The organism is Vreelandella sp. L-15 (genome assembly GCF_056857635.1).
Map to the genome: position 1 here is coordinate 1 of NZ_JBSXNN010000104.1, position 57,671 is coordinate 57,671.

The 57,671-nt window shown below is 57.7% G+C and carries 49 protein-coding genes and 1 tRNA gene (1 of these 50 running past the window's edge); 32 read left to right on the forward strand and 18 right to left on the reverse strand.

Annotated elements, in window-relative coordinates; all coding sequences use genetic code 11:
• Nucleotides 1-247 (forward strand): hypothetical protein (locus AC13CY_RS16935; RefSeq protein WP_483052828.1); only part of this gene is annotated, 247 nt, incomplete at its 5' end.
• 30 nt (nucleotides 248-277) lie between these two features.
• Here the strand turns inward: AC13CY_RS16935 and AC13CY_RS16940 are convergent.
• On the reverse strand, nucleotides 278-2,410 hold the full coding sequence (locus tag AC13CY_RS16940) for a TonB-dependent receptor domain-containing protein (protein WP_172514795.1): 2,133 nt from the start codon (nucleotides 2,408-2,410) through the stop codon (nucleotides 278-280).
• Between the two features lie 291 nt (nucleotides 2,411-2,701).
• Between AC13CY_RS16940 and AC13CY_RS16945 the strand changes: the two genes are divergently transcribed.
• From AC13CY_RS16945 to AC13CY_RS16965, 5 genes are all read left to right on the forward strand, one after another.
• Nucleotides 2,702-3,637, forward strand: coding sequence for an ABC transporter substrate-binding protein (locus AC13CY_RS16945; RefSeq protein ID WP_054641653.1), 936 nt, complete (start codon nucleotides 2,702-2,704; stop codon nucleotides 3,635-3,637).
• A gap of 56 nt (nucleotides 3,638-3,693) precedes the next feature.
• Nucleotides 3,694-4,662, forward strand: a complete 969-nt coding sequence (locus AC13CY_RS16950; RefSeq protein ID WP_054641654.1) for a FecCD family ABC transporter permease — start codon at nucleotides 3,694-3,696, stop codon at nucleotides 4,660-4,662.
• Nucleotides 4,663-4,688: 26 nt separating this feature from the next.
• Entirely contained in the window at nucleotides 4,689-5,819 is a 1,131-nt protein-coding gene (locus AC13CY_RS16955) for a FecCD family ABC transporter permease (RefSeq protein ID WP_054641657.1), read from the forward strand.
• Nucleotides 5,816-6,616, forward strand: a complete 801-nt coding sequence (locus tag AC13CY_RS16960) for an ABC transporter ATP-binding protein (RefSeq protein WP_062375879.1) — start codon at nucleotides 5,816-5,818, stop codon at nucleotides 6,614-6,616. Before AC13CY_RS16955 ends, AC13CY_RS16960 begins: the two co-directional genes overlap by 4 nt.
• A 98-nt stretch (nucleotides 6,617-6,714) precedes the next feature.
• Nucleotides 6,715-8,490 (forward strand): ABC transporter ATP-binding protein, encoded by a 1,776-nt coding sequence (locus tag AC13CY_RS16965; protein ID WP_054645302.1) that lies wholly within the window; start codon nucleotides 6,715-6,717, stop codon nucleotides 8,488-8,490.
• Nucleotides 8,491-8,516: 26 nt separating this feature from the next.
• On the opposite strand, the gene AC13CY_RS16970 is transcribed toward AC13CY_RS16965, so the two are convergent.
• Complete coding sequence (locus tag AC13CY_RS16970) at nucleotides 8,517-9,092, reverse strand: hypothetical protein (protein ID WP_483052829.1); 576 nt, start codon at nucleotides 9,090-9,092, stop codon at nucleotides 8,517-8,519.
• A gap of 138 nt (nucleotides 9,093-9,230) precedes the next feature.
• Here AC13CY_RS16970 and AC13CY_RS16975 point away from each other — a divergent pair.
• From AC13CY_RS16975 to AC13CY_RS17000, 6 genes are all read left to right on the forward strand, one after another.
• Nucleotides 9,231-9,307 (forward strand) — tRNA-Ile (locus AC13CY_RS16975).
• A gap of 97 nt (nucleotides 9,308-9,404) precedes the next feature.
• Nucleotides 9,405-9,875, forward strand: coding sequence for a tyrosine-type recombinase/integrase (locus AC13CY_RS16980; RefSeq protein WP_232068269.1), 471 nt, complete (start codon nucleotides 9,405-9,407; stop codon nucleotides 9,873-9,875).
• The gene (locus AC13CY_RS16985; RefSeq protein ID WP_232068268.1) at nucleotides 9,817-10,473 is read left to right on the forward strand and encodes a site-specific integrase; all 657 of its coding nucleotides are present in this window, start codon (nucleotides 9,817-9,819) and stop codon (nucleotides 10,471-10,473) included. The genes AC13CY_RS16980 and AC13CY_RS16985 overlap by 59 nt, the downstream gene beginning before the upstream one ends.
• 399 nt (nucleotides 10,474-10,872) lie before the next feature.
• On the forward strand, nucleotides 10,873-11,106 hold the full coding sequence (locus AC13CY_RS16990; RefSeq protein ID WP_044387770.1) for a hypothetical protein: 234 nt from the start codon (nucleotides 10,873-10,875) through the stop codon (nucleotides 11,104-11,106).
• 3 nt (nucleotides 11,107-11,109) lie between these two features.
• Nucleotides 11,110-11,961 carry a helicase RepA family protein gene (locus AC13CY_RS16995; protein ID WP_172514794.1) on the forward strand — a complete coding sequence of 284 codons (852 nt, stop codon included), beginning with the start codon at nucleotides 11,110-11,112 and terminating at the stop codon, nucleotides 11,959-11,961.
• A gap of 88 nt (nucleotides 11,962-12,049) precedes the next feature.
• Complete coding sequence (locus AC13CY_RS17000) at nucleotides 12,050-12,712, forward strand: ABC transporter ATPase (protein ID WP_287808745.1); 663 nt, start codon at nucleotides 12,050-12,052, stop codon at nucleotides 12,710-12,712.
• Nucleotides 12,713-13,237: 525 nt separating this feature from the next.
• Here the strand turns inward: AC13CY_RS17000 and AC13CY_RS17005 are convergent.
• The 5 genes from AC13CY_RS17005 to AC13CY_RS17025 are packed head-to-tail and all read right to left on the reverse strand — an operon-like array spanning nucleotide 13,238 to nucleotide 16,117.
• Nucleotides 13,238-13,432, reverse strand: a complete 195-nt coding sequence (locus AC13CY_RS17005) for a hypothetical protein (protein WP_090538716.1) — start codon at nucleotides 13,430-13,432, stop codon at nucleotides 13,238-13,240.
• The gene (trbL, locus tag AC13CY_RS17010) at nucleotides 13,422-14,933 is read right to left on the reverse strand and encodes a P-type conjugative transfer protein TrbL (RefSeq protein ID WP_172514792.1); all 1,512 of its coding nucleotides are present in this window, start codon (nucleotides 14,931-14,933) and stop codon (nucleotides 13,422-13,424) included. The genes AC13CY_RS17005 and trbL overlap by 11 nt, the downstream gene beginning before the upstream one ends.
• A complete protein-coding gene (locus AC13CY_RS17015; RefSeq protein ID WP_090538718.1) occupies nucleotides 14,930-15,136 on the reverse strand; it encodes a hypothetical protein in 207 nt (68 codons plus the stop codon). Before AC13CY_RS17015 ends, trbL begins: the two co-directional genes overlap by 4 nt.
• Nucleotides 15,137-15,146: 10 nt before the next feature.
• A complete protein-coding gene (gene trbJ / locus AC13CY_RS17020) occupies nucleotides 15,147-15,899 on the reverse strand; it encodes a P-type conjugative transfer protein TrbJ (protein WP_172514791.1) in 753 nt (250 codons plus the stop codon).
• Complete coding sequence (locus tag AC13CY_RS17025; RefSeq protein WP_090538720.1) at nucleotides 15,896-16,117, reverse strand: TraK family protein; 222 nt, start codon at nucleotides 16,115-16,117, stop codon at nucleotides 15,896-15,898. The genes trbJ and AC13CY_RS17025 overlap by 4 nt, the downstream gene beginning before the upstream one ends.
• A 469-nt stretch (nucleotides 16,118-16,586) precedes the next feature.
• Between AC13CY_RS17025 and AC13CY_RS17030 the strand changes: the two genes are divergently transcribed.
• The 8 genes from AC13CY_RS17030 to AC13CY_RS17065 all read left to right on the forward strand — a co-directional run bounded on the left by AC13CY_RS17030 (nucleotide 16,587) and on the right by AC13CY_RS17065 (nucleotide 30,558).
• Nucleotides 16,587-16,829, forward strand: a complete 243-nt coding sequence (locus AC13CY_RS17030; RefSeq protein WP_172515693.1) for a FitA-like ribbon-helix-helix domain-containing protein — start codon at nucleotides 16,587-16,589, stop codon at nucleotides 16,827-16,829.
• Entirely contained in the window at nucleotides 16,829-17,272 is a 444-nt protein-coding gene (locus AC13CY_RS17035; RefSeq protein WP_172514790.1) for a PIN domain-containing protein, read from the forward strand. The genes AC13CY_RS17030 and AC13CY_RS17035 overlap by 1 nt, the downstream gene beginning before the upstream one ends.
• A gap of 54 nt (nucleotides 17,273-17,326) precedes the next feature.
• Nucleotides 17,327-20,599, forward strand: coding sequence for a helicase-related protein (locus tag AC13CY_RS17040; protein WP_172514789.1), 3,273 nt, complete (start codon nucleotides 17,327-17,329; stop codon nucleotides 20,597-20,599).
• A complete protein-coding gene (locus tag AC13CY_RS17045) occupies nucleotides 20,596-21,375 on the forward strand; it encodes a DUF4391 domain-containing protein (protein WP_172514788.1) in 780 nt (259 codons plus the stop codon). The genes AC13CY_RS17040 and AC13CY_RS17045 overlap by 4 nt, the downstream gene beginning before the upstream one ends.
• Nucleotides 21,376-21,394: 19 nt before the next feature.
• Nucleotides 21,395-23,368: a site-specific DNA-methyltransferase gene (locus AC13CY_RS17050; protein WP_172514787.1), complete on the forward strand. Its 1,974-nt coding sequence runs from the start codon at nucleotides 21,395-21,397 to the stop codon at nucleotides 23,366-23,368.
• Nucleotides 23,365-24,417: a virulence RhuM family protein gene (locus AC13CY_RS17055; RefSeq protein WP_172514786.1), complete on the forward strand. Its 1,053-nt coding sequence runs from the start codon at nucleotides 23,365-23,367 to the stop codon at nucleotides 24,415-24,417. The genes AC13CY_RS17050 and AC13CY_RS17055 overlap by 4 nt, the downstream gene beginning before the upstream one ends.
• Before the next feature lie 72 nt (nucleotides 24,418-24,489).
• On the forward strand, nucleotides 24,490-27,630 hold the full coding sequence (locus AC13CY_RS17060; protein ID WP_172514785.1) for a type III restriction-modification system endonuclease: 3,141 nt from the start codon (nucleotides 24,490-24,492) through the stop codon (nucleotides 27,628-27,630).
• Between the two features lie 783 nt (nucleotides 27,631-28,413).
• A complete protein-coding gene (locus AC13CY_RS17065; protein WP_062375877.1) occupies nucleotides 28,414-30,558 on the forward strand; it encodes a TonB-dependent siderophore receptor in 2,145 nt (714 codons plus the stop codon).
• An 83-nt stretch (nucleotides 30,559-30,641) separates the two neighbouring features.
• On the opposite strand, the gene AC13CY_RS17070 is transcribed toward AC13CY_RS17065, so the two are convergent.
• Both AC13CY_RS17070 and AC13CY_RS17075 read right to left on the reverse strand, forming a co-directional pair.
• Entirely contained in the window at nucleotides 30,642-31,538 is an 897-nt protein-coding gene (locus AC13CY_RS17070) for a sucrase ferredoxin (protein ID WP_054641470.1), read from the reverse strand.
• Entirely contained in the window at nucleotides 31,535-32,356 is an 822-nt protein-coding gene (locus AC13CY_RS17075) for an ABC transporter ATP-binding protein (protein ID WP_172514784.1), read from the reverse strand. Before AC13CY_RS17075 ends, AC13CY_RS17070 begins: the two co-directional genes overlap by 4 nt.
• A gap of 280 nt (nucleotides 32,357-32,636) precedes the next feature.
• Here AC13CY_RS17075 and AC13CY_RS17080 point away from each other — a divergent pair, with 280 nt between their 5' ends.
• Nucleotides 32,637-34,763 carry a TonB-dependent receptor gene (locus AC13CY_RS17080; RefSeq protein ID WP_390624444.1) on the forward strand — a complete coding sequence of 709 codons (2,127 nt, stop codon included), beginning with the start codon at nucleotides 32,637-32,639 and terminating at the stop codon, nucleotides 34,761-34,763.
• A 3-nt stretch (nucleotides 34,764-34,766) separates the two neighbouring features.
• Here AC13CY_RS17080 and AC13CY_RS17085 read toward each other — a convergent pair whose 3' ends face one another.
• The 7 genes from AC13CY_RS17085 to sstT all read right to left on the reverse strand — a co-directional run bounded on the left by AC13CY_RS17085 (nucleotide 34,767) and on the right by sstT (nucleotide 40,748).
• Nucleotides 34,767-35,798, reverse strand: coding sequence for a FecCD family ABC transporter permease (locus AC13CY_RS17085; RefSeq protein ID WP_172514782.1), 1,032 nt, complete (start codon nucleotides 35,796-35,798; stop codon nucleotides 34,767-34,769).
• Nucleotides 35,795-36,799, reverse strand: a complete 1,005-nt coding sequence (locus tag AC13CY_RS17090; protein ID WP_054641471.1) for a FecCD family ABC transporter permease — start codon at nucleotides 36,797-36,799, stop codon at nucleotides 35,795-35,797. The genes AC13CY_RS17085 and AC13CY_RS17090 overlap by 4 nt, the downstream gene beginning before the upstream one ends.
• Entirely contained in the window at nucleotides 36,793-37,782 is a 990-nt protein-coding gene (locus AC13CY_RS17095; protein ID WP_483052830.1) for an ABC transporter substrate-binding protein, read from the reverse strand. Before AC13CY_RS17095 ends, AC13CY_RS17090 begins: the two co-directional genes overlap by 7 nt.
• 68 nt (nucleotides 37,783-37,850) lie before the next feature.
• Nucleotides 37,851-38,186 carry an AzlD domain-containing protein gene (locus tag AC13CY_RS17100; protein ID WP_074210234.1) on the reverse strand — a complete coding sequence of 112 codons (336 nt, stop codon included), beginning with the start codon at nucleotides 38,184-38,186 and terminating at the stop codon, nucleotides 37,851-37,853.
• Nucleotides 38,183-38,923: an AzlC family ABC transporter permease gene (locus tag AC13CY_RS17105; protein ID WP_074210235.1), complete on the reverse strand. Its 741-nt coding sequence runs from the start codon at nucleotides 38,921-38,923 to the stop codon at nucleotides 38,183-38,185. Before AC13CY_RS17105 ends, AC13CY_RS17100 begins: the two co-directional genes overlap by 4 nt.
• A complete protein-coding gene (locus tag AC13CY_RS17110) occupies nucleotides 38,920-39,450 on the reverse strand; it encodes a helix-turn-helix domain-containing protein (protein ID WP_089675893.1) in 531 nt (176 codons plus the stop codon). The genes AC13CY_RS17105 and AC13CY_RS17110 overlap by 4 nt, the downstream gene beginning before the upstream one ends.
• Before the next feature lie 80 nt (nucleotides 39,451-39,530).
• Entirely contained in the window at nucleotides 39,531-40,748 is a 1,218-nt protein-coding gene (gene sstT, locus AC13CY_RS17115; RefSeq protein ID WP_089675894.1) for a serine/threonine transporter SstT, read from the reverse strand.
• A 231-nt stretch (nucleotides 40,749-40,979) separates the two neighbouring features.
• Here sstT and AC13CY_RS17120 point away from each other — a divergent pair, with 231 nt between their 5' ends.
• The 6 genes from AC13CY_RS17120 to AC13CY_RS17145 all read left to right on the forward strand — a co-directional run bounded on the left by AC13CY_RS17120 (nucleotide 40,980) and on the right by AC13CY_RS17145 (nucleotide 48,931).
• Nucleotides 40,980-41,309: a hypothetical protein gene (locus AC13CY_RS17120; protein ID WP_089675895.1), complete on the forward strand. Its 330-nt coding sequence runs from the start codon at nucleotides 40,980-40,982 to the stop codon at nucleotides 41,307-41,309.
• 341 nt (nucleotides 41,310-41,650) lie between these two features.
• Nucleotides 41,651-43,294 carry an SLC13 family permease gene (locus AC13CY_RS17125; RefSeq protein ID WP_483052832.1) on the forward strand — a complete coding sequence of 548 codons (1,644 nt, stop codon included), beginning with the start codon at nucleotides 41,651-41,653 and terminating at the stop codon, nucleotides 43,292-43,294.
• Between the two features lie 109 nt (nucleotides 43,295-43,403).
• Complete coding sequence (locus AC13CY_RS17130) at nucleotides 43,404-44,552, forward strand: metallophosphoesterase family protein (RefSeq protein ID WP_273423342.1); 1,149 nt, start codon at nucleotides 43,404-43,406, stop codon at nucleotides 44,550-44,552.
• Nucleotides 44,549-47,614: an AAA family ATPase gene (locus AC13CY_RS17135; protein ID WP_287837238.1), complete on the forward strand. Its 3,066-nt coding sequence runs from the start codon at nucleotides 44,549-44,551 to the stop codon at nucleotides 47,612-47,614. Before AC13CY_RS17130 ends, AC13CY_RS17135 begins: the two co-directional genes overlap by 4 nt.
• A 109-nt stretch (nucleotides 47,615-47,723) precedes the next feature.
• A complete protein-coding gene (locus AC13CY_RS17140; RefSeq protein ID WP_044629516.1) occupies nucleotides 47,724-48,452 on the forward strand; it encodes a tellurite resistance TerB family protein in 729 nt (242 codons plus the stop codon).
• Entirely contained in the window at nucleotides 48,452-48,931 is a 480-nt protein-coding gene (locus AC13CY_RS17145) for a phosphatidylglycerophosphatase A family protein (RefSeq protein WP_172514779.1), read from the forward strand. Before AC13CY_RS17140 ends, AC13CY_RS17145 begins: the two co-directional genes overlap by 1 nt.
• A 103-nt stretch (nucleotides 48,932-49,034) precedes the next feature.
• On the opposite strand, the gene AC13CY_RS17150 is transcribed toward AC13CY_RS17145, so the two are convergent.
• Together AC13CY_RS17150 and AC13CY_RS17155 are read right to left on the reverse strand one after the other, a co-directional pair.
• Nucleotides 49,035-50,417: an NAD-dependent succinate-semialdehyde dehydrogenase gene (locus AC13CY_RS17150; protein WP_074210242.1), complete on the reverse strand. Its 1,383-nt coding sequence runs from the start codon at nucleotides 50,415-50,417 to the stop codon at nucleotides 49,035-49,037.
• Nucleotides 50,418-50,671: 254 nt separating this feature from the next.
• Nucleotides 50,672-51,580, reverse strand: a complete 909-nt coding sequence (locus AC13CY_RS17155) for a LysR family transcriptional regulator (protein WP_172514778.1) — start codon at nucleotides 51,578-51,580, stop codon at nucleotides 50,672-50,674.
• A gap of 138 nt (nucleotides 51,581-51,718) precedes the next feature.
• On the opposite strand from AC13CY_RS17155, the gene AC13CY_RS17160 reads away from it, so the two are divergent.
• From AC13CY_RS17160 to AC13CY_RS17180, 5 genes are all read left to right on the forward strand, one after another.
• Nucleotides 51,719-53,230, forward strand: coding sequence for a CoA-acylating methylmalonate-semialdehyde dehydrogenase (locus AC13CY_RS17160; protein WP_074210244.1), 1,512 nt, complete (start codon nucleotides 51,719-51,721; stop codon nucleotides 53,228-53,230).
• 27 nt (nucleotides 53,231-53,257) lie between these two features.
• Nucleotides 53,258-54,937: a GMC family oxidoreductase gene (locus AC13CY_RS17165; protein ID WP_172514777.1), complete on the forward strand. Its 1,680-nt coding sequence runs from the start codon at nucleotides 53,258-53,260 to the stop codon at nucleotides 54,935-54,937.
• Between the two features lie 190 nt (nucleotides 54,938-55,127).
• Entirely contained in the window at nucleotides 55,128-55,334 is a 207-nt protein-coding gene (locus AC13CY_RS17170) for a cold-shock protein (protein ID WP_054641278.1), read from the forward strand.
• 246 nt (nucleotides 55,335-55,580) lie between these two features.
• Complete coding sequence (locus tag AC13CY_RS17175; RefSeq protein ID WP_172514776.1) at nucleotides 55,581-57,350, forward strand: SLC13 family permease; 1,770 nt, start codon at nucleotides 55,581-55,583, stop codon at nucleotides 57,348-57,350.
• Nucleotides 57,351-57,422: 72 nt separating this feature from the next.
• Nucleotides 57,423-57,671 carry the start of an alpha/beta hydrolase gene (locus AC13CY_RS17180; protein WP_172514775.1) on the forward strand. Its footprint extends 417 nt past the window's final position, so only the first 249 of its 666 coding nucleotides appear in the window; it begins with the start codon at nucleotides 57,423-57,425; the stop codon falls past the right edge of the window.

Below are 57,671 nucleotides of genomic sequence, written 5' to 3' on the forward strand. Positions count from 1 at the left end.
GGCTGGTGAGGGTGCGGCGACTGGCGCGGAACTTTATGTTGGGCATGGCACTGTCTGGGTGAATGGCGATAATGGCTATATTGCCATGCAGGTCAGTGGGTTAGAAGTGCTTCCGGGGGCCGGTCTCACGGATTCAGGATATATTAAAACCATGAATTGTCGCTATAGAGGGAAGCTACTGCTGAGGCGATCCACAAAAAACATAAAAAAGCCCCGGTGCGTAGCCGGGGCAGCAAGTGAGCATTGAAACAGTAAGTGAAACTACATGGGCGTCTGTTTAGAACTCATAGCGAGCAGAGAGCCACAGGCGGCGACCCTCTTCGCTGTTGGCGTAAACGTTGCCGAAGCTGGTGCCATCGCCGTAGGCGCGGTAGTCGACAAAGTCTTTATCAAATAAGTTGTAGAGGGTGGCGCTGACGTTAAATTGGTCGGTAAACGCGTAACTGCCGCCTAGGTGAAACAGCGAGTAGGCTTTGAAATCCCCCAGGTCAGCGAAGGAGGGCGCGCCCCTAACACGTTCACGGTTGCGATAGCGCTCGCTGCGGTACTCGGCAGAGAGCCAAGTATCTAGCTTCGGTGTCGCCTGCCAACGCAGCGTGGCGTTCAGCGCGTGTTCGGGCGTATCAGTTAGCGGTTCGCCACGATTATTGCCGCTTTTCTGCTCGCTATCGGTGTAGGTGTAATTAGCGGATAAGCGCCAATCGGGGGTGAATTGATAGCTGGTGGAGAGCTCGACCCCCTGAGTCACCGCTTCATCGATATTCACGTCCTGGCTATACACGCCATCCGGGATAAGCGGGTCGTTTTCAATCAGGATATCGTTGCCGCTGGCAATTTTATCGTCGAACTGGTTGTAGAACAGCGTCGCGCTGGCGGTAAAGCCTGTTTGACTATCGTAGTGCGCGCCGATTTCGCTGCTGGTGCTGGTTTCCGGCTCAAGGTCCGGGTTGCCGATCGTCAGGATCGTGCCCTGGCCGGTCACCCCGTTAATACCCGAGTGAAGGTCATTCAGGGTCGGGGTCTTGTAGCCACGGCTCACACCGCCTTTTAATGTCCAGTTCGGCGTGGTGTTCCAGACTAAATAGCTGCGGGGGCTGAACTGGCTGCCAAACGCATCGTGATGGTCGTAGCGGCCGCCCAGCGTCAGCGCGAGATCATCACGCAGCATCCACTCGTCTTCCGCAAAGAGCGACCAGGTGGTTTGCTCGAAAGTCTCATTGGCCAAGCCATCATCCAACTCAGCATCCCACCACTGTAGGCCAACGGTGGTCATGTGGTTACCCAGCGGCATAATAAACTTGCTATCCAGTACCGTATTGGTGGTTTCCAGCTTACGCGGGGCACCGCCAATAATGCTGGGGAAGCCCTCATAGGCAACACCCTCTTCACCGGGAATCGTACGGCCAGTGGTTTCCGTGGTGTTACGCATTAGGCTCGATTCCAGCGTGCCTGTGGCAAAGCGTCCAGTATGGCCGATAGCCACCTGTTCCCGCTCAAAACGCAGCTCGTCGGCATAGCCGTTTGCCACGCCAGGGTTGGGCGCACAGCTGCGGGTGCGGCCGTCCAACGTACCGAGTTGGCACTCGTCGTTGTTGTAGCGCTGGCGGTTCACCTCCCCATCCAGCCAAAGGTCGTGGCTGTCGTTAGGCGTCCAGGTTAGTTTGCCGCCCAGGTTGTACACATCGCCCTCTACCGGGCTAGGGCCACGCTGGCTCACCTCAACCGGGTTGCCGTTAGCGTCGGTGTAGACAAGCTCTGATGCGTCACGCTCATAAAAACGCCCGCGCAGTTGAACGCCCAGCGTGTCCTCTACCAGCGGGCCGCTGGTGTAGAGGTTAATTTCACGGCGGTCGCCAAAGTCACGATCTTCATTAAAAGTACTCTCGACGCCGACCGAGCCAACCCATTCGCGGTCTACTCGGCGGGTAATAATGTTGATCACGCCGCCCATGGCATCTGAACCGTATAGGGTGGACATCGGCCCGCGAATCACCTCAATACGCTCAATGCTGGAAACCGGCGGGAAGAAGCTGGTCGAGGTTTCGCCAAAACCGTTAGGCGTGACGCTTCCAGCCGCATTTTGGCGGCGGCCATCAATCAGGATTAGCGTGTAGTCGCTGGGCATACCGCGAATGCTGATATTGCTGCCACCGGTTTTGCCCACTTGTCCGCCAACATCTACCCCTTCTACATTACGCAGTGCATCAGCCACGCTGGTAATGCGTTCGCGCTGAAGCTCTTCTCTGGAAATAACCGAGATACTTGCTGGGGCGTCCACCAGTGCCTGCTCGAAACCGCTGGCAGAGACAACGATGTTATCCAGTTGCGCTGCTTCTTGCCCGTTGGCGGCAGTAGCGGTAACGCTTAGCGCAATGGCACTGGCTAACGCGGTACGAGTAAAGCGTGGCATGACAACCTCCCTGATATAAATCTTGTTTGCTAATGAAACTAATTATCAAATGAGTTGCGGATTCTAAGAAGAAAAGTTCCCACTTGCGAGATGGTTTGATCGAACATGGTGTTGCTATTAATGGAACAGTGCCGGGTGGGGAGCGCCTGCCTGCAGAAGGTTGTTAGACCGCTAGCTAATATGGGCAGCCTGACGTTGCAGTAACTGCAACACGTCATTCGGTGTAATAGGAGTGCAAGTGATTTTGAGAATCGTTACTATTGGATTAACGGTTAATCAGGAGAGGCTCACATGCGACACACGTTACTGCAGCGCGGTTTACTCGGGATGGTGATGGGCGGCTTGCTGGTGGGCACCGCCCAAGCGCGCACGCTGGAGACGGCTTACGGCAACGTTGAGGTTGTTGATCACCCAGAGCGTGTAGTCACCCTATATGAAGGTGCGCTGGATGCCGCGCTGGCGGCAGGCGTGACCCCGGTAGGGGCGGTCACCACCCGTGGCGGCGACAACGTGGCGGAATACGTGACCGACTACCTCAGTGCGAACGAGCTCGAACACCCTGAGATTGTGGGCGTCGTGCGGGAAATCAATATTGAAGCGGTGTTGGCCCAGCAGCCGGACCTGATTCTAGCCGCGGCCCAGCTGCCGGAGGAGCAGTACCAACTGCTATCGCAAATTGCTCCCACTGTGGTGCCCCACACGCAACCGCTAGCGGCCGATAACTGGGAAGCCGAAGCGCGCTTATTCGGCCAGGCTTTGAATCAGGAAGAGGCCATTGACGAAGCGATCAGCGCCGTCGATCAGCGGGTCGACGCTATGTCAGACGCAGTAGCTGACGCCGACGTGGGCATCAACGCCTATCTGGTGCGCTGGATGCCTGGCGGCCCCATGGTAATGTCGGAAAACCTGATTGCCACCGGCCTGTTAGAGCGCGTCGGCCTGGATGTGCAAGGCGGCGAGCTGATCGGTGAACGGGGCGTGCACAGCGACGTATTAAGCCTTGAAAACCTCTCTCAGGTAGACGGCGACTGGCTGTTTTTGGCCACGCTAAATGATGACGGCCAAGCCGCCCTAGATAGCGCCAAACAGAGCCCCGCCTTCAACCGCTTGAACGTGGTACAGAACGAACGAGTGGTGCCGGTCAACGGCCAGCTCTGGAGCAGTGCCAACGGCCCGCTGGCGGCCCAGGCGATTCTGGATGACATCGAGAATGCGTTATTGCCGTGATGCTACTTACCAAGGCTGGAAGTAGCGCCAGGTGGCGCTGCTCATCCCGACACTGGATGCTGATTCTGCTCACCGCCCTTGTGGCGGTGAGCGTCGTTAGTTTGTTGATAGGCGCAGGCAGCGTTGGCCCCCGCCAAGTGTTAGGGCTGCTAAGCGGTAGTGATCACGCGGAAGCGCGCTTTATCGTCTGGGAACTGCGCGCCCCTCGCACGCTAATTGGTATTGCCGTTGGCGTTGCGCTGGGCGTAGCGGGGGCGCTGCTGCAAGCGGTTTCACGCAACCCGCTGGCCGATCCGGGCTTGTTGGGCGTGAGCGCAGGCGCTGCGTTTGCTGTTTCCCTGGCACTGGTGTTAGGGGCCAGCGCGGCCACTTTGCGCATTCCCGTGGCACAGCTAGGCGCGCTGATCGGCTGCGTATGCGTACTCAGCGTGGCGCGGCTGCGCGGTGTGGGGAGCGACCCGGTGCGCTTAGTGTTAGCGGGGGCCGCGTTTTCCGGGCTGCTCGGTTCGCTCAGCGCACTGATGCTGCTCTACGACCAGCGCGCCGCCGATGAGATTCGCTTTTGGGTGGTGGGCAGCTTGGCGGGTAGGCGGCTAGACGATTTATGGGCCGTGCTGCCAAGCCTGTTGATAGCAGGAGCGGGCGTTGTCGTGATTGCCCGGCCACTGGCTGCGCTGGCGCTAGGGGAGCGGGCCGCCAGCGGTTTAGGGCACCGCCCTGGGCTGATTCGCTGGCTGGCGGTGGGCTGCGTGGCGCTATTAGTCGGCGCGGCCACCGCTATTGCCGGGCCGATTGCGTTTGTGGGGCTGGTAGTGCCTTTTGTGGCGCGGGCCATCGCCGGGCCGGATATTCGCCGCACGCTCTGGTTCTGCCTGCCCGTCGGCCCACTGATCGTGCTTACCGCCGATATTATCTCCCGTGTCGTCGTTGCTCCCTCCGAGCTGCCCTTGGGCGTGCTCACCGCGCTATGCGGCGCGCCGGTGCTGATTGCGGTGGTGCGGGCCAAGCGCCTGCCGATGCTCTAACGCACTCTCTTTGGTTATCTGATGCTATGAAAATGACGGCAAAACAGTCGATGAGCGGTGTGGTACTGCCCCGCACATCCACCGCTTATCAAGAAGAGCCGAGCGCCCAGGCGGTGGCTGCCCCGCAGGGCTACTGGCGCGCTGCGCTGCCCCGTTATGGGGTGAGCGTGCTGCTGGAAAAGCGCGCTGTGGCGGTGAATATCGGGTTGAGTGCCGCACTGATGGCCGCTTGCGTGCTCTATTTAAGCCTGGGCAGCGTAACGCTTTCTCCCAATGCGGTGGTGGCTTCCTTGCTGGGGCAAGGCGATAGAATGACCGCGTTTATGGTGCAGCAGCTGCGCCTACCTCGCCTGATCGCTGCCTGTTTCACTGGGGCTGCGTTTGCGCTGGCCGGGGTATTAATGCAAACCCTGGCCCGTAACCGCTTGGCGACCCCCGGCATCATCGGTATCGATAACGGTGCCACCGCCTTTGCGGTGGCCTCGATTGTTGGCTTGGGGGTAGGCATCGCCCCGCCCGCCATGGCGCTGGCGGGGGCGACCACCGCCGCCGTGCTCACTTTTGGCTTGGCCGCAGGCAGCGGCACCCAGGGCTACCGCTTTATCGTGGCGGGCATCGGCGTGGGCGCTGTTTTTGGCGCGGTCACGCAGCTGATGTTGGCGCGGGTAGCGATTGATACCGCCAACGCCGCCTACCCCTGGACCGTCGGCTCCCTCAATGCCCGCCCGGCAAGCGCGGTACAGCTATTGGGTATTGGCTTGGCGCTTGGGCTAGTGGCCGCGCTGGCGCTGGCCCGCTCGCTCACGCTGCTGCGCTTTAAGGATGCCATCGCCAGTGGCTTGGGCACCGCTGTGAAAGCGCGGCGGCTGCAGGTGCTGTTACTTTCAGTGGTGCTTACTGCGCTGGCCGTTGCCGTGGCGGGGCCGGTGGGCTTGGTGGCGCTGATTGGCCCTGAAATTGCCCGCTCGCTCTCCAGCGCCCGCCATGTTCCCATTCTAGCCGCCACGCTGGCGGGAGCGCTGGTGATGGTGCTAGCCGATTTAGCGGGCCGCACGCTGTTTGCCCCTATCGAGATCCCCGTGGGGATTGTTACCGCCGTGGTGGGTGGCCCCTGGCTACTCTGGATATTAATGCGCCCGCAACGGAGCCGCCCATGACTTCATTACCCACGCTTTCCACCGATGCGCTCAGCATGAGCTACGGCCAGCGCCAAGTGATTCACGAACTCGGCGTTAGCTTGCCCAGCGGGCAGGTAACCGCCATTGTTGGCCCCAACGGCTGCGGTAAATCCACTCTGCTCTCTGGGCTTGCCCGCCTGCATAAACCCGATAGTGGTGCCGTGCTGCTCAACGGCCACGACATCGCCCAGATGCCCGCCCGCCAACTTGCCACCAAGCTAGCGCTACTGCCCCAAGAGGCGGTCGCTCCGGAAGGGCTGACCGTCACCGAACTGATTCGCTTTGGCCGTCAGCCCCACCAGGGCTGGCTGCGCCAGTGGTCGGCGGAAGATCAACAGGTAGTGCACCATGCTCTTGCCGCTGCCGGGTTGGAAGCGCTTGCCGACCGGCCTTTGGAAGCGCTTTCCGGCGGCCAGCGCCAGCGCGCCTGGATCGCCATGACCATCGCTCAGCAAACGCCGCTTTTACTACTCGACGAGCCCACCTCCGCGTTAGACTTAGGCCACCAAATCGAAGTATTCGAGCTGGTGCGCGACCTGGCCTGCCAAGGCCGCACCGTGGTGATGGTGCTGCACGACCTCGCCAGCGCCTGCCGCTACGCCGACCACCTGATTGCCATGCGCGACGGGCAGATTGTTGCCCAGGGCGCGCCCGCTGAGGTGGTGACGCCTGCGCTGGTGCGGGAGCTGTATCAGGTAGAGTGCACGCTGCTGCTCGACCCCGATACCGGCAGCCCTTTGCTTGCCAACGTACGGCGAGCGACGCAACCCGTTTAAAGGCGATTTACGCAGATAACAACGTAAAAGGAATTGATGTGGCTTCTTCCCCGACCCGCGCTGACAAAGCGTCCGTCAATCAAAGCTTTCACGCCTTAATGCGCCTGTTGCGCTACGCCAAAGGCTATCGGCGGCAGATTATCACCGCCACGATTTGCTCGATTATCAACAAGCTGTTCGATATCGCCCCGGAAATTCTGATTGGCGTGGCGATCGATGTGGTGGTGAACCAGGAAAACAGCTTCGTGGCGCGGCTGGGGTTTGAATCGCCTCAAGAGCAGATCACCATTTTGGCGGTGCTCACCTTCTTTATTTGGGCGGGGGAGTCGCTGTTCGAATACCTGTTTCAGATTCTCTGGCGCAATCTGGCCCAGCGGCTGCAAGCGGATATGCGCCAAGATACCTATGAGCACGCCCAGCGCCTCGACATGGCGTTTTTTGAATCGAAAAGCTCCGGTCAGCTAGTGGCCACCATGAACGATGACGTCAACCAGCTAGAGCGCTTTCTGGATGGCGGTGCCAACGCGCTGATTCAAGTGGTGGTCACGGTGGTAGCCGTAGGCGCGGTGTTCTTCGTGCTTTCTCCGCTGATCGCGCTGCTAGCGTTTACGCCGATTCCGCTGATCATTTGGGGCGCGTTTTTCTTCCAGCGCAAAGCCGGGCCGCTGTACAGCGACGTGCGCGAAAAAGTAGGCGACCTTGCCAGCCGTCTCTCCAACAATCTCAGCGGTATCGCTACGATTAAAAGCTTCACCAGTGAAGCGCGGGAAGCCGAGCGGCTGCGGGATGCCAGTGAAGCCTATGTGGAAGCCAACCGTCGCGCGATTAAAGTCAGTTCTGCGTTTATTCCGGTTATCCGCATGGCGATTTTGGCGGGCTTTCTCGCCACCTTTACTGTTGGTGGCATGATGGCGCTGAACGGCAGCCTCAACGTGGGCGCTTACGGCGTGCTGGTGTTTCTGACCCAACGCCTGCTGTGGCCGCTCACCGGCCTTGCTCAAGTGATCGACCTGTTCGAGCGCGCCATGGCTAGCACCAAACGGATTCTGGATTTGCTCGAAGTGCCGATTACCGTGAAAGATGACAGCACCACGCCTTTAACCGCCCCGGTAAAAGGCGACGTGCGTTTCGAGGCGGTGAGCTTTCAATATGAAGCCAGCCAGGTGGGCGTGAACGGCGTGGACTTGCACGTGTCCGCTGGCAATACGCTGGCGCTGGTGGGGGCCACCGGCTCGGGTAAGTCGACGCTGATCAAACTGCTGCTGCGCTTTTACGACCCCGCCAGTGGCCGTGTGCTGGTAGATGGCCAGCCCATCACCGACGTAAGTATGCACTCACTTCGCCAAGCCATTGGCCTAGTGAGCCAGGATGTGTACCTTTTCGAAGGCAGCATTCGCGACAACATCGCCTACGGCCAACCGGATGCCGACGATGCCGCGATTATCGACGCCGCTAAAACCGCCGAAGCCTGGAGCTTTATCGAAACGCTGCCCCAAGGGCTGGATACGCCGGTGGGCGAGCGGGGCGTGCGACTTTCTGGCGGCCAACGCCAGCGGCTTTCACTGGCGCGGGCGCTGTTAAAAGACCCGCCGATTCTGGTGCTGGATGAAGCCACCAGCGCGGTGGATAACGAAACCGAAGCGGCCATTCAGCGCTCGCTAAAACGCATTGCCCACGGCCGCACGGTGATTATGATTGCCCATCGGCTCTCCACCATCGTGCACGCCGATGAGATCGTGGTGATCGAGAAAGGCCAAGTGGCGGAGCGCGGCACCCACGCCAGCCTGTTAGCGGCGGACGGCCATTATGCCGCCCAGTGGCGGGTACAAACCGGGGCCGCCCAGACAGGCGACGTTGAAGCGCTTAGCCACTAGGCGCTCATCAGTGGCTAAGCCAAGCGTTAGCGGTTCACCAGCAGCGCATTTAGCGTGACGGGCACATGCTCATCGATCTGCTGGTAGCCCAGCATCGACAGCACGGTGCGCACCGTGCTGTTAGCCATCAGCGCGTTGCCATCCAACGCCATGGGTTCGGCGTGAGTCACGCGCACCTCGTTCAACCCCTCGCGGGTAAAGCGCAGCGGCACCGCCTCTTCTTGGTTAATCAGGTCGGTTTGCACCCGAAAGGTGAGGGTTTCCACCATCGACTCGCCAATATCCAAGCCGTCTAACCGCTCCGGCGGCATTTGCGCCACCAGCGTCACCAGCGTGGTGTTCGCCAGCAAGCCCACCCACGGCGGCAGTTCCCCAAAGCGATTGAGCAGATCGGTTTGGCTCAAGCGCAGCGGCAGGCGCAGCGTGCCATCGGCAGCAATATCGCCCTGCAAGTTATTCACCTGATGGTGATGAATTTGCGGGGTCTCGCCATCCAGTTGGGTGATCGACGCCTGCACCTGAGACTGGCCAGGATCAAGCTGCCAATCCGCCTGCACCGGCAGCGCCAACAGCAGCGGGAAAAGAGCCATCAAAGCTTTCAAAGCGATTCTCCATAGAAGCATTCACCACCAGACCCCAGCGCCGCCAATTAGTGCCGAAAAAATGCCGACTTCGCCGTAAGATAGCGCACCAAGGGGTAGCCTCGCCCCCACACATTCGCTATTATATGCACGCTTTTCGGGCCTATAGCTCAGTTGGTTAGAGCAGGGGACTCATAATCCCTTGGTCGTAGGTTCAAGTCCTACTGGGCCCACCATTAAAATCAGCTAGTTAGCAATTCTTGCTGGTGAGTCCCATGGTCCAAGGGTACAGTTTCGGTACAGTGCCGATCCTTCAGCCCCCTGGAGATTTTCATGGCCACCATTGTTAAGACCCCTTCTGGTAGCTGGAAAGCCGTCATCCGCAAGACAGGCTGGCCGACTACTGCCAAGACTTTCCGCACGAAGCGTGATGCCCAGGATTGGGCACGCCGCACCGAAGACGAAATGGTTCGCGGTGTCTATATCCAGCGCAGCGCCTCGGAGCGCATGACGCTCGAGGCCGCCCTCAAGCGCTACCTTGCTGATGTCACCCCCACTAAGAAGCCCAGCACTCAGAAAAGTGAACGCCAGAAGGCCAACACGCTGATCGAGCATCTAGGCAAATACTCCCTCGCAGCCCTCACGCCGGAGCTGATCGCCAACTACCGCGACACGCGGCTCAATACACTGGGGCGACGGGGGCAGCCTATCAGCCCTAATACTGTGCGCCTGGAGCTGGCTCTGCTTGGCCATCCAGGAGTGGGGCCTCGGCCTGACCTACAACCCCGTCCAGAACATCCGTAAGCCTAGCCCGGGGGAAGGGCGCGACCGGCGCCTGAGCCCCGACGAGGAGAAGCGGCTGTTCGCCGTACTACGGCAGCACAGCAACCCCATGCTGGTCTGGATCGCCAGAATCGCCCTGGAGACGGGTATGCGCTCCTCAGAGATCCTGACCCTCACTCGCTCTCAGGTCGATGTGAAACGTCGCGTGGTGCGCCTCACGGACACCAAAAACAACGAAGCTCGCCTGGTGCCGCTGACCCAGGCCGCTACCGAGGTGTTCAAGCAGGCGCTGAACAATCCGGTGCGCCCGCTCGACTGCGACCTGGTGTTCTTTGGTGAGCCGGGAAAGGACGGAAAGCGCGGGCCCTATGCCTACACCAAGCTCTGGAACCAAGCGAAGAAGAAAGCAGGCCTCGATGACTTCCGCTTTCACGATCTTCGCCATGAAGCTGTTAGCAGATTGGTAGAAGCTGGGCTGAGTGATCAGCAGGTGGCTGCAATCAGCGGCCACAAGTCCATGCAGATGCTACGGCGCTATACCCACCTACGCGCCGAAGACTTGGTAGACCAACTCGATGCCATCGAGCAGCGGCGCTCGCAGAAACCTAGGAAGGGATGACCAACCCGAGCCGGTAAAGCCTTCCCTACCAGAACTGTACACACCGTCGAGCCCACCAGGGCGAGTAAGTTACCCGGTACTTGCTGGATCGCCGCTTGCGGCGGTGTAGCAAGTACACATCCTGCCCGCAACAATGACCGCGCCAAGCTGCACTCCCATCATTTCTTCGCAATGAAAGAGAATAATTTACTGTGGTTTAGAATATTTTTGAATATTCTTCTCACGATTCATAACTTTAAGGCATTGAGTGCGCTTATTGTGCGGCTCAATGCGATTGCAGTGCGGCTATAGTGCGGTAAATCCTTATTTTTCAATATCTTACGATATATCGTAAGTATACAAATCAGCCCGACATTCATAACCTTCGTAAGGCAAGCATCAATTACGGAGGATTACACAATGACTATCGAGGACTCCCTTCTCGACCGTTTTGGCCCACTACTGAGCCTTCCCCAACTGGCCACTGTTCTTGACCGCTCACCAGACGGTCTGCGCATAAGCCTGCGTACAAACAACCCCTGGGCAACAGAGATCAACCAGGCAAAGCTGAAAGTCGGTCGGCGTGTTTATTTCCGCACTTCGCAAATTGCCGAGTTGCTGGACAGTGACCGGCTCTGCGGTGATAGGGGGTGACACATGGCGATTGATCTGATGTGGGCTTTTGAGAATGAACCGCCACAGCTTGATTATGTTTTACCCAATATGGTGACAGGCACTGTCGGTGCCCTTGTATCACCTGGTGGAGCAGGTAAATCCATGCTTGCTCTGCAATTAGCTGCACAGATTGCCGGTGGCCCCGATTTGCTGGAAATAGGTGAGCTGCCCACGGGCCAAGTGATCTACCTGCCGGCCGAAGATCCACCAACTGCTATTTGTCACCGACTACACGCGCTGGGCGCACACCTCACGCCGGAGCAGCGCCAAGCTGTGGCTGAACGACTGCTGGTTGAACCATTGATCGGCAGATGTCCCAACATCATGGCCCCCGACTGGTTCGATGGGCTTAAACGGGCTGCCGAGGGTCGTCGCCTGATGGTCTTGGATACCCTACGCCGCTTCCACATCGAGGAAGAGAACGCCAGCGGACCTATGGCTCAGGTCATTGGCCGCATGGAAGCCATAGCTGCTGATACTGGCTGTTCTATCGTGTTTTTGCACCACTCGAACAAGGGTTCTGCAATGATGGGCACCGGCGACCAACAGCAGGCGAGCCGTGGCTCATCCGTACTTGTCGATAATATCCGCTGGCAATCCTACCTCTCTGGCATGACGCAAGCCGAAGCCGATGAATGGGGCGTTGATAGAGGCCAGCGTGGGTATTTCGTCCGCTTTGGCGTCAGCAAAGCAAACTACGGCGCGCCTTTCCAGGAATGCTGGTTCAGGCGTCACGAAGGCGGCATCCTCAAACCTGCTGTACTTGAGCGGCAGAAACGTCCCTCGCCAGTAAATCTGAAGTCCGTTGGCAGAGGCGGCGATGGAGACTGGTAACCGAGTTGCCCCGACCAGCACGGCATTGCAAGCCCGCGTAATGATCTATCAGCCTAGCCAGCGTCCCCAAGAACGTGTAGGACAGTGGATGGAAACAAGTTTTGGCCGATGCCGTGTAACCGGCAGGCTTGGGCAGCGCCATGCCGATATCGTCGAGTCCATTCTGTACATAGCCGAACGGCGTCGCGACATTTCTGACGGGGGCATTGAGCTCCTGGTTGACCCGGCGAAGCTGCGCCGGATGATTTCTGATCACCAGTACAGCCATGCCCGCCTCAAGAAGCTGATGACCGATCTGCGAGCCGCCACTGTGGAAATCGTGACGCCTGAGCTGGAGCGGCGTGGTGACAGCATCATCGGAGGCCTCATCGACCACGTGATCCCATCATCGATGACTCGCCGGGACCCGCTCACTGGCGGCGAACGTCACTTGTGGCGTGTCCGGCTGGGCGTTGCCCTGGTGATGCTGATGGAGAAGGACTTGCCGCTGTACTACTCGCCTGCACCGATTGCCAGGCTGCAACATGGAATCAGCCAGGCAGTTGCCCGGCATGTGCTTACCCACGACCGCATCCCAACCGGCGGGTGGTTTCTGGATACCCTGCTTCGTGCTGTTTGCGGCGTTGCTGCGACCAGCACCATGCTCCGTAACTTTCGACGGCGGATCAAGGAAGACGCAGGCAGATTGGTCGAAATCGGCATTGAGATAGACGCCGGGGGCAGATTAAAGCGTGTCACAGGGGCCCGATAACGTGTCACAGGGGCCCGATGCCGTGTCACACCGGCCCGGAAGCGTGCCACAGCGGCCCGATTTTTTGCAGTTTTAGCAGTATATTCAGGATATCTCAGGATATTCAGGCGGTGTAACCACCCGCCAGATGCGGGTGATTACACCTTGACCGATAAAGCCCAAGGGCTTTATCTATCGGCCAAAGGCCGATGTTTGAACGCCAAAAAGGAAGGTCTTCTCCCAACTCTCGCGCCAGACACTGATGACTTTTGGCTTCACTCTTGATGGGTGGTAAACCCGTATCGAAGACACACCCGTGGACATAAGAATAATCAGAATATTATTCTTCTTATTATGGATGGGCTGACCATGCTGATTTCGACGCCAAGGCAAGCACTCCTTCCCCTTTTTGGCGTTAAAACGCCGGGCAGCGCCCGGCACAGTCAGTACTGGTGATGAGTTTTTTCAGCGAGGGGGGCGATTATGCGTAGGGGGGTCCGATTATGCGTACCGCCCCTACGCGACAGGTAACCTTAATGGCAACGGTCAGGCATCAAGATTGCCGTTACGATCTTGGGGTTCTGGCCGCCACGAGACGGCTTTCATGATGAAGGGATAGCATACCGGCAGCATCAGCCAGGCAATCCATGACCCGGTGATGGCGAAGCCGACCAGCAAAAGCACTATTCCCAACCAGGCTAGCAGATACCAAACAGGGGCTTGCGGGCGTTCATTGATCATCGTTCAGTCTCCGTACAGGTGACATGTAGGGCTGCTGTGAGCCGCCATGCTCGCTACTTGCCGGTTCAAAGGGAGGGCGATTATGCGTGGCTTGGGGGGTCTGATTATGCGTACTGCCGCCGTCAGAAGGCGATGCGCCTCGGATAGTGCCGCTCATGGCACCGGTCTGGCCGCTGTTCTGCTGGCCACCAGTATGTGCTGGCTCGCCGCCTTCCGACATGCCGAGCCGTTCAGCCCGAAGCTTCTGCGCCATCGAACCACCGAAGGAACCATGACTGGCGTTGTAGTCACCCATGATCTTGCCCCCCAGGGTTTCACCTGCCGCCTTCGTCAGGTTCTTCATGGTCTGACCGGCGTGGGCCATGCGCCCAGCCCCCGATGTAGCACTGACCGCCGATGAACCACCACCAGGCATGGGAAGCGGCCCTGTTCCAGCGCTTGGTGAGGTACCACCGGCTGACGAACCACCTGCTTGAGCGCCTAGGAATGAACTGCCGCCCGACGACCCACCACCGGGAGCTACCGCCGAGGCGAGCGCACCACCGACACCGAGCTGCTCACCAGCCAACTTTGAAGCCTCACGCACGGCCATAGCGCCGCCCGCTGCGCCTACAGTAGCCCCCACCGCGACAGACCCGGCAGCCCTTGCCATACCGCCTACAGTCGGCGTTGCACTGCCAAGAGAAGCCCCGTTGATGATTCCCTGAACCGCGTCCGGAATCATCTTCACCAGAATGGCCATCATCAACAGCACACCAATGATGGCGAGAATGGCTCGGAACGACTCGTGATCCTGATTCACAGCCCACTGGTGGATAAACTGCTCACCAGCGCCGATGACCAGGAACATGACATAGAGCTTGGCACCGATGCTGATGGTGTAGGTGATGTACTTTTTGGCGTAATCCGCAGTCCACTGCGAACCGCCAAAGCCCAGCAGAACAATGCCTGCTGCCGTGACCACGTACATTTCAGCGAGCACGAAGAAGGCATAAGCGGCAATCAGCGTGTATAGGATCACAACGGGTAACGCCAGGATGGTGTAGGCGATCCGGCTCAAACCACTGCCTGCCGAAATAACATCGCCCCCAAGGGTAAAACCGCGCTCCAGGATCTCCGGCACACTCAGGCTCAAGCTGGTACTGGTAGCCTGACCGCCGATCCATATCCAGCCCTTGATCATGGTTTCCGCCAACTGCTGACCACCCTGGATCAGAAACAGGAAGAACCCGGTGAAAATAACCAATCTGACGAACTCAGCTACGAATTCGCCTAGATCGGCATTTCGCAGCACCATCTGGCTTGCTGACCATGTATAGGAAATCACCGCAAGCGATAGCAGCAGCCAAGTCGCTACTTGCTGCAACGGGGCGTACCACAAGGCTACAGAGTCTCGGAAGCCCTCTTGAAGGTCGCGGACTATATCGCCATCAGCAGCGGCGACAGGCCCGCTGAGCAGCGCCAGGCCAGCGTAGAGCAATGGATATAGCCAAGGTCTCATTGCCCATCCTCCCCGGCTCCTGAGCCGAACAGATCATCACTGGTGATAGGGCGCTGCGAAGCTGGCTGGTTTTCACGCGGAGCAGTAGCACGCTCCCAGGCGGCATCTTCTTCCGCCTTATCGGTCTGCCACAAGGCCGCTGCGGTTGCGATAGTCGCCATCAGCCCAGCAATCGCAATCAGAATTTTGGTATTGGTATTCATTGCTCACTCCTCAAAACAGGTCATTGGCCTGGATCGGCTGCTGGCTATCAGGGTTGTTATCACGCGGGGCAACTGCGCGATGCCAGGCAGAATCGTCCTCTGCTTGCCGGTCCACTTGGCCACCTACATGGCTGGCCTGAAGCTGAATTTGAGCCATTTGGAGCTGCCGGAGCTTCTGGAGCTGTTCCACCTGCATGGCAGCGATAGAGCCCCCCGCCTGGAGCAGTTGCTTAGTACCTGCTGCACTTTCCATTTGCGCTTCAATGGTGCGAAGCGCGGAGTCTTCCCGGTCAAACTGCTGGGCCTGGAGACCAGCCGCCCGGAGCGCCCCTCGAACGCTGTCATGATTAGATTGAGACCAATCCCGGTACCGCTCTGCCAATGCATCATGGTTGCCTTGCTGGCGTTGAGCGTAGTATTCGAAGTCGCGGTATTCTCGCTGATAGTCTTCGTCGATCTGCCCAGAGCTATAAGCCACAGCCCGGCCTGTGGACACGATGCTGGCCAGTGCCTGGAGATCCGCCAACGCTTGTTGCTTGATGTGGTTGGGCAGGTTACGGAAGTTCTCATACATAATTTCATACTGCCGAATTTGATAGGCCAGGTTTTCCGCTTCCTTGATGGCTATATCCAGCAACTCGGCATTGTTCAGAAGCTGTGTTATTTCCGTAGCTCCTCCAGTTAATCCACCCCCGCCAGAATAAACGGGTAGTGAGACTGAAAGGGCTGCTGCTAACATGGCCGCGCCGATCATCTTCTTCATTGTTTTGTCTCCCTGATAAATCTCCTGACATAAAGCGCAAATTGGTTGTATTTAACTTTTACTTCCCCTCGGTCATGCATGACTCGCCACACATCTACTGCCGTGTAGCCCTGATCCAATGCGGCTTTTATTTGATCAATATTTCTCAAGAAAGCCACCTTTCCGTTAGCTGGTGGCTTTTTTAGTTTGGCGTTACGAAGTTCTTCAAGAAGTTCCATAGGCAATCTCCTTTGATCACACTATGAAATGATACTTGTGCGGCGCATTCAGAACACTTACGACATATCGTAAGTTGTTGTATAGGTGATGCTATTTGCAGGCTTACCGCACTTTAAGCGCACTGGAACCGCATCCAATCGCACAATAGTCGCACTGGGCATGTAATTATTCAGAAAAGAGATTTCATCTCGCGTACTTATCAATAAATATTCTATTGAATTGTAAAACCCAGCCCATCTATGCCTTCGATGCGGCACAAAGCGGCACAGTGCGGTAGTCCAAGAGGGCAGGATAGGTATTTGCTATACCGCCGCAAGCGTCGGCCTAGCAAATCCATGAACTTACTCGCCCTGGCGGGCTCGACGCTATCCTGCTCTCCGAAGGGAATACCGCTGCCGCGTCACATCTTGTTAAGGTGCAGTCAAGCTCGTACTATGAATGCATTGAATGCAATGGGGGACGCTTCCAATGGCCATGCTGACTGTTCGCAACCTTCCTGATGAGGTACACCGCGCCTTGCGCGTCCGTGCAGCTCTGCATGGGCACAGCATGGAAGCCGAGGCACGCGAGATCCTGGAGGCTGCTTTAGCGCCCGAGGGGAGGGTCAAACTGGGCTCTCTGCTGGCCGACATAGGCAAGCAGGCCAAGCTGACCGATAAAGAACTTGCATCCTTTGGTGCGGCTCGCGCTGGGCACCCGGTTGGCATCTGATGATTCTGCTCGACATCAGCATCATCAGCGAGCTGCTGCGCAACACCCCTGCGCCAAAGGTCATCGAGTGGATGGATGCCCAGCCGCTGGAAACGATGTATATCTCCGCAACCACCATGGCTGAACTGCAGCTGGGCATGGCGCTGGTTGAGGACGAGGATCGTCGTAACAAAGGGTTGAAAGACTTGGAACAGCGTCTGCCACCACTCTTCATCGGCAGGATCTTACCCTTTGATCAGTCCTGCATCGGCGCTTTCGGGGCCTTGGTGGCCAAGGCCATCCAGCGCGGGACCCCATTGAGAGAGAGCGACGCCTTTGTAGCCGCCGTTGCGGTTACCCATGGCCTGGTTGTTGCGTCGCTGCATATTGATTCATTCAAGGCGCTTGGGGTTAGCAGTGTCAGCCCCTTGATAGTGGCCAAAGCGGGAACGGCCAAGAGCTGAACAAACAATAACCAGCCGAGGCAAAGCGGCAGCAGTTGGGGACGGGTGCACTTCATGGAAATGATCGACAACATCAACCGCCTCTTGGGCGACGACCTCAAAGCGACCGTCACCCCAGGTGCCAAGCTGAAAATTGCCGCCTCCTGCTTCTCCATCTATGCCTTCGAAGCGCTGAAAAAAGAGCTGACCGGGGTGGAGAGCCTGCAGTTCATCTTCACCGCCCCTACCTTCGTACCCAATGAAGTCACGGACCGCTTGAAAAAAGAGCGCCGGGAGTTCTTCATCCCGAAATCCCAGCGCGAAAGCGGGCTGTATGGCACCGAATTTGAGATTCAGCTTCGCAACAAGCTAACTCAGCGTGCAGTTGCCCGCGAATGCGCGCAATGGATACGTCAAAAGGCCACGTTTCGCTCCAACAAGACCAAGGCACCCATGCAGCCCTTTGTGCATGTCGCCGGACGAGAGCAAGCGACTGCCTATATGCCGGTCAATGGCTTCACGGCCGTCGACCTGGGTTACCAGAAAGGCAACGCGGTCTCAAACTTCGTCAATCGTATGGACGAGCCAGCCCATGCGCAGATGTACCTGCAGCTGTTCGACCAGATCTGGAACGATTCCGAGAAGGTAGAGGACGTTACCGCTGCAATTTGCGACCACATCGAATCGGTCTACCAGGAGAACTCCCCCGAGCGCATCTACTTCATCATGCTCTACAACATCTTCCGGGATTTTTTGGAAGACGTTGACGAAGACGTGTTGCCGAATGACCTGACTGGCTATCGCGATACCCTGGTGTGGAACAAGCTCTTCAACTACCAGAAGGACGCAGCCACCGGCATCATCAACAAGCTGGAAACCTACAACGGTTGCATCCTGGCCGATAGCGTAGGCCTCGGCAAAACCTTCACTGCCCTGGCCGTGGTCAAGTATTACGAGCTGCGCAACAAGTCAGTCCTGGTGCTATGCCCGAAGAAGTTGGCGGACAACTGGCGCAACTACAACAGCAACCTGACGACCAATATCTTCGCCAAGGACCGCTTCAACTATGACGTGCTCTGCCATACGGATCTGTCCCGCACCTCCGGAGAGTCCTTTGGCATCCCGTTGAACCGGGTCAACTGGGGCAACTATGACCTGGTGGTGATCGACGAGTCTCACAACTTCCGCAACAACGATGTCTACAAGGACCGCGAAACCCGTTACCAGAAGCTGATGAACAAGGTTATCCGCGCCGGGGTGAAAACCAAGGTGCTGATGCTGTCGGCCACGCCGGTCAACAACCGCTTTGTCGATCTGCGCAATCAGTTGGCGCTGGCCTATGAGGGGGAGTCCGATGCCCTCGGCAAGCATCTGAAAACCAACACCAGCGTGGAAGAGATTTTCCGCCGGGCACAGAAAGCCTTCAATGCCTGGTCGGACTTGCCCCCGGAACAGCGCACAGCGGCGTCCATCCTTAAAGCACTGGACTTCGACTTCTTCGAGCTGCTGGACTCGGTCACTATTGCCCGCTCGCGTAAGCATATCCAGACCTTTTACGACACCACCGACATTGGTCACTTCCCCGAGCGCCGCAAACCACTGTCGTTCCATTGCCCGATTACTGAACGCCAGGGTGTGGCCGACCTCAACGAGATATTCAGCCAGTTATCGGTGCTCAAGCTCTCGGTCTACGCCCCCATCAGTTACATCCTGCCCAGCCGGTTGCGCAAGTACGAAGAGCTCTACGATACCCAGGTAGAAGGCGGCAAAGGCAAGCTGCGCCAGGCCGACCGTGAACGCAGCCTGCAGGCCCTGATGACCACCAACCTGCTCAAGCGTCTGGAAAGCTCGGTAGCCGCCTTTCGCCTGACGCTGGCGTCGCTCAGCGGCAACATTACTCGCACGCTGGAAGCAATCGACGCCTTCGAGTCGAGCGGGAACGCCGCTCAAGTGGGTGATTATCTGGATGATATCGACGCCTTTGATGGCGACGATGAGAGTTTCTCGGGTCTGGACGAATTTACCGTAGGCAAAAAAGTCCAGATCAGCCTGGCGGATATGGACCTGCCTTCCTGGCGTCACGACCTGGCAGCAGACCTGGCCTTGATAGACAACCTGTTGGAGTCCATGCGCCAGGTAGCTCCAGCGGATGACAGCAAGCTGCAACACCTGATCAAACTGATCAACGACAAGATCGACCAGCCGATGAACCCCGGCAACCGCAAGGTGCTGATCTTCACAGCCTTTGCCGATACCGCCAATTACTTGTATGACAACCTTGCCCCGATGGCCTTGAAGCGCGGATTGCATGTCGGCAAGGTGACAGGGTCTGACGCGCCCAAGTCGACGCTGCGCAAAGGCTACGACTTTCAGAGTCTGTTGACCCTGTTCTCGCCACGCTCCAAGGAAAAGGCCATTGTCTTGCCCGATGAGCCCGGCGAGCTGGATATCCTGATTGGCACCGACTGCATTTCCGAAGGCCAGAACCTGCAGGACTGCGATTATCTGGTCAACTATGACATTCACTGGAACCCGGTGCGCATCATCCAGCGTTTCGGCCGAATCGACCGTATCGGTTCACCCAACCAGCAAATCCAGCTGGTCAACTACTGGCCGGACATCAGCCTGGATGAATACATCAACCTCAAGGAGCGGGTAGAAAATCGTATGGTGATCGCCGATGTCACTGCCACCGGTGATGACAACGTGCTAACCGCCAAATCCAGTGATATTGCCTATCGCAAGGAGCAGCTCAAACGTCTGCAGGATGAAGTGATCGAGCTGGAAGACGTCAAAGCTGGCATCTCGATCACCGATCTGGGCCTGAACGACTTTCGCATGGACCTGCTGAATTATGTGAAAGCCAACGGCGAGCTGGATAACGTGCCTTTCGGCATGCACGCCATCGTTCCGGCGCAACCGGGCGTCGGCTTACTGCCTGGTGTTATTTTCGCCCTGAGGAACATCCACGAAAGCGTCAACGTCAATCAGCAGAACCGTCTGCACCCCTATTACCTGGTGTATATCGGGAACGACGGTGAAGTGATTGCCGACCATACCGAAGTCAAGCGCCTGCTCGACCTGATCCGCAGTAGTTGCAAGGGCAAGGATGACCCCATCCGCGCCCTGTGTCAGCTGTTCAATGAACGGACCCGGGATGGGCGCAATATGCAGCCCTACTCCGACCTGCTCAGCCAGGCCATTCGCAGCATGATCGAAGTGAAGGACGAAAAGGACATCGACAGCCTGTTTGGCGGCGGCCGCACCACGGCACTGACCACCACCATACAGGGGCTGGATGATTTTGAACTGATTGCGTTTTTGGTTATTGAGGGCAGCACAGCATGACCCTCTATGCCTGGCCAAAACAGGCGGCCTTTGGCCGGGTGGTGCCCAAGAGCAAGATATACGAGCATGCTGCCGTCAGTGCTGCCCTTAAGGAACGCTTTGTCCAGCAGGTAGAGCAGATCAACTGGGCCTACAAACTGGCCCCGGAAACGGTCAATCTGCCAGCCACGCCCCCGGTGACAGAGATCCACGTGATTCGTCTCGGCCTCAAGGGCGCCAGTCTGGATCACGAGGTACTCAAGGCCATCGACCGCGCCATTCCTTTTCCGCTGATCTTTGAGCTGGTACAGGGTGGACGTATAAAACTGGTTGCAGCTTATAAGCGGCCCGCGCAGAAACCCAAAAGTGATGCGGACAGTAGCCCCTGGGTGGTAGGGGCCTACTTCGAAACAGACTGGCAGCCGGAAGGTTCTCCGCGTCAGCCGCTTCCGGTGGCACTGGATATGGCAGGGCTTTATGAGCAATTACTCAGCCCATTGGTTCTGGGTAAGGTTGCCATAGCGACAGATGATGCAAGCGCGCGAGCACCCAAAATCTGCGACAGCGCGGTGGCGGTATACACGGCGGCAACACCCACAGAGCAGCCCGAGCGGTTGACACTGGAACAGCGTATTGAGCTTGCCGAGGCCATCGCCAGCCAGCAGAAACAAGTCGAACGGATCAAAACGCGGCTGGGCCGCGAGAAACAATTCAACAAGCGCGTAGCCCTTAATGCTGAGCTGCGCGATGCCAAACAGGAATTGCAGCGTCTGATAGAACAGCAGGCTGCTACATAGGATTATTGAGAGAAATACGATGGAAAAATTGAGAATGCACAGCCCGGATCTGAGTCAGGACAATATCGCCAAGATTCGTGAGCTGTTTCCCGGTTGCGTGACCGAGGCGCGGGATGAGGCCACTGGCACGCTGCGCTTGGTAGTAGATTTCGATCAGCTGCGCCAAGAGCTGAGCGACTCGATTGTGGAGGGGCCGCAAGAACGCTACCAGCTTAACTGGCCGGGCAAGCGGGAAGCATTGGCACTTGCGAATGCGCCGATCAACAAGTCGCTACGACCCATTCCGGATGAAAGCCTTCAATTCGATACGACGGAAAACCTGTTCATTGAGGGCGACAACCTCGAAGCGCTCAAGCTGATCCGGGACACTTACCTCGGACAGATCAAGTTAATCTATGTCGACCCGCCCTACAACACTGGCAATGATTTCATTTATCGAGACAGTTTTGCCACGGATCAAGTGATGCAGGAAATTGCTTCGGGAGAGCGAAGCGAGGAGGGCGCGCGCCTTGTCGCGAACCCGGAAGGCAATGGCCGGTTCCACTCCAACTGGTTGACCATGATCGCCCCACGCCTCAGGTTGGCGAAAAACCTACTGACGCGAGATGGGGCCATCTTCGTGTCCTGCGATGAGGGCGAACAGCCACGGCTGCGTCTGATCATGGACGAGATTTTCGGCCAGTCCAACTTCGTCGCCGACATGGTTTGGGCGGCCGGGCGCAAGAATGACTCGCGGCTGGTTTCCGTCTCGCACGAGTACATCGTCTGCTATGCGCGCGATTCCGTATATCTGCGCGAGAACGGGGTGACTTGGCGGCAGCGCAAGAAGGGGCTGGACGAGATTTATGCGCAATATGCGCGACTGAAACGCCAGCATGGTGCTGACTACAGGGCGATGACCGTCGGCCTAAAGGAATGGTATCGCGATCTCGCGGACGGAAATCCTTCAAAGGCTCACAAGCATTATAGTAACGTTGATCGCAGAGGGGTCTACTTCGCTGCGGATATTTCGTGGCCTGGTGGCGGAGGTCCCAAGTATGAGGTTCTTCATCCTTCCACTGGTAAGCCGGTGAAGGTTCCTGCACGGGGCTGGATGACGCCGGACCCGAAGAAAATGGCCGATTGGATAAAGGATGATCGGGTTCACTTTGGGGATGACGAAAATTCGGTCCCTTGCATCAAGAAATATCTTAAGGACAGCGAATTCCAGACGCCCTACAGTGTTTTCTACCAAGACGGCCGTGCCGCTTCGAAGCGCTTGCGGGCTCTGATGGGGGGCGACCTTTTCGATTTTCCTAAGGACGAATTGGTTCTGCAGGAAGTCATCGAGATGATGACGGAGGACAAAGACATCATCCTCGACTTCTTCGCAGGGTCGTCGACCACGGCGCATTCCGTAATGCTCCAGAACGCGAAAGACGGCGGGAATAGGAAATTCATCCTGGTTCAGCTTGATGAAGCGGCGGACGAAAAGTCAGCAGCCTTCAAGACCGGCTTCAAGACGATCCCGGAAGTCAGTCGGGAGCGCATCCGCCGCGCTGGCAGGCAAGTTATTGACGGCGACTGCCACGCAAGCTGGAACCGCGATGTCGGTTTCCGCGTGCTTAAGGTCGACAGCTCGAATATGAAGGACATCTACTACCGGCCTGATGAGCTGTCCCAAGGTGACCTGTTGGAAGCGGTGGACAACGTCAAACCGGATCGCGCACCGGAAGATCTGCTGTTCCAGGTGCTGGTGGACTGGGGTGTGGATCTGACCCTGCCGATTCGCCGCGAATCCTTGCATGGCAAGACGGTGTTCTTCGTCGATGACAATGCCCTGGTCGCCTGCTTCGACACTGGCATCACCGAAGAATTGGTCAAGGAGCTGGCCAAGCATGAACCGTTGCGCGTGGTGTTCCGCGACAATGGCTTTGCCTCTGATGCGGTGAAAATCAACGTCGAGCAGATCTTCCGTCAGCTGTCGCCCAGCACCGAGGTCCGTGCGTTATGAGCCAGGGTTCTGAGCAGTCTGGTAGCCCAAGGGATATTCTGCTGTATGAAGCGGCCGAAGGTCGGTTGCGGCTTGAGGTGCGCTTGCAGGATGAAACCCTGTGGCTGACCCAGAATCAGCTGGCTGAGCTGTTTCAGACCACCCAGCAGAATATCAGCGGCCATATTCAGAACGTCTACGCTGAGGGCGAGCTGGAGCGGGAGGCAACTCACAAGAAATTCTTGTCAGTTCAGCGCGAGGGTAGCCGCGAGGTCAGCCGTCAGCGGGATTTCTACAATCTGGATATGATCATTGCCGTTGGTTACCGGGTGAAAAGTGCGATTGCCACCCGCTTCCGGATCTGGGCTACCGAGCGCCTCAAGGAATACATCATCAAAGGCTTTGTGCTGGATGATGAACGCCTCAAGGAGCCGCAAAACGACCGCTATTTTGAAGAGCTGCTGGCGCGTATCCGTGATATCCGCAGCTCTGAAAAGGTGTTCTGGCGCAAGGTGCTGGATATTTACGCCACCAGCACGGACTACGACCCCAAGGCGGAGCAAACCCAGCTGTTCTTTAAACAGGTGCAGAACAAGATGCACTGGGCGGCTCATGGGCATACGGCCTCGGAGCTGATTTTCCAGCGCGCAGATGCTGGCGCACCCAATATGGGTATCACCAACTTTCCAGGCAAGAATCTGCTGAAGCGTGACATTGAGGTTGCCAAGAACTACCTGAATGAAGAAGAGCTGAATATCCTCAACCGCATCGTCAATGCCTACCTGGAATTGGCCGAAGTACAGGCGCTCAATCGCCAGCCCATGACCATGGCCGACTGGCAGCAACGGCTCGATCAATTTCTGACCATGACCGGGCGTGAGCTGCTGACCCATGCAGGTAGCATCAGTAATCAGCAGGCGGTGAATAAAGCTCACCAGGAGTTCGAGAAATTCCGCGAGCAACGGTTGCAACAGCCCTCAGAGGTGGAAAAGCACTTTATCGAGGCAGAGAAGAAGCTGAAGCAACTGAAGTCACCCACACGTAAGGGCGACAAAGGCGGGCAGCGTTGACCGCTGCCCTCGGTTCTTTCTGCATGACGATGTGCAGAAAGCCTTGCAGAAAGAATGCAGAAAGAGATTGCCATGAAGCTGAAGTTTAAAACCCAGGCCTACCAGACCCATGCCGTCGAGTCCGTGGTCGACTGCTTTGCCGGTCAGCCCCTGCTCGACGGTTTGACCTACCGGATCGATCCAGGTCAGCGCACCCAATCCAGCGCCTTTGATGAGGATGGCTTCAGAAACGCTGATCTGGTGCTCAGCGAAGCCCAGGTATTGGAAAACGTCCAGGCAGTACAGCGCCGCCAGAACCTGCCGGTGGTAACCTCGCTGACCGAGTTCACCACCTTCGACAACAAGGGCAATCGGGTGCCCGTCAAGGCGGCTTACAAAAAGGATGCTCTGGCGGCTACGCGCATCCACCTCGACGTAGAGATGGAGACCGGCACCGGTAAGACCTACTGCTACATCAAGACGATCTTTGAGATGAACAAGCGCTATGGCTGGAGCAAGTTCATCATCATGGTGCCGTCCATTGCCATCCGCGAAGGGGTTTACAAATCCCTGCAGATCACGGCTGAGCACTTTACCGAGAGCTATGGCAAGAAGGCGCGATTCTTCATCTACAACTCCAAGCGACTGCATGAGTTGGAGAGCTTCTCGTCCGATGCCGGCATCAATGTGATGGTGATGAATATCCAGGCCTTCAACGCCCGAGGCGCAGACAACCGGCGCATCTACGACGAGCTGGATGACTTTCAGTCGCGCAAGCCCATCGATGTGATCGCCGCCAACCGCCCCATCCTGATTCTGGATGAACCGCAGAAGATGGAAGGCAAAGCCACCATGGAAGCTTTGCCCCGGTTCAAGCCGCTGATGATTCTGCGGTATTCGGCCACTCACCGAACCCAGCACAACCGTATTCACCGCCTAGATGCGCTGGATGCCTACAACCAGAAACTGGTCAAAAAGATCGCCGTGCGTGGTATTCAGACGCGGGGGTTGGCTGGCACCAATGCCTACCTGTATCTGGAAGGTATCGACATATCCAGGCAGGCTCCCGTTGCCCGTATCGAACTGGAAGTGAAGCTGAAGTCCGGTGAGATCAAGCGTCAGCTCCGCCGCCTGCAGTTCCGCGATGATCTGTTTGCCGAGTCCGGCGAGCTGGATCAATATCGTGACGGCTTCACCATCAGTCAGATCGACGCCACCACCGACACTGTGGAGTTCACCAATGGCCTGGTATTGAAGGCCGGTGAAGCCAACGGCGATGTGTCCGAGGGTGACATTCGACGCATTCAGATCCGCGAAACCATCAAGGCTCATCTGGATCGGGAAAAGCAGTTGTTTGCCCAGGGCATCAAGGTGCTGTCGCTGTTTTTTATCGACGAGGTAGCCAAGTACCGCGACTATGATAAGCCTGATGAGCGAGGCGAGTATGCACGAATTTTCGAAGAAGAATATGAGCAGCTGAAGGACGAATATCTGTCTGAGCTGGCAATCGATAATGAAGCCTACCGGCAGTACCTTGACGATATCAACCCAGCAGCCACACACAACGGTTATTTCTCCATCGATAAGAAGACCAATCGTCTGAAAGACCCTAAAGTTGGAGCGCGATCGGTTGATTCTGACGATGTGGATGCTTATGACCTGATTCTGAAGGACAAAGAGAGCCTTTTGGCGCTCCATACAGGAGCAGATGATGCAGAAACCAGAGCTAAACGAAAGGTCAGATTTATCTTCTCCCACTCGGCCCTGCGCGAGGGCTGGGACAATCCCAACGTCTTTGTCATGTGCATGCTCAAGCACAGCGACAACACCATCTCACGACGCCAGGAAGTGGGGCGCGGGTTACGCTTGTCGGTGGATCAGCACGGTGACCGCATGGATAACCCCGCCGTGGTTCACACCATCAACGTGCTGACCGTGATTGCCAGTGAGAGCTACAAGGATTTTGTCGCCGGTTTACAGCAAGAGATCAGCGACACTCTGAGTGCACGGCCGCGCCAGGCAACCGAAACCTACTTCACCGGCAAGCAGCTGACCACCGAGCAAGGCCCGGTGGACGTGACCGCCGCCATGGCCAAGCAGATATACCGCTACCTGGTGAAAAATGACTACACCGATGAAACCGACCAAATAGCGTCGAATTACCACGAGGCAAAAGAGCAAGGCACTTTGGCTGATTTGCCGGAAGAGCTGAAGCCCTATGCGGATCAGGTCTTCGCGCTGATCGACAGCGTGTTCAGCGACGCCCAGCTGCCTGAAATCGAGGATGGTCGCAAGCCGAAAACCAACCCCCTAAACGCCAACTTCGACAAAAAGGAGTTCCAGGCGTTGTGGCAAAGGATCAATCGCAAAGCGGTGTACCGTGTCGACTTCGACTCGGATGAGCTGGTCCGCAAGTGCATCGCAGCCCTGGACAAGAACCTGCGTGTCACCCCGCTTCAATACACCGTGCAAAAGGGCATCCAGCATGATGGTCTGACAGATGAGCAACTGAAGCAGGGCGATGGCTTCAAGGTCGAGGAAGCCGCGACGGAATACGGCGACTCAATCCACTCGCGGGTCCGCTATGACCTGCTCGGCAAGGTAGCCGAAAACGCACAGCTGACCCGCCAGACGGCAGCCAAAATTCTGCAAGATATACAACCCGCCGTATTCCAGCAGTTCCGGCAAAACCCTGAACACTTCATTGCCGAGGCCTCCCGCTTGATCACCGAACAGAAGGCCGCGATGGTAATCGAGCGTTTGGCCTACGATGAAGTGGATGAGCGTTACGATGTGGATATCTTCACCGCCAACCAAACCGGACAAGACTTCTCCCGTGCCACGCAAAAGCTCAAAAATCACGTCTACGACTACGCCATCACCGATTCTGAGATCGAACGGCGCTTCGTCGCAGAACTTGATACCAGCAGCGAGGTGGTGGTCTATGCCAAGCTGCCGAGGGGCTTCCTGATCCCAACGCCGGTGGGCGACTACAACCCCGACTGGGCCATCTCTTTCCGTGCCGGCAGTGTGAAGCACATCTACTTCGTTGCTGAGACCAAAGGCACTATGTCATCCATGAAGCTGCGCGAGATCGAGCAGAAGAAAATCGATTGCGCCCGCAAGTTCTTCGACGAGATCAGCCAGCAGGTGACCGAGGATAAGGTGAAATACGACGTGGTGACGGACTACGCCAAGCTGATGGACGTGGTCGGGCAAAAAGCACACGCGTAAGCTGCACGAGGCTGGATATCAACTGTCAAGTAATACTTGACAGTTGATATCGACGATGGCGGCATCTGGCCACATTGCACAGCACCTCGAACTCGCCCCTGCGCCGCTTGCTGATCAGACCGGCACCATGAAGCCCACGCACTGTCTCGTGCATCTCGCTCAAGATTCGACTATTACGCTTTTTCGTCGTCATCACATACTCCAGTCTCACCTGCAGCTATGGGCCCGGCTAAAATGAGCTGCTGCGGAGGTCCACCGGCCCCACGCTCCAAACCAGTAGCCAAGGAATCCTTGACTACTCAAATGGCCACCAGTGAAGCGCGGCTGACTGTACTGAAAAGCAGGCGAAATCAGTACAGTAGTGGTACACTCACCCGTTCTGGCCATCTTCGCAAAATTACGCTAACCTACTGTCACGTAAATACTTTTAGCTTTCCTAGCTTACGGTAGATTACCCCTGATTTTGCTGGGTTTGCAGCGTTGCGTGCAAACTCATAATCGCTTGGTCGTAGGTTCAAGTCCTACTGGGCCCACCATTTCTAAGTCTCTCCCCCTAGATTGCCTTCTTCTTAAGCCCCTGACCAACGTCAGTAAACGGCTCCTTTGCCATATTCGCAGTTTCTCAAAACCTCATTTGTCTCTATTGGTTCTTCCACCGATCCTCCTTCGAACACCCCGTTCCACCGCAACCTCTTGCCCCACCAGAGTGATTGTGGTTGTGAATAAAAATCCGTATCATTCGTCTTACTATAACGAACTCCTCATACCCGTTGAGACTCACTCATGCTCCGTAAAACCATGCCGTTTTCCGTCGCGCCGTTGCCTGCTGCCGTTCGCCGTTCACTGGTGGTGTCGCTCGGTGGAATGCTGTGCGCTGCGCCGATGGCCGCACTGGCTCAAGAAGACACCATTAACACTGGCACCACCGTGGTCACCGCGACCGCGTTGAAGGTAGACACCCCCGAGGTAGAAACGCCTCGCGCGATCTCTACCGTGAGCGCGGAAGAGCTGGAAACCCGTGGCGTTAATAAGTACGACGAAACGTTCCAGTATCGTTCCGGCGTTGTTTCCCAGCCTTACGGCGAGGACAACAACACGGATTGGTTCTTCTTACGTGGCTTCAGCGCGGAAAGTGCGACCTACCAAGATGGCCTGCGTTTATTCCGCACCGGCGGCTACTTCTGGTGGATGAATGAGACGTTTGGCGTTGAGCGGGTGGATTTACTGAAAGGCCCGGCCTCTATTTTGTACGGTGAAGCGCCTCCCGGCGGTGTGATTAACGCCATCAGCAAGCGCCCGACCAGCGAACCACAGGGCACGTTGGAAATTGAGGCGGGCAACCAGCAGCATCGCCAGGTGGGCATTGATGTCTCTGGCCCGGTGGCCGAGCGTGACGATATGCGTTACCGCATGGTCGGGCTTTATCGCGATGGGGAAGGGGAACTTAACGGTAGCGAGAAGGAGCGCTACTACTTTGCGCCTAGCCTGGAAATGGATGTCAGCGACGATACTACGGTCACTTTCCTTGCCAGCGTGCAGAAAGATGAGGGCGTGCCCACTACCGGTTTCTTCCCGGCACTGGGTACGCTGAACGACTCTCCGTTTGGCCAAATCGACCCCGAGACCAACCTGGGCCAGCCGGATTACGACCGTCTGGATCAGCGCCAAGTAGGCATTGGTTACGAGCTTGAGCACCAGATCAACGATACGTGGGAGTTCCAGCAGAACGCTCGCTATACGCATTTAGATCTTGAGCTGCGTAATGTTTATCCCAACTCGTTTGTTACCCCGCCGCGCAGTATTTCCCGTGGCGTGATTGATCGCGACGGCGAGTACGATGCGTTCAATATCGATAACCGCTTGATTGCACGCACCTACACCGACAACACGGAAAACACCTTGCTGGTGGGCGCGGGCTATCAAGAGTTGAACCTGAACTACACCAACCGCGATAGCTTCCGTACCTTGGGCGATGGCTCTACGTTCTTCGCCAACGTGGATACCGTAGACCTCTATAACCCGGATTACGCCGCCTTTACCGCGCCGGATACCGGCGACCCCACCCAGCATGATGTGGACCGCCGCCAGTTCGGTATTTACGTGCAAGACCAGCTGCGCGTGGCAGATAAGTGGGTGTTCCTCGCGGGTGCACGCTACGACAGCGTGGATAGCAGCGACGACTTCAGTGATGTCACCGGTAGCAGCAGCCAGGGCTACGATGACGAGCAGCTATCACTTACAGCCGGGGCCATGTACCTGGGCGATAACGGCATTTCACCTTACCTTAGCTACAGCGAGTCGTTTACACCTGTCGCGGGTATCGGGCCGAATGGTGCTAGCTATGAGCCGCTGGAAGGTAGCCAGCTAGAAGCCGGTGTGAAAATTGCCCCGTTTAATGTAGATGGCTACGTGACCGTTGCCGTATTCGACGTGGAGGAGGACAACACGCTGATTTCCACTAGCGCGCCGGTACAGGAGCAGGCTGGTGAGCGTCGCTCCCAGGGTGTGGAGATCGAAGGCGTGGGCTACCTCACCGATGACCTACAGCTCACGGCGGCGTACACCTATACCGATGCGCGCTACGATATCAGCGATTCCCAGCAGGATGAGCGCGTGCCGCTGGTGCCTTTCCATATGGCGTCAGCGTGGCTGGATTACGATATGAGCAGCAGCTTGCCTGGACTTTCCGTTGGGGCGGGCGTGCGTTATATCGGTGAAACGTCTCCGAGCCCTGGCAGCGGTATTAACCGCGATGTGCCTTCCACCACGCTTTACGATGCCATGGCCAGCTACGATATTAACGACAGCTGGACCGCGCAGGTGAACGTGAACAACATCACTGATGAAGAGTACGTGAGCGGCTGCGATTTCTACTGCTATTACGGTGCTTCTCGCAGTGTGATTGGCAGCGTGAAGTACCGCTGGTAATTGATCATTGGCACTCAATCTTAACCCACAACGCCCGGCTTTAAGCCGGGCGTTGTTGTTCGTCGTTGTTGTTCGTCTATGTACTACCCATTCACCATCGCGTGCCATACGGTGCATTCGGTGGGGCCTTGCGCTAGGTCAGCACAGGTATCCACACGCCTTAGAGTAGTGGCTTGGCAGTGCACGGTCAGTTCACCTTGCCACTGGTCGAGCCGCCACTGAAAGCGTATCTCTCGCGCTTGGTCGTCGCCGTGATCGCTGATCAGAGCCAACGTGGGTTGTCTTGCCTCCGTGCTGAGCTGCGTCAACGCAGCGATTTCAGCACTCTGCTGTGCGGGAGTGAGCTGTGAGCTGCCGCGGTATCCGGGCAAAAAGCGCTGTTGGCGGGCTTCGGCCTGTAAGAAGGACAGCGCTTGTTCTGGCGTAATACGCCCATATTTGCGCACGTTTGGCAGCACGATCACGCTGGCGGCGAGTCGGCAGCCGCCGAGGTGGCTGCTCTCCCATACCTCGAACGGCAGCGGGTGCTCAGCTACCGTGCTGGCTAGCGCTTTGAACGTTTTATAACCGTACTTCGCGCAGCACTTATCTTTGGTGCCGTGGGTACAGCAAAGAACCAAATCATTGCGCATCGCTGGCTGCTCCCACTGGCTAAGGCGGGTGCCACTTTGAAAGGCGCTGAAGAACGCCTCTAACTCCCATCGTGCCACGCGAAAGCGGCGCCTCTCCGGCATCAGAAAGAGCTGATGCTGGTACTTTTCCATGCCCGGCTGTTGGATCAGGTTGATGCGCAGGCCATCGTCAGCCAGCGTATCTAGCGTTTGCTTTAATGAATCGCTCATATCGCTGGCGTGGCGTAGTTTGCGCTGCCACTTCGCGCGCGGCCAGCTAAGCAGTAAGTTGCGCTCGGCATGAGCGGCGCTACCGGCCAGCGGGTCGTGCTGTTCACGGCTTAAATCCGCGCAGAAGGTGTGGTTCATAGGGCTGCCTGTAACGTCGCCGAGGTGAAGGGCACGCACACTGGGCTGCCGCTAGCGGGGTCGCGCAGAATGTGAGCATCCAAGTCGAAGACGCGCTTTAGGTTGGCCGCGGTGAACACATCGCTTGGCGTGCCGCTGATGACGATTTGCCCGTCGCGCATCATGACTAGGTGGTCGGCGTAAGCGGCGGCGAGATTCAAGTCGTGCAGTACCAGCAGCAGCGTGCGGCCATGGTCGTGGGCCAGCCGAGATAGCAGCGCCAACAGCTCTACCTGCACCTTCAAGTCTAAAAAGGTGGTGGGTTCATCCAGCAAAATCAAATCGGTCTGCTGGGCGAGCACCATCGCGATCCAGCAGCGCTGGCGCTGGCCGCCAGAGAGCGCTTCCACATCTCGGTCGGCAAACTCGGTCACGTGCATATAGGCCATGGCTTCGGCGATGGCGTTGGCATCCTGCTGTGGATCTTTTTTCCAAAACCCTTGGTGGGGGAAGCGCCCCATCCCCACCAGCTGTTTTACGCTCAACCCCTCGGGGGCGATGGGGCCTTGCGGCAAAATGCCTAGCCGCTGGGCGACCTCCCGGGTGTTGCTGCGATGAATGTCCTTGCCATCGAGATAGACATGCCCGCCGCTAGGCGTCAGCGTTCGCGCCAGGGTTTTTAGCAGGGTCGATTTACCGCTGCCATTGGGCCCCAGAAGCACCGTGAGTTGGCCTTCCGCTACAGCAATATCCACCCCTTGCAAAATGCGCTTAGCGTCGTAGCCAGCGTGCAGGCTGTCAGCGGTGAGTCGTGATGCAGGGTGGGAATAGGCGGGCATAAGGTAGGCTCAGGCAAGCTCAGTCACAGAATTAGGGCAGTCAGCACCCTAAGGCAAAATATTCTCATTTTCAATGTTGTTCTTGTGGCTGCCTGTTCTGTGTCATTGCGGACGTTCGAACGGTGCGTCCGCAACGGTAGACCTGCCTGTTTCTTTGTGCATAATATAATCATTATTATTTAGATCCGCGTTAGCATTTCAGCGGCCGCTAAAGTGATAATTCACCAAGGGTTCATTCGTACGACGTTACACACAACGCAAGGGAGCAGACATGCAAACGATGAAACACGCCGCTTTCTGGCCAACGGTCACCTTGGCAGGATTAGTGGCAGCCACTCAGGCCAATGCCCAGCAAGAGGCAACTGACGTGGGGCAGTCGCTCAGCGAGTCATCGCCTACGATGGTCGTGACGGCGACGCGTAGCCGTAGTGAAGAGGGGAAAACGCCGCAGCGAGTGACGGTGATTACCCGTGAGCAGATCGAACAGCAGCTCGCCATCACCGACGACCCTGGCCAGGTCTTGAGCAACTTGATTCCCTCCTTTTCACCTAGCCGTCAGAAGCTGTCCAACGCCGGAGAGACGCTGCGCGGGCGCGATGCGCTGTTCCTGATCGATGGCGTGCCTCAGTCCAATCCGCTGCGCGATAGCTCTCGTGACAGTTACACCATCGACCTCTCCATGGTCGAGCGGATTGAAGTGATTCACGGGGCCAGCGCCGAGCATGGTTTGGGAGCCACCGGCGGTTTGATTAACTTCGTTACCCGCCGGGCCGAAGGGGGCGGTATTAACCAAAGCGCGGGCATTAGTTTCACCGTGGACGACGATCTGCACTCGGAAGGCTTGGGCAACAAGCTCAACTATCGCATTAGCGGCCAGCAGGGCGACTGGGATTTTGTAGCCGCGGCTACTCGCCAAGAGCGGGGCGTGTTTTACGATGGCGGCGACCGTCGCGTGGGCATTGCCTACCCCGGCGAGCTGCAAAACTCGGAAAGTTACGACCTGTTCGGCAAGTTAGGCTACTGGATCGACGACAATCAGAATATCGAGCTGTCGCTCAATCATTTTGATTTGGAAGAGGGCGACGACTACGTGCCCGTGGTGGGCGACCGCGATGCGGGCATCCCGACCAGCGCCGAGCGGGGCACACCCGACGGCGCGCCAGGCTTCAATGAAGTCACCACCGCCCGCTTGGCGTACTCCCACGCGGATTGGTACGGCAACGCGGTCGATGCCCAGGTGTATCGCCAGCGCTTCCGAGCGCGCTTTGCCACCACGCCGTTCTTCCCTTACCTGGATGGCAACGGCAATACCCAGTTCGACCAAACCCGTAACGAATCGGATAAACAGGGCGCCAAGTTCACCCTAAACCGCCAGGGCATGCTGGATGACCGGCTCGGCGTGACGGTGGGGTTAGACATCCTCGAGGATGAAACCCGCCAAATGCTGGTAGAGACCGGGCGCACCTACGTGCCGGAAAGCCGCTACAGCAACATTGCGCCGTTCTTACAGGGGCAGTTCAAAATCGCCGACCCGCTCACGCTGCATGCCGGCGTTCGCCATGAGCACGCCGACCTTGAGGTGGATGCCTACGAGACGATTGACCGTAGCAACGTCACTCAAGGTAACGTCGCGGTAGGAGGCGGCAACCCCAGTTTCGATGAAACGCTTTATAACGTGGGTTTGACGTACCAGGCCACGGAGTGGGCACAGCTGTATGCCAGCTACTCGGAAGGTTTTGGCATGCCGGACGTGGGTCGCGTGCTGCGGGGCATCGGCGAACCGGGGCAGGATGTGGATACGCTGCTTCAACTGCAGCCCATCGTGACCGATAACCAGGAAATTGGCGCGCGCTTTGACTGGGAGCGATACGGCCTGGAAGTCAGCTACTACGAATCGAACTCTGACTTTGGCCAGCGCTTGGCCGAACAGAACGGTACGTGGGTGGGCAGCCGGGAGAAAACCGAAATCCAAGGGGTGGAAGTGACCGGCAACATGCAGATCAATGACTACCATGACCTGTCGCTCTCCTACGCCCATACCCAAGGCAAGTCAGACCAAGACGGCGATGGCAGCGTGGACACCAAGCTTACCGGGATCAATATTGCGCCCGATACGCTCAAGCTGGGCTGGAGCGCCGTATGGAACGACCGTCTCTCGACCCGCCTACAGGGCCGCTATTACTTCGACCGCAGCGTCGATAACCCGGCGCTCGACTTCGATGGCTACGGTTTGGTGGATGCCTCGCTGGCCTATCAGCTCCCTACGGGGCAGCTATCGCTGGGTATCGAGAACCTGACCGACGAAGACTACCTCACCTATTACTCTCAAGCCGCTCGCATCAGCGATGAGTACTACTTCACCGGTCGTGGGCGCACGTTCACGGTGGGGTATCAGCTGGATTTTTAAGGCTTAACGCTGGCGCGCCCGATACAAGAGATAAACAAAAAAGGGCGCGCCAATGCCCGCAACGAAAATACCGGCAGGCAGGTCGTTAGGCAAAAAGGCGACGCGGCCAAGCAGGTCGGCATAAAGCACGATTAATGCACCTACCAGTGCGGATGCAGGCAGTAGCCGCGCTAAATGTCGGCCCACCCATCGCGCCGCTAGGTGCGGTGCCATGAGGCCCACAAAGCTGAGCCCTCCCGCCACGGCCACCGCAGCACCGGCCAGCACCACGCTACAGGCAAGCAGCACGATTCGGCTGCGCAGTAACGGTACGCCTAACCCTTGGGCTACGCTGTCGCCAAGCGCCATTGTATCGGCGTGGCGCGTTAGCAGAAAACTCACCGGCGTCGCTAACAGTAGCCACGGCAGCAGGCTGGACACATCGGCCCATTGGGCGGCGTATAAGCTGCCGGTCAGCCAGGTATAGGCGCTCATGGCGGCGGAGTCGTCACTCATCACGATCAGTAGCGTAGTGCCCGCGCCCATGGCGGCGGCTAGGCCAATGCCCACTAGCACCAAGCGCGCAGGGCTAATACCACGCTGCCATGCCAAGCTGACCACAAGCAGAGCGGCGAATAAGGCTCCGAGCATGGCCGCCACCGGTAGCCAGCCGATGCTAACGTGCGAACTGAGCAACGCGATAAAGAGAACGGCGGCTAGCGCCGCGCCGCTGGTAATGCCAATAACATCCGGCGAGGCAAGCGGGTTACGCACGATGCTTTGCAGAATGGCGCCTGCCATTGCCAGCGCCGCCCCTACCAGGATCGCCAGCACAATACGCGGTAGCCTAAGCTGCCAAATAATGAACGTCAGCTCGCTATCCGCTGGGTTAATAAGGGAATGCCCGACTTGCAGTGGTGGAGTAGGAAAACTTCCCAAGCAAAGCGACAGAGCCGCGCTTAGCACAAGCCCCACACTCAATAGCAGCAGCGTGAGACGAAAACGTGTGCCAAGCGCGTTGCTGGCGTCAGAAGGAGAGAGCGCTGCGAGTGTCATTGGCGAGCCATGTTGCGTCGTGCGAGGTAAATAAAGAAAGGCGTACCAATGAGCGCTGTCATGACGCCGACCGGCACTTCCTGTGGAGGAATTAAAAACCGCGATGCCGTATCGGCCAGCAGAAGCAAGCAAGCGCCCAAAACGGCACAGCCAGGAAGCATCCAGCGATGGTCAATGCCAAAGAGGCGGCGAGCCATGTGGGGCACGATTAGCCCGACAAACCCAATCATGCCCGCCAGGGCTACTGAGCTGCCTGCCAATACAATCACCACGAGCCCCAGAAGCAGTTTGATGCTGCCCGCGCGCATGCCTAGGCTTGTCACCATGTCATCACCTAATAACAGCGCATTGGCGTGACGTACCAAGAGGGCGCTAAGCACTATGGCACCACCAAACAGCGGTAGCAGCGGCAGTACTAGGTCAAGGTCGCGTCCCGCCACAGAACCCGCTAGCCAATAAAGCACGCTTTCAAAGCTCTGCTGGTCGACCACCAGGAGCCCCTGGCTGAAGGAGACAAACATCGCGGTCACCGCGACCCCTGCCAGCACCACCCGCAGCGGCGAGTTCTCGCCATAGCGCCCGCGACTTAGCAACGCCACTAAACTTGCTGCCACTAGCGCGCCGAGTAGGGCGGCACCCACATAATGGGCAGGCGTATGCAGCGGCAGTAGCGCTACCGCTACCACGACGAAAAACATCGCCCCGGCGTTAATGCCTAAAATACCCGGCGAGGCGAGCGGGTTGCGAGTCATGGTCTGCATCAGTGCGCCCGCTACGGCCAAGCTAGCACCCACGAGCGCCGCCACCACGGCGCGTGGCAGGCGCTCGGTATATAGAATGATATGCGCCACATTAGCGGGATCGTAAGCGGTTAGCATACGCCACAGTGCCGACCACTCTAGCGGGGTGGTGCCGAGCATGACGCTGCCGATAAACGCCAGTAGCGTCATGGCAGCGCCTGCTAGCAACCCTAACCACTTAGCGGAGCTGCTGTTCAGCATGAGGGCGGCTCCTGAATGCATAAAGCGCAGTGTGGCAAGTGGCCATCGGTGGCCGGGGTGAGCTGATAGTAGCGGTAAAGGTCATCCAGCATGGCGTTGGCCGCCAAAATACCGCCGCCCATCATCCAACTAACGGGGTCTGCCTCAAATACTTGGCCGCGCTGCACAGCCGTTAGCTGTTGCCACAAAGGGTGAGAAGCCCAGTGTTGGTAGTTGGCCGCAATGGCTGGGTCATCTGGCTCCAGCAGCACAAAGATGACATCAGCCTCAAGCACCGGAATGTTCTCCGTGCTGGCAAGCTTCATCCCCCAGTCTTGAGAGGCCAGCGTCTCGGGTTGTTCAAAGCCCAGCTCATCTAGAATCGAACCGGCAAACCCGCTGGTATAGATCCGCACATGATCGCTTTTAAAGCGCACGACGGCGACTTTTTGCGGCCATTGGCCCCCTAGCTGATCAGCGATCTGCTGGCGAAAGTCCGCCACGCGGGTTTTCCAGCGCTGCAGCAGCGCTTGGGCTTGCTGTTCGCGCTCGCTGGCCTCGGCCACCAGCGCTAACGTCGTTTTGAAATCATAGACGGTGTTGGCGTAAACGCTGGTCGCCATGGCGCTTAACAGCGGGGCGACGCGTTCGTGCCGAAAGTGACTGGCGATAATGGCATCCGGGTTCAGCCAAGCCACTTTCTCAAGGTTCGGCTGGGTTTCCAGCCCCACGTGCTCAACATTGGTAAGCGCATCGCGTAAATAGCGGTAGGTGGGCTTTTCCAGCCAAGCGTCAACCACGCCAACGGGGGTAATTCCGAGCGCTACGGCACTGTCCGTGGCTCCTTGGTAAAGCGTTACCAGGCGGGGTTGGTCACATTGAGTAGGTAAATCAGCAGTGGTGGCTACTTCATTGGCTATAGCAAAGAAAGGCAGCAGGGTGGAGCAAAGAATAAGCAATACCCGCCACCCTGTGCGGCTGCCATGAGCGTGTGCTGTCTGCATACGTGCCCTTCGGTGTCACGGAGAAAGGCGAAATCATGGCATGTTGTAAAAGCTAATGCAAAGCATTATCAAATAAGGGCTGCCACTACCTCCACCGCCCCAAATACCCCCACCCCGGCGGCCACCGGCCAGCCCAGTGAGCGCAGGCGACGCCACACCAACAGCGTAACGCTCAGGCCAATCGCGGTGGCCAACCAAGAGACAGGGCTGGGGTTGACGGGCACAATCGAGACGCCCAACACGGCGGCAATCATCATGGGGCCCAGAATCACCAGCCATTGGGGCATGGCGTTCATTCCCGTTGCGCTGCCCAACCGCCGCTGCATCCATAAAAAGGGCCCCACCCGCATAAGCAGCGTGCCGAGTGCGCAGATAATGACGGCGATCCACATGGTGCTGCTCATGGGCGGCTCCTCCGTGGTTGGAACGTGACCGTGTAGAAGCACAGCGCGCCGCAGGCGGCGGCCAGTGGAATGGCCACGTTGCTCCATCCGGCCAGGTTCAACCCCAGCGCGGCAAGAATGGTACATAGCATGGCGGCGGCCCAGCGCTTGTCGGTAAAGCGCGGTGCCACCATGGTGAGAAACAGCGCGGGGAGGGCGAAGGGCATAATCTCACCCAGTAGCGGCCAGCGGGCGGTGACCGCTTCGCCGCCGGTCGCACCCACTGCCGTGCCGATAATCCACACCCCCCACGCCAGCAGCGAGGCGCCAACAAACCAGCTAAACCGCTTGAATTCCGGTAGCTGGGGGAGCCGTGTGAGCGCCAAGGCAAAGACTTGATCGGTCAGGCCGTGCATTAGCCAAGGCCAGTGGCGGCTGCGGGGCAGCAGCGCGGCCAAGTTGGGGCCGTACACCACGTGGCGCACGTTGATGAGTAGCGTCATGGCCACCACCAGCCATAGCGGCGCACCAGCGGCAATCATGCCCACGAACAGAAACTGCGAGGCACCCGCGTAGATCAGCGCTGAAATGGCGGCCGCTTCCCAAGTGGTAAAACCGGCCTGCGTCGCGACCAAACCAAACGAGAGCGCGACCGGAATATAGCCGCCTAACAACGGAATTGCTTCACGCACGCCCTGTAAGGCAGAGCGCAGCGGTGAGTGGTTGGCGTGCACCGTGTGATCGGCTGGCTGGCTCATGGTGGGGTCCCTTCTTGGCCGTAGGTGACGGTGAGTAGCAGGGTGGCTTCATCGGTGTGCGTACGGTACAGGTGCGGCTGGTCGGCCTGAAAGGTGATGCTTTCGCCAGGGGTGAGCGTGGTGGTCGCACCCTCTGGGCCTACTTCTAACCATCCGCTAATGAGCGTCAGCGTTTCCCGCGTGCCCAGGGTATGGGCCTCGGCGTGGCGCAGCGTATTGGGCGCGCAGCGCATCCAGTAGGCATCCACCTGTGGCACGCCCTTACCCTGGTCGATCAACTGTACCTGCACGCCATCCTCACCGAGCGGTACGCTGATCGGTGCCACCAGGGTGCCAAACGGAACGTTGAGTTGGACGGCCAGCCGCCAAATGGTGTCTAGCGTGGGGTTACCGTTGCCCTGTTCTAAGCGGCATAGGTTGGATTTCGCGATGCCCGCCGCGTTGGCAAGTTGCGAGAGCGATAAATCCTGCGCTTTACGAAGGGCTTGGAGGTGTTGGCCTAGCGTAACAAGAGAGTGCTCGTTCATGGTGATTGCCCGTTGTTCCTTTTATGGAACGTTCTATATAAGGAACAGCGATCTGTCAATCGACGAGCCACAAAGGAGCGTTAATCAGGCTTACGCGCTCGACAGGCGGCGGCGGTAAACAGCACATCGGTGGAGGAGTTGAGCGCCGTTTCGGTAGAGTCTTGCACCACGCTAATCACAAAGCCAATGGCGACGGCCTGCATGGCCACTTCGGTCGGAATGCCGAACAGGCTGGCGGCCATGGGAATCAGCATCAACGAACCGCCCGCCACGCCAGACACACCGCAGGCCGCCAGAGCCGATACGATGCAGAGCAGCAGCGCGGAGGGGAAATCCACGCTAATTCCCAGGGTGTGCGTAGTCGCCAGCGTAATCACGGTAATGGTGATCGCCGCCCCGCACATATTGATGGTGGCACCTAACGGAATGGAGATCGCGTAGGTGTCGGCATCCAGGTCCAAGCGGCGGCAAAGCTCCAGGTTGACCGGAATGTTGGCCGCCGAGCTGCGAGTGAAAAACGCCGTAATGGCGCTGCCCCGTAGGCAGGTAAACACCAGCGGGTAAGGATTTTGGCGGGTAGCCAAGTAGACCAATAGCGGGTTACTTACTAGCGCGACGAACAGCATACAGCCAACGATCACCCCCAATAGCTGGGCGTAGTTAAGCAGTGCCTGCACGCCAGACTCCGCCAGCGTACCGGCCACCAAGCCGAAAATACCCAGTGGGGCTAAGCGAATTACCAGCGTGACAATACGCGTAATGGCGGCGGATAAGTCGCTCAGCGCTTGGCGAGTCGTGTCGCTGGCCTGGCGAAGTGTCAACCCCAAGCCAATGGCCCAGGCCAGAATGGCGATGAAATTGGCGTCCATCAGAGCCGTCACAGGGTTCGCCACCGCGTTGAGCAGTAAGTCACGCAGCACGGTAAAAATATCGCTCGGCGGGTTGCCGTCGACTTGTCCCGTATCCAAGGCCAGCTCCGTGGGAAGTGCGAAGCTTGCGGCTACGGCAATCAACGCGGCAATCAGCGTACCTGCGACGTAGAGTAAGAGCACCGAGCGAATATGTGTCGGCTGGCCCGCCTGATGGGCGGCAATGGCCGCCGCCACCAGCACGAAGACCAAAATAGGCGCCACGGCCTGCAGCGCGGCAATGAAAAGCTGCCCGAGAAGGGCTACATCGCTGGCTATGTCGGGTACGAGTAGGGCCAACAGCACCCCAGCGACAATACCGATGACGATTTGAGGAATAAGCCCCAGCCGTAACAAGGGTCGAAAAACGGTGGTAGCGGTGGCAATCATTGCGTGACTCTCAGGTAGTAAAAGGGGGAAGCGATGCGGCGGTAAGCGCCACCGCGCCTGAAAGGGGCAGCATTCTATCAGTTGAGGGCTTCTCTGGGGTGGGTGTGCCACAAATCGGCACTCGCTGTCACAGAAATGAGCGCCAGACTATACTTCGCTTGCTGCGGGGCATCATCGCAGCGTGGCTTTAGTGCTACTTCCCGCCTATTCCAAAAGAAGAAGGAACGTTGCATGCGTATGAAGGTGTTTTTCGCGGCACTATTGATGCTGTGTAGCTCGTCGCTGGTCATGGCGGCCGACTACTACGTCGATATCACCAACCGTACTGGCTACACCATTTACTATATGTACGTGAGCCCGGAGGATTCGAAAAGTTGGGAGGAGGACGTGCTGGGCAGCGACGTGTTGATGAATGGGGATACCCAGCGCGTGACGCTAACGGGGTATAAAAGTCCCTTATTCGATATTCGCTTGGTCGACGAGGACGATGACAGCTATACCTTCTGGAACGTCGATGTTTCTACCCGGGATATCGTGGTAACGCTGGATAATCTGGACTAATAACGGGCAAGCGGCTTGCAACCCATTGGGAAGCAAGCCGTTTTGCTATCAGCATGTTCTGCGTGCTTATTGCGCTACAGATTAAGCACTGGAATCACTGAAAACAAAGCCAAGCAAACTCATCTACGAAGACTAATCGACAACAATTATTTCGACTAAAGTGGTTAGACTTTGGTTGTAATTGCCGCCAATTTACTGGACTAATGGCCTATTGCAGTGAATAAAGGGCACCCTAAAAGCCAGCGGCGCTGGCGAAAAATGCCATAGGGACAGCTAAGTCCTGAGCCCTTTCGTTCACCCTGACTGCGAGCGGTACTTCCATAATGCGCAGAACTGCCACGATGACGCTGTGGGATCAGCTTTGGCACTCCCATGACCAAGTTAAAAATCTCCTGATGTGTGCGTTGCCGACCTCAAGTGCTGGAGGCTCCTCATCCCGAAGTGACTCCCATAAGACCCAGGGCAGCGGCGGCCATTCGCCTCGTCCGCCCGCGTATAGTACGGCACAGAAAATCGGCTTGGTGCTGGGCCCTTTGCTGTTTGCTTTGGTCGTGATGTTTTTCCACCCCGCCGACTTGAGCTTCGAAGGGCGCATGGTGCTGGCAACTACTTTATGGGTGGCGGTGTGGTGGATTACCGAGGCCATTCCTATCCCGGTGACGTCACTGCTGCCGATTATTCTGCTGCCGATTACCGGAGTGCTGGAGAGCAGTGCCGTAACGGCGGCGTACGGTAACCCAATTATTTTCCTATTCCTGGGCGGCTTTATGATCGCCTTGGCAATGGAGAAGTGGGATCTGCACAAGCGCATCGCGCTGTCGATTATCTCCTTGCTAGGCACCAGCATTAACAGCATCGTGTTTGGCTTTATGGCGGCCACGGGCTTCTTGTCCATGTGGGTATCCAATACCGCTGCCGTCATGATGATGCTGCCCATTGGTTCCGCCATTGTCTACCAGGTGACCCAGGAGCTGAATAAAACCGAAGGAGATCACAGAGACGAGATTGATAAGTTCAGTAAGTCGCTGATTTTTGGCGTGGGCTACGGGGGCACCATAGGCGGTTTGGGCACGCTCATTGGCACGCCGCCGAACATTATCCTGGCGGCGATCGTGAACGAGCTGTTCGGTGTCGAGATTTCGTTCGCGGGCTGGCTGATGTTTGCCTTCCCGGTGGTAGTGACGCTGCTGGTGATTGGCTGGGTGATGCTCACACGCTTTATTTATCCGATCAAGCTCGCCAAATTGCCGGGCGGCCGAGCGCTGATCCGCAAAGAAAAAGAAGCGCTGGGCAAGATCACCTTCGAAGAGAAGGCGGTGCTCGGTGTGTTCCTGTTTGCCGCGTTTTTCTGGATTACCCGCTCGTTCCTATGGCAGGGGCAGATCCTGACGATCCCCGGCATTAACGACACCATGATTGCGATTACCGCTGCCGTGGCGCTGTTTCTCATTCCTTCTCCCAACAAAGGCGGCTGCCTGCTGGGGTGGGATGTGGCCAAAGACGTACCGTGGGGCATCTTGCTGCTGTTTGGCGGTGGCTTGGCGATTGCGGCGGGCTTTGGCTCGTCGGGTCTGGCTTCCTGGATTGGCGGCCAAATGAGCGTGCTGGAAGGCGTCAACTTCCTGCTGGTGATTCTGCTGGCGGCCGGCATGGTACTGTTCCTGACCGAAATCACCTCCAACACAGCCACGGCCACCATGATCCTGCCGGTATTGGCGTCGCTGGCGCTGGCACTTGATATTCATCCGTTCGTGCTGATGGTGCCAGCGGCCATGGCGGCCAACTGCGCCTTTATGCTGCCAGTGGGCACGCCGCCCAATGCGATCATCTTCTCCACGGGTAAAATCAAAATCATCGAGATGGTGCGCAACGGTTTCTGGCTCAACATCATTGCGATGCTGTTGATCGTGGCCGCGGTCTACTTCCTGCTGCCGATGCTGTGGGGCGTGGATCTCACCACCTACCCGGATGCGTTTAGAGACTAACCCGCGACGTGTTCCGCATTAATCGCCCCGCCTCGTGCGGGGCTTTTTCATGGGTGAAACGCAGGCGCGGTTGCTATGATGACCGCACACTTTTTTCATCGAGCCTGTCATGCGATTACTTCATACCGCCGATTGGCATTTAGGGCGGCTATTTCACAACCTTTCCCTGCTGGATGACCAGCGTCATGTGTTGCAGCAGTTGCTGGAGATCATCGACCGCGAGCAGGTGGATGCCGTGCTGGTCGCGGGCGATATTTACGACCGCTCGGTGCCACCCGCTGCGGCGGTCACGCTGCTGGATGAGATATTGGTCGAGCTGTGCGAGCAGCGCGGCCTGCCGGTCGTGATGATTTCCGGTAATCACGACGGTGCCGAGCGGCTGGGGTTTGGCGCGCGCCATTTGCGCCAAGCCGGGCTGCATATTCTCACTGACTTAGCCACTTGCGATCAGCCAGTCACGCTCACGATTGGCGATGACACGGTGGATGTGTTCGGCATCCCCTACGCGGACCCAGAGTACGTGCGCAGCGCGTTTGGCGTGGACGTGCGCGACTTCGATAGCGCCCACCGCTACCTGCTGGAGCGCATTGAGGCACAGCGCCAGCCGGGCCGCCCGACGCTACTGATGAGCCACTGTTTTGTGGATGGCGGCACCTCCAGCGACTCCGAGCGCCCGCTCACCCTAGGCGGTGCCGAAAGCGTGGCGTGGGAACCCATGCAGAGTTTCGACTACGTGGCGTTGGGCCATCTGCACGGCCCCCAGATTCGCGGTGGGGAGCACATTCGCTATAGCGGCTCGCTGCTGAAGTACAGCTTTTCCGAAGCCACCCAGCGCAAAGGCGTCACCCTTGTTGAGGTGGGCAGCGAAGGTGTCACTCAAATAGCCCACCATCCGCTGCTGCCCCGCCGGGACGTGCGCGTGCTGGAAGGTGAGCTGGCTCAGCTGCTGGCCCAAGGGGCCGCTGACCCCCACGCCGATGACTATCTGCTGGTGCGCCTCACCGACCGCCACGCCATTCTCGACCCCATGGGTAAGCTGCGGGCGGTGTACCCCAACGTGCTGCACCTGGAAAAGCCCGGCATGCTGGAAGCAAAAGGCCGCCAACAGCTAGGCCGCGAGCGGCTTGCGTTCAGCGCGCTGGATATGTTCAGCGACTTCTTCACTCAAACCAGCGGCGAGCCAATGAGCGACGCCCAGGCCCGTGCCATGGGCGAGTTGATCACCACCCTGAGTCGCGAGCAGGGGGGCCAAGCATGACGCCATTAACGCTGACCATGCAGGCCTTTGGCCCCTTTGCCGGTAGCGAAACCATCGACTTCACCGCGCTGGGCAGAAGCCCGCTGTTTCTGATTAACGGCCCCACCGGCGCGGGTAAAAGCTCGATCCTCGATGCGATTTGTTTTGCTTTGTACGGCCAAACCACCGGCAACGAGCGGGACGCCGTTCAAATGCGCTGCGATCAGGCGGATGCCTCTCTGCTCACCGAAGTCAGCCTGACGTTTCGCCTGCGTGATGTCATGTATCGGGTGCGCCGAGTGCCTCTGCAGGAGCGCCCCAAGGCCAGCGGCGAAGGCACAACGACACAAACCGCAGAAGCCCAGCTGTGGCGACTCACTCCGGAAGGCGAGGAGGACGAGTGCCTAGTGGCGCGTAAGGTCACCGACGCCACGGCGGAGCTGCAAGCGCTAATAGGCCTAGACGCCAATCAGTTTCGTCAGGTGATGGTGCTCCCCCAGGGTAAGTTCCGCGAACTGCTGCTGGCAGGCTCCAAAGAGCGCGAAGTCATTTTCTCCCAGCTGTTTCAAACCCAGGTGTTCCAGCGTATTGAAGAGCGCCTGCGCACTCAGGCTAATCAAATAGAGCGGGCGGTGAGCGATCATCGCCAGCATATCAATGGCATTCTTGCCGGGGGGGAGCTTGAGAGCGAAGCCGCGTTGGCGCAAGAGCTGGAAGCGCTGGTGCCACAGGTAGACCAAGCACGAGAAGGCTTTGAAACCGCGCAGCGAAAGCGCCGACTTGCCGAACAGCAGCGCGATGAGGCCCTGGCGCTACAGCGCCAATTTGAGGCGCGGGACGCGCTGGCAGCCGATAAAGCCCGTCATCTTGAGCAGCACGCTGAGGTAGACAATAGCCAAGCGCGGTTAGCGCAGAGTACCCATGCCCAGGCGCTGCGCCCCCAGAAAGTCGCTCTAGACCAAGCGCAGCAGGCGTTGGCTACCGCCCACGATGAGAAGCGCCAAGCAAACGCTGCGTTAATCACGCGGCATTCTCACGCTGAACAGGCACAGCAGGCGCTAGAGACGGCACGCCAGCAGCAGGCGGAGCTCCCCGTAATGAGGGAGCGGCACCGCCAGCTGGGCGAGTTTATCCAGAAAAGCCAGCAGCTCAGTGAACTGCAGGAGCACTTTCAAACAGCTCAGGCCGTTTGGCAACAGGCCAATGAGGCGCTTAAGCGCGATGAGCAGCAGCTAGATGGCATTCGCCAGCAAGGCGAAGCCATCGGAGTTCACCTGGAACGCTTGCAGAGTGAGTTTCAGCAACTGGCGAGCGCCCCCGCTGAGCTAACCCGCCATCACCACCTGCTAGCCCTGCGCCAAGAGCTGGATGAACTCACCCAGCGGCACCAGGCATTAACCACGCAACAGCTGCAGGCTAAAAACGCGCTCAGCCACCAGCAAGGCGAGACCAAGCGTGCCGAACGCTACGCCACTGAGCAGGAGATGCGCTGGCACCAGGGCCAGGCCGCGCTGTTAGCGCTGACCCTTGAACAGAATGCCCCCTGCCCGGTGTGTGGCAGCCTGGAACATCCCGCCCCAGCGATAAATCGCGCCGAGTTGGTCACCCAGGCACAGGTGGAAGAGGCCAGAGCGGCGCAAGAACAGGCCCGTCAAGCGCTACAACGGGCAGAGCGCCATCACCATCAGCTCACCCAACAGATCGATAGCCACGCAGAGCAGGCCCAGCGACTGAATCAGCAGTTAGGGGAGTGGGTGAGTCAACCGCTGTCTGCTTTGCAAAATGCCTATGAAGACCTGCGCCGCCAGGTGCAGCGCCGAGAGCGGGTTGAGGCCGAGATTCGCCAACAGACCGAAGCCCGGGACGCGCTGCGACGCGAGTGGGGCACGCTGGATAAACAGCTAAAAGCCCAGCGGCCTGAGGTGGAAAAGGCGAAAGAGCACGCGCTTCGCTTAGAGAGTCAGCGCGACCAGCTGAGCCAATCGCTGCCGGAAGACGCCCGTTATCCCGAAGCAATGCGCCAAACCCTGGCCGAGCTGGAGCAGCACATCGCCCAGCTTGAAAAAGCCTGGGAGAGCGCCCAGCAAGCGCTTTCGACTAGCCAGACCCAACTGGCGCGGGCGGAAGAGCAGTTACGCGGAGCGAACGAGCGGGTCGAGCGTAGCGAGCAGTCGCTTCAGCAGGCTCACGCCGAGTGGCAGTCCGCGCTGCAGGCTAGCCCCTTTGCTGATGAGGCGGAATATCAGGCCGCCCAACTGAATGATGCCCAGCGGCACGAGCTGACGCATCGGGTAGAGGCGTATCAACGCCGCTTGGCCGAGCTTGAGGGCGCGCTAGAGAATTACCAAACCCAGCTGGCGGAAAAAATACCGCCGGATCTTGCCGCACTGACTGCCCAGGCTGAAAGTGCACAGGCTCAAGAAAACAGCCAGCTAGAGGCGTGGCGGCAACTGGATGGGCGATTAACCACGCTGCAAAACATTCACCAAAAGCTGACGGCTGCCCACGCCTCCCAGGCGGAGCTGGAAGCCCAATACCAGCTGTGGGGCACGCTGAGCGACGTCGCCAATGGCCGCACCGGCCATCGCATTAGCCTGCAGCGCTTCGTACTGGGCGTGCTGCTGGATGATGTGTTGATTCAAGCGTCTGAGCGTTTGGTGCGCATGAGCCGTGGGCGATACCAGTTGGTGCGCCGGGAAGACCCCTCTAAAGGCAATAAAGCGTCTGGCCTTGAGCTGGACGTGGCTGATACCTACACCGGCAAAAATCGCCCGGTGGCCACGCTCTCTGGTGGGGAGTCGTTTATGGCGGCGCTGTCGCTGGCGCTGGGGCTTTCCGATGTGGTGCAGGCCTACGCGGGCGGTATTCAGCTCGATACGCTATTCATAGATGAAGGCTTTGGCAGCCTGGACCAAGACGCCTTGGATCAAGCCATTGCCATGCTGAGCGAGCTGCAAATGAGTGGCCGCATGATTGGGATTATTTCCCACGTCAGCGAACTCAAAGAGCAGATGCCGGTTCGTATTGAGGTGAGCGCTAGCCGTCATGGCAGTTCGGTCGAGGTGAAAGGGGCGCTGAGCTAAGCGCTAGCGCAAGGTTAATTCATGCTGCATTCATGTAGCATACGCTATAACAAGGGTTAAACGACCCGCGTTCGACCCGTCGAATGAATGTCTATTGAGGAGTGCGAGGATGAATGCAAGCAAAATTCTGCAGCAGCTGATGAGCCAGGCCAGTGGTAGCAAAGGCAGCAGCGGCGGCATGGATGTCAAAGGCGTGATTGATGGGCTCTCCCGCCATTTAGGCGGTAATAGCAGCCAAGGTACGCGTCAAAGCAGCGGTTCCAGCGGTTTTGATGTGAAAAGCCTGCTGGGCGGCGGTGCCCTGGGCATGCTGGTGGGTTCAAAACGTGGCCGCAGCATGGGCGGTAAAGCGTTGAAATATGGCGCGATTGCGGGTGTAGGCATGCTGGCGTGGAAAGCGTGGCAAAGCTCTCAGGAAAAGAAAGGAGCGGCGACCCAATCCTCATCAGAAGGCGAGCGTGTCGAGGTGTTAAGCGGCGAGGTTCAAGAGCGCCGCAGCCTGGAACTGCTGCAGGCCATGATCATGGCCGCACGGGCGGATGGTCATATCGATGAGCAGGAGCAGGCGCTAATCACCGATCAGATTGATGCCTTAGGCGCGGATCAGGAGATGCACCGCTGGGTGGAACAGCAGCTAAAAGCGCCGCTGGATGCTCAGGCTCTCGCCCGTGAAGCGGATTCCCCCCAGGCGGCCCGCGAGATGTACCTGATCAGCGTGGCAGTGATTGACGACCAAAACCCCATGGAGCGGGCTTGGCTGGATCAACTCGCCAGCGCGCTAAACCTAACGCCAGAAATGGCGGCAGAGCTCGAGCGTCAGGCACAGCAGGCTGGCTAATGCTCGATACGTTTAATTTTTGGCTAGCTACCGGCTTTGGGCTGGGGCTAGCGCCCGTTGCGCCAGGCACTTTTGGTTCATTGATTGGCTTGCCACTGGCGTGGTGGCTCTTGGGCCGCTCAACCGGGCAGCAGGCGGTCATCATCGCGCTGATGCTGATAGCGGCCGTGCCGGTCTGTCATATCGCTGCGTGGCACTACGATGGTTTGGATCACGGTAGCATTGTCGCCGATGAGTACGTCGCCTTCCCTCTGGTAGTGCTGGGGCTAAAAGCCGCTCGCCATCCGCTGGTACTGGCCTTGGCGTTTGGCGTTTATCGCTTTTTTGATGCTTTAAAACCGCCGCCTATTCATTTAGCGGAGTATGTCACCGGTGGGTTGGGCATTGTGTTGGATGACGTGATTGCCGCGCTGGTAAGCTGGCTGGTGGTCGCGCTGATAGTGACGCTATGGCAGCGTCGGCAGCAGAAAATCGTCTAACGCCACTTTTAAAATACGCTACCCATAAAAACGCCGCAGGTCATAAACGACACTGCGGCGTTTTTATGGATTAGCCCATCGTAAGCCGATGGGCTTGGCGATGTTAGCTTTGCACCACAATCACCGATTTAATGTTGACGAACTCGTGCATACCAAAGCCGCCGTGCTCACGGCCATAGCCGGAATCCTTCACGCCGCCAAACGGCATTTCAGGCGTTGCCACACCAAAGCCGTTGATAAACACCATGCCGGTATCGAAATACTTGCTGGCAAGCTCGGTGGCGCGCTTCACGTCTTTGGAGATGATGCCGCCGCCCAAGCCGTAGCGGCTGTCGTTGGCGATGCGCATGGCGTCTTCATCATCTTTGGCACGAATCAACGCGGCAACCGGGCCAAACAGCTCGTCGTCATAGGCGGGCTGGCCGGGGGTGACGTTATCCAGCACGGTGACCGGGTAGAATGCCCCTTTACCTTCTGGTTTTTCGCCGCCGCAGAGGATTTTTGCGCCTTTACGCACGCTCTCTTCCACCTGTTTGTGAAGGCCGTCACGAAGATCGACACGGGCCATCGGGCCTAGGTCGCTATCTTCTTTGGTCGGGTCGCCTGCTTTTAAGTCCTTCATGCGTGCCACGTAGCGCTCTTTAAACGCTTCGTAGTTCTTTTCGGTGACCACAAAGCGTTTTGCCGCTACGCAGGTTTGGCCGCCGTTAAACACGCGGCCAGTGACGCAGGTATCCACCGCCACGTCCAGGTCGGCATCGTCCAGCACCAAGTAGGCATCGTTGGAGCCTAGCTCTAGTACGGTCTTTTTCAGATGCTCGGCGGCTTTGGCGGCCACTTTGCGGCCAGCGCCGTCGCTGCCGGTCAGGGTCACACCACGCACGGCTTTATGGGCGATGATGGTGTCGGATACATCGTGTGAAATCACCAGCGTACGGAAAACGTTTTCCGGCAGGCCCGCTTCGCGGTAGATTTTTTCCAGCAGCAGGCCGCTGCCCGTCACGTTTTCAGCGTGTTTTAGCAGCACGCTGTTGCCCGCCATAATATTGGCGATGGAGTAACGCACCACTTGGTAAGCAGGGAAGTTCCACGGCTGAATGCCGTAAATCACGCCCATGGGGGAGTAGGTAACAATACCGCGCTCGCCGTTGCCGGGTTTGCGCTCTTCATCGGCCAGCTTGGTGGGGCCATGTTCGGCGGTGTAGTCACAAATGCCGACGCAGAGATCCACTTCCAGGCGCGCTTGCGAGGGCAGCTTACCCATCTCTTTGACCATCAGGTCGGTAAGCTCTTCTTTATGCGCGTTCATGGCTTCGCCAATCGCTTTCACCACCTTGGCGCGGTGCTCTAGCGGCTTGAGCCGCCAATCTAAAAACGCCTCATGACTGGCCTCGACTATCTGCTTGGCCTGGCTTTCATCCATCAGCGTGTAGGTCTCAAGCGTTTCGCCGGTGGTCGGGTTCACTGTCGTAATGGTGTTGCTCATAAGATCTCCTATCTTTAGATCAACGGGGCGCTCAATCAAGTAGAGCAGTCCTTTAGCCGACTGGTCTATTAATGCTGACTTTCTACCTTAGTAGAGAAATGGTGTTTTGCCCAAATGAATAATTAGCCATTTAATAACGCTCACGTTGGGGCAAGTCGCATAGGAAATCGTTCCATAAAAAAACGCCAAGGCGGATAAAGCGTCTTGGCGCTTTTGAGGGTAACGGAGAGGGTTACTTGTCAGGTTCCGCTTCCTTACAGCGACCTTAGACGATGCGGCCACACCGTATCGAGAGTGTCTAGTGCGGCTTTAATCGTGGGCTCGGTGGCGCGGTCGCTGCGCCAGATCAGGCTTAATGCGCAGGGCAGGCGAACGTTGTCCGCCACCGCCAAGCCGCTCTCTTGGCGTTCGGCCATGGCCAGCGCGTCTCGCGCTAGGCTCAGGCCCACGCCTGCTCTGACTAAATCCAGCATACACGCCTCTTGGTCGACCTGTGCAACACGGTTCGGAGTCGCGCCGCTTGCGGCCAGCGCCCGCTTAAGTAGTCGCGAATGCGCTGACACGGTGGGAGTTACAATCCAGGGTAGTTGCGCAAGCGCCTCCCAGCGGGTGTCGGTAAGTTTGGCTTCCCAGCCCGGCGGTGCCACCACGTGGTAGTGAAAGTGAGTTAACTCCCGCCACGCCAGGGCGCTATTGTCGGTACCTTCGCCGGGCGGGGCGAGAAAAAAGCCCACATCCAACTCCCCTTGCTCAACGCTGTCCAATACGCTGCCGCTCATGCCGTGGTGAAGCTCGGTTTCCAGCTGTGGCGCGCGGGCCATCAAGCGGCTGAGAAAATCGCCCAAGCGAATAAATTCCGGGTCAACAATGGTGCCAATGCGCAGCTTGCCCCGCAGCGTGCTGTGTAACGCGCTGGCGCTCTGCTCAAAGGCCAGCGCGCTGGCCAGGGCATTTTCAGCGGCCGGTAGCAAGGCGTAACCATCGGCAGTCAGCGTTAACCCTTGTGGGCGGCGGGTAAACAGCGTTAGGCCCAGATGCAGCTGTAGCTGCTTCAACTTTAGGCTAACCGCGGGCTGGGTCAGATGGAGCTGCTCGGCCGCCCTTGAGACGCTGCCGGTGTGGGCAACGGCCACAAAGGCCCGCAGCGTGGCGTACTCCTGCATGGTGGTGAACCTTCATTGTTGTGTTATTAGCAAAGCTTATATCTGGGTTAAAAATTACTCAATTGCTTGGCCTGTTAGGCGGGGTAGTCTAGTGATCATCCTCCGACCACTTAAGCTTTTGTTATAAAGGTAGCGACAATGACAACCAACGCCATCCATCATTTTATTAACGGCCAACGCAGCGAAGGCGCCTCCGGCAGCGCCCAGGATGTCTTCAACCCTGCCACTGGGCAGGTCACTGGCCGCGTTGCCCTGGCTTCGGCCGCCGATGTGGACACCGCGGTGCAGGCCGCCCAGGCGGCGTTTCCCGCTTGGGCCGATGCGCCGCCTATTCGCCGCGCTCGGGTAATGTTTAAATTCCTGGAGCTGCTGAACGCCAATAAAGATGCCCTGGCCGAAGCAATCACCAAAGAGCACGGCAAGGTATTTACCGATGCCCAGGGCGAAGTGGCACGGGGTATTGATATTGTCGAGTTTGCCTGCGGTATTCCCCAGCTATTAAAGGGTGATTACACCGAGCAGGTCAGCACCGGCATTGATAATTGGACCGTGCGTCAGCCGCTGGGCGTAGTGGCAGGTATTACGCCATTTAACTTCCCGGCAATGGTGCCGATGTGGATGTTCCCCATCGCCATTGCTGCCGGTAACACCTTTATTCTCAAGCCCAGCCCGCTGGACCCTAGCGCCTCGCTGATGATTGCTGACCTGTTAACGCAGGCAGGTCTACCCGATGGCGTGTTCAACGTGGTGCAGGGCGATAAAGACTCCGTCGAAGCACTGATTGACCACCCTCACGTTAAAGCGCTGTCGTTTGTCGGCTCAACGCCCATTGCCAACCTGATCTACGAGCGTGGCGCGAAGCACGGTAAGCGCGTACAGGCACTGGGTGGGGCGAAAAACCATATGGTGGTGATGCCAGACGCCCATCTGGATAAAGCGGTGGATGCGCTGATTGGTGCGGCCTACGGTAGTGCCGGCGAGCGCTGCATGGCGATTAGCGTGGCCGTGCTGGTAGGCGATGTGGCCGATAAAGTGGTGCCGATGCTCACCGAGCGTGCCAAGGCACTAAAAGTGAAAGATGGCATGCAGCTAGATGCGGAGATGGGGCCAATCGTGACCCGCCAGGCACACCAGCGGATTACCGGCTATATCGAAAAGGGCGTGGCAGAAGGCGCGCAGCTGATTGTGGATGGCCGTGAGTTTGATAGCACACAGGCAGGCGAGAACTGCGCCGATGGCTTCTGGATGGGCGGCACGCTGTTTGACCACGTCACACCAGAGATGACTATCTATAAAGAGGAGATATTTGGCCCTGTGCTGGTGTGCGTGCGCGTACCGGATGTGGCTACCGCCATCCAACTGATCAACGACCATGAGTTTGGTAATGGCGTGAGTTGTTTTACTGAAAGCGGCAGCGTTGCCCGCGAATTTGGCCGCCGTATTCAAGTAGGCATGGTCGGCATCAACGTACCGATTCCAGTGCCTATGGCGTGGCACGGTTTTGGCGGCTGGAAGCGCTCGCTGTTTGGCGATACTCACGCGTATGGCGAAGAGGGCGTGCGCTTCTACACCAAACAGAAGTCGATCATGCAGCGCTGGTCGGACTCCATCGATACGGGTGCTGAGTTTGTGATGCCGACGGCGAAGTAACGCCTGACCGTTACGGGAGCCAAGCCCATGCCAACAAATACAACCACTCATCCCACCGCAGAAGCATTTGATTATATCGTGATTGGCGCAGGCACCGCAGGGTGCCTGATGGCCAATCGGCTAAGCGCCGACCCTGCAAACAAAGTGCTGCTGATTGAAGCGGGTGGTCGGGATAACTACCACTGGATCCATATTCCAGTGGGCTACCTTTATTGCATCAATAACCCGCGCACCGACTGGCTGTTTCGTACTGAGCCGGACAAGGGGCTTAATGGCCGCTCGCTGATCTACCCCCGAGGTAAAACCCTGGGAGGCTGCTCCAGCATCAACGGCATGATCTACATGCGCGGCCAAGCGCGGGATTACAACCACTGGGCGGAGGTTACCGGTAGCGACGAGTGGCGCTGGGAGAACTGCCTGCCGGACTTTATCAAACACGAAAACCACTACCGGCTGGATGAAGGCAGCGACGGTGATGAGACTCACCGTGCTTTTCATGGCCATGGCGGCGAGTGGCGGGTCGAGAAGCAGCGCCTGAAATGGGAAGTGTTGGATGACTTTGCCGAAGCAGCGGTGCAGGCGGGAATTCCCCGCACCGACGACTTCAACCGGGGTAGTAATGAAGGGGTTGCCTATTTTGAGGTAAACCAACGTGACGGCTGGCGCTGGAATACCGCTAAGGCATTTTTGCGTAGCGCGCTAAAGCGCGACAACCTGACGCTTTGGCACTCTACCCAGGTGAATCGGCTCTGCTTTGATGAGGAGCAGCCAACGCTTCGTTGCACTGGGGTAGAAGTGGTGCGCAGCGGTAAGCCCCAGCGTGTTCAGGCGAGAAAAGAAGTGGTGCTGTGTGCGGGGGCCATTGGCTCGCCCCACCTTTTGCAGCTTTCGGGTATCGGGCCTGCTGAGCATCTACGCGAGCACGGCATTAAGGTAGTGCACGACCTGCCTGGGGTGGGCGAAAACCTGCAAGATCACCTCCAGATTCGCTCGGTATATCGTGTCAGTAATGCCAAAACGCTCAATGCTATTGCCAGTACGCTGTGGGGCAAGGCGGGGATTGGCTGGGAGTATGTGACTAAGCGCACCGGGCCGATGAGCATGGCGCCTTCTCAGCTTGGCGCGTTTACCCGCAGTTCTGACGATCAGCCGTATCCCAATATTCAGTATCACGTGCAGCCGCTCAGCCTAGAGGCGTTTGGGCAGCCGCTGCATCCGTATCCGGCCATTACCGCGAGCGTATGCAACCTGAATCCTACCAGCCGAGGAACGGTGCGTTTGAAAAGCGCCGACCCGCGTCAGGCACCGGCGATTTCGCCGAACTATCTCAGCACGCCGGAGGATCGCAAGGTGGCGGCTGATTCGCTACGGGTAACCCGGCGTATCGCCGAACAGCCTGCCTTCGCTAAATATTTGCCTGAAGAGGTAAAGCCGGGCGTTGAGTATCAAACCGATGACGAGCTAACGCGGCTAGCGGGAGATATTGGCACGACGATTTTTCACCCGGTCGGCACCACGCGGATGGGCAAACGTGATGACCCAATGGCGGTGGTGGATGAAAAACTGCGGGTGCGCGGGGTGGCGGGATTGCGGGTCGCGGACGCGGGCGTGATGCCTAGCATCACCAGTGGAAACACCAATTCGCCCACGTTAATGATCGCTGAAAAAGCCGCTGGATGGATTTTTAAAGAAAATTCATTGCATTGACATTTTTTTTCATCATAGTGTTGACGTGCGGCTTGGTTAAGCGCATGCTGAATGCAGTTGGTTAGCAAGTCGAACGTTGTCAGCAGTATCGAAACGCTCTAGCGTTGAGTCTGGTGAAAGTTTCTTGTTCTACCCACTGCAACTCGGGTATTACCCGGCTCTACATTAAGCTTTATCGAGGATTTCGATCATGGCAACTGGTACCGTTAAGTGGTTTAACGACACTAAAGGCTTCGGCTTCATTTCTCCGGACGACAATGGCGACGACCTGTTCGCGCACTTCTCCGAAATTCAAGCTGACGGCTTCAAAACTCTGCAAGACGGCCAGAAGGTTTCCTTCGACGTCACTCAGGGTAAAAAAGGCCTTCAGGCTTCCAACATCAAAGTTCTGGGTTAATTCCAGCTTGATGTTCGCCGCTAACATCTGATGTTAGTGAGCTAGAAAAACCCCGCCTCGAGCGGGGTTTTTGTTCGTGGATTATTATCTGCCCCACGCCCCACGCCCCACGCCCCACGCCTATATTCTATTTTGTTCTTACTGTGTTTCTAAAAATAACTTTTTAGAATATCTGCTAGGCGGCACAATGCCCCTCATATTGTTCGGTTATGTCAGTTGAGTGGGCTTGAGAAAGGATGTGGGGTTATGTCGCTGGATGCTTGGATTGCAGTAGGAGTCGTGCTGACTATCTTCCCGTTGATGGCGTTGTCACGCCTAGGGCCAGATATCATTTTAATGGGCGCGGTGGTGGTGCTGATGACGCTTGGCGTGATTGACCCACAGCAGGCGTTGGGTGGATTCTCTAATAGTGGCCTGTTTACTGTGGCGTTTATGTACGTGCTGGTGGCCAGTATTCGTGAAACGGGCGGTATCGATCTTATTATTCGCTACGTTCTGGGGCGGCCAACCAGCGAGCGCGGCGCGCTAACACGTCTATTGTTACCTGTGGCATCGCTCAGCGGTTTTCTCAATAACACCCCGGTGGTGGCGACGTATATTCCCGCCGTCATGAGCTGGAGCCGCCGTGTGCGGCTTTCCCCACAGCGCTTGCTCATGCCGCTGAGCTTTGCCTCTATTTTAGGCGGTACTATCACGCTATTTGGTACCAGCACTAACTTGGTAGTGCATGGGCTACTGATCGAGCGCTACCCTGATTTGGCCATGGGGTTATTCGACTTGGCGTGGGTAGGCATTCCGGTCGCGGTAGCGGGCTTGGCTTATCTTATTTTCCTTGCCCCGCGTTTATTACCCGCCCGTGGCGGCACGGCTAAAGCCTTTGCCAATCCTCGCGAGTTCACTATTGAAATGGAAGTAGACCCGGCAGGGGTACTGGTCGACCGCACGGTCGAAGAGGCGGGGCTGCGCCACTTGCAGGAGCTGTTCCTTGTCGAGATCGAGCGCGTCGGTAACGTGGTCAGCGTAGTTGGGCCAGGGGAGCAGCTCAAAGGTGGGGATCGTTTGGTGTTCGTGGGCACCTCGGATGCCGCTGTGGAGCTTCAGCAGATTCGTGGGCTGATCCCTTCTCGGGATGGCGCTTCTAGCCTAGAAAAAGAGTTCAAAGAGCGCCGTTTGGTCGAGGCGGTGGTCTCCAATCAATGCCAGTTTATTGGCCAGCGGATTCGTGACGGTCGATTTAGAACCCTATACGGCGCTGCTGTACTGGCGATTTGCCGCGGCGGCGAGCGCGTGACGGGGAACCTAGGCCAAGTGCGCTTGCAGCCCGCCGATGTATTGCTGTTAGAGGCACGCCCGCCGTTTATCGAGCGCCATCGGCAGTCTAAAGATTTCTTACTGATCAGCGAGCTAAACGGCTCTGCGCGGCCCATTCATGAGAAGGCCCCGCTGGCCTGGGGGATTTTGCTAGGTGCGGTGCTGCTGGCTGCGTTTGGTGTTCTGAGTATGCTTAATGCCGCCATGCTGGGGGCGGCGATGGCACTGCTGACCGGCTGCTGCACAGTGGGCGCGGCTAAGCGGGGCTTAGATACTCAGGTGTTATTAACCATTGCCGCCTCGTTTGGGGTGGGGGCAGCGTTACAGTCGTCAGGTGCAGCGGGTGCCATGGCAGGCAGCGTGCTGTCGTGGGTGGCGGGCAGCCCGTGGTTGCTGCTGATGGGTACCTACTGCGTGGTGGCGCTACTCACGGAGCTAGTGACCAACAACGCCGCGGCGGTGATTATTTTTCCGGTGGTCATGGCTGCTGCTGAAAGTCTCGGCGTGAGCCCCATGCCATTTGTGGTGTCTGTGATGTTTGCTGCCTCGGCCAGTTTTCTGACCCCGATCGGCTACCAAACCAACTTGATGGTGCATGGTCCTGGTGGCTATCGAGTCAGTGATTTTTTACGTGTTGGTGGTGGTTTAAACGTACTGACCGGTGTGATTGCGGTCACGCTGATTCCATTGGTGTGGCCGTTTTAAGCGGTTAATGTCTCGCTCCCCGCGCTGCTTTAGGCTAGGGTGACGCTTTTAATATCAGTAAGGAAATAACCCATGACAGCCCCAGGCGAACTGATTATTGAGCCAAAAAATGGTCAACCCGCCGATGCGTGTGTGTTTATTATTCATGGCCTAGGTGCCGATGGGCATGATTTTGAACCCCTAGTGCCCGCCTTAGCGCTGCCAGAAAGCGCCAACGTGCGTTTTATTATGCCCCATGCGCCGCGCCTGCCGGTCACCATTAACGGCGGCATGGTAATGCCCGCCTGGTACGACATTCTGGCGATGGATTTGGGCCGCCGG

Excerpts from the sequence above, each read along its gene's own strand:
- AC13CY_RS16940 (WP_172514795.1), bottom strand. The coding sequence starts at position 2,410 with ATGCCACGCTTTACTCGTACCGCGTTAGCCAGTGCCATTGCGCTAAGC.
- AC13CY_RS16945 (WP_054641653.1), top strand. The coding sequence starts at position 2,702 with ATGCGACACACGTTACTGCAGCGCGGTTTACTCGGGATGGTGATGGGC.
- AC13CY_RS16950 (WP_054641654.1), top strand. The coding sequence starts at position 3,694 with ATGCTGATTCTGCTCACCGCCCTTGTGGCGGTGAGCGTCGTTAGTTTG.
- AC13CY_RS16955 (WP_054641657.1), top strand. The coding sequence starts at position 4,689 with ATGAAAATGACGGCAAAACAGTCGATGAGCGGTGTGGTACTGCCCCGC.
- AC13CY_RS16960 (WP_062375879.1), top strand. The coding sequence starts at position 5,816 with ATGACTTCATTACCCACGCTTTCCACCGATGCGCTCAGCATGAGCTAC.
- AC13CY_RS16965 (WP_054645302.1), top strand. The coding sequence starts at position 6,715 with ATGCGCCTGTTGCGCTACGCCAAAGGCTATCGGCGGCAGATTATCACC.
- AC13CY_RS16980 (WP_232068269.1), top strand. The coding sequence starts at position 9,405 with ATGGCCACCATTGTTAAGACCCCTTCTGGTAGCTGGAAAGCCGTCATC.
- AC13CY_RS16990 (WP_044387770.1), top strand. The coding sequence starts at position 10,873 with ATGACTATCGAGGACTCCCTTCTCGACCGTTTTGGCCCACTACTGAGC.
- AC13CY_RS16995 (WP_172514794.1), top strand. The coding sequence starts at position 11,110 with ATGGCGATTGATCTGATGTGGGCTTTTGAGAATGAACCGCCACAGCTT.
- AC13CY_RS17000 (WP_287808745.1), top strand. The coding sequence starts at position 12,050 with ATGGAAACAAGTTTTGGCCGATGCCGTGTAACCGGCAGGCTTGGGCAG.
- AC13CY_RS17005 (WP_090538716.1), bottom strand. The coding sequence starts at position 13,432 with ATGATCAATGAACGCCCGCAAGCCCCTGTTTGGTATCTGCTAGCCTGG.
- trbL (WP_172514792.1), bottom strand. The coding sequence starts at position 14,933 with ATGAGACCTTGGCTATATCCATTGCTCTACGCTGGCCTGGCGCTGCTC.
- AC13CY_RS17015 (WP_090538718.1), bottom strand. The coding sequence starts at position 15,136 with ATGAATACCAATACCAAAATTCTGATTGCGATTGCTGGGCTGATGGCG.
- trbJ (WP_172514791.1), bottom strand. The coding sequence starts at position 15,899 with ATGAAGAAGATGATCGGCGCGGCCATGTTAGCAGCAGCCCTTTCAGTC.
- AC13CY_RS17025 (WP_090538720.1), bottom strand. The coding sequence starts at position 16,117 with ATGGAACTTCTTGAAGAACTTCGTAACGCCAAACTAAAAAAGCCACCA.
- AC13CY_RS17030 (WP_172515693.1), top strand. The coding sequence starts at position 16,587 with ATGGCCATGCTGACTGTTCGCAACCTTCCTGATGAGGTACACCGCGCC.
- AC13CY_RS17035 (WP_172514790.1), top strand. The coding sequence starts at position 16,829 with ATGATTCTGCTCGACATCAGCATCATCAGCGAGCTGCTGCGCAACACC.
- AC13CY_RS17040 (WP_172514789.1), top strand. The coding sequence starts at position 17,327 with ATGGAAATGATCGACAACATCAACCGCCTCTTGGGCGACGACCTCAAA.
- AC13CY_RS17045 (WP_172514788.1), top strand. The coding sequence starts at position 20,596 with ATGACCCTCTATGCCTGGCCAAAACAGGCGGCCTTTGGCCGGGTGGTG.
- AC13CY_RS17050 (WP_172514787.1), top strand. The coding sequence starts at position 21,395 with ATGGAAAAATTGAGAATGCACAGCCCGGATCTGAGTCAGGACAATATC.
- AC13CY_RS17055 (WP_172514786.1), top strand. The coding sequence starts at position 23,365 with ATGAGCCAGGGTTCTGAGCAGTCTGGTAGCCCAAGGGATATTCTGCTG.
- AC13CY_RS17060 (WP_172514785.1), top strand. The coding sequence starts at position 24,490 with ATGAAGCTGAAGTTTAAAACCCAGGCCTACCAGACCCATGCCGTCGAG.
- AC13CY_RS17065 (WP_062375877.1), top strand. The coding sequence starts at position 28,414 with ATGCTCCGTAAAACCATGCCGTTTTCCGTCGCGCCGTTGCCTGCTGCC.
- AC13CY_RS17070 (WP_054641470.1), bottom strand. The coding sequence starts at position 31,538 with ATGAACCACACCTTCTGCGCGGATTTAAGCCGTGAACAGCACGACCCG.
- AC13CY_RS17075 (WP_172514784.1), bottom strand. The coding sequence starts at position 32,356 with ATGCCCGCCTATTCCCACCCTGCATCACGACTCACCGCTGACAGCCTG.
- AC13CY_RS17080 (WP_390624444.1), top strand. The coding sequence starts at position 32,637 with ATGAAACACGCCGCTTTCTGGCCAACGGTCACCTTGGCAGGATTAGTG.
- AC13CY_RS17085 (WP_172514782.1), bottom strand. The coding sequence starts at position 35,798 with ATGACACTCGCAGCGCTCTCTCCTTCTGACGCCAGCAACGCGCTTGGC.
- AC13CY_RS17090 (WP_054641471.1), bottom strand. The coding sequence starts at position 36,799 with ATGCTGAACAGCAGCTCCGCTAAGTGGTTAGGGTTGCTAGCAGGCGCT.
- AC13CY_RS17095 (WP_483052830.1), bottom strand. The coding sequence starts at position 37,782 with ATGCAGACAGCACACGCTCATGGCAGCCGCACAGGGTGGCGGGTATTG.
- AC13CY_RS17100 (WP_074210234.1), bottom strand. The coding sequence starts at position 38,186 with ATGAGCAGCACCATGTGGATCGCCGTCATTATCTGCGCACTCGGCACG.
- AC13CY_RS17105 (WP_074210235.1), bottom strand. The coding sequence starts at position 38,923 with ATGAGCCAGCCAGCCGATCACACGGTGCACGCCAACCACTCACCGCTG.
- AC13CY_RS17110 (WP_089675893.1), bottom strand. The coding sequence starts at position 39,450 with ATGAACGAGCACTCTCTTGTTACGCTAGGCCAACACCTCCAAGCCCTT.
- sstT (WP_089675894.1), bottom strand. The coding sequence starts at position 40,748 with ATGATTGCCACCGCTACCACCGTTTTTCGACCCTTGTTACGGCTGGGG.
- AC13CY_RS17120 (WP_089675895.1), top strand. The coding sequence starts at position 40,980 with ATGCGTATGAAGGTGTTTTTCGCGGCACTATTGATGCTGTGTAGCTCG.
- AC13CY_RS17125 (WP_483052832.1), top strand. The coding sequence starts at position 41,651 with ATGACGCTGTGGGATCAGCTTTGGCACTCCCATGACCAAGTTAAAAAT.
- AC13CY_RS17130 (WP_273423342.1), top strand. The coding sequence starts at position 43,404 with ATGCGATTACTTCATACCGCCGATTGGCATTTAGGGCGGCTATTTCAC.
- AC13CY_RS17135 (WP_287837238.1), top strand. The coding sequence starts at position 44,549 with ATGACGCCATTAACGCTGACCATGCAGGCCTTTGGCCCCTTTGCCGGT.
- AC13CY_RS17140 (WP_044629516.1), top strand. The coding sequence starts at position 47,724 with ATGAATGCAAGCAAAATTCTGCAGCAGCTGATGAGCCAGGCCAGTGGT.
- AC13CY_RS17145 (WP_172514779.1), top strand. The coding sequence starts at position 48,452 with ATGCTCGATACGTTTAATTTTTGGCTAGCTACCGGCTTTGGGCTGGGG.
- AC13CY_RS17150 (WP_074210242.1), bottom strand. The coding sequence starts at position 50,417 with ATGAGCAACACCATTACGACAGTGAACCCGACCACCGGCGAAACGCTT.
- AC13CY_RS17155 (WP_172514778.1), bottom strand. The coding sequence starts at position 51,580 with ATGCAGGAGTACGCCACGCTGCGGGCCTTTGTGGCCGTTGCCCACACC.
- AC13CY_RS17160 (WP_074210244.1), top strand. The coding sequence starts at position 51,719 with ATGACAACCAACGCCATCCATCATTTTATTAACGGCCAACGCAGCGAA.
- AC13CY_RS17165 (WP_172514777.1), top strand. The coding sequence starts at position 53,258 with ATGCCAACAAATACAACCACTCATCCCACCGCAGAAGCATTTGATTAT.
- AC13CY_RS17170 (WP_054641278.1), top strand. The coding sequence starts at position 55,128 with ATGGCAACTGGTACCGTTAAGTGGTTTAACGACACTAAAGGCTTCGGC.
- AC13CY_RS17175 (WP_172514776.1), top strand. The coding sequence starts at position 55,581 with ATGTCGCTGGATGCTTGGATTGCAGTAGGAGTCGTGCTGACTATCTTC.